The 57,671-nt window shown below is 50.8% G+C and carries 50 protein-coding genes, 1 pseudogene and 1 riboswitch (1 of these 52 running past the window's edge); of the genes and pseudogenes, 31 read left to right on the plus strand and 20 right to left on the minus strand.

Going from position 1 to position 57,671, the window contains the following annotated elements:
* The coding region (locus tag HEM79_RS23065) for a class I tRNA ligase family protein (protein WP_171848160.1) at positions 1–94 on the minus strand (94 nt) is incomplete at its 3' end.
* Positions 95–226: 132 nt separating this feature from the next.
* Between HEM79_RS23065 and apbC the strand changes: the two genes are divergently transcribed.
* From apbC to HEM79_RS16385, 6 genes are all read left to right on the plus strand, one after another.
* Entirely contained in the window at positions 227–1,336 is a 1,110-nt protein-coding gene (apbC, locus tag HEM79_RS16360; RefSeq protein WP_001005449.1) for an iron-sulfur cluster carrier protein ApbC, read from the plus strand.
* Positions 1,337–1,599: 263 nt separating this feature from the next.
* Positions 1,600–1,878: a DUF2574 family protein gene (locus HEM79_RS16365; RefSeq protein WP_176242175.1), complete on the plus strand. Its 279-nt coding sequence runs from the start codon at positions 1,600–1,602 to the stop codon at positions 1,876–1,878.
* A gap of 291 nt (positions 1,879–2,169) precedes the next feature.
* Positions 2,170–2,712: a fimbrial protein gene (locus HEM79_RS16370; RefSeq protein WP_176242173.1), complete on the plus strand. Its 543-nt coding sequence runs from the start codon at positions 2,170–2,172 to the stop codon at positions 2,710–2,712.
* Between the two features lie 84 nt (positions 2,713–2,796).
* Positions 2,797–3,471 (plus strand): fimbria/pilus periplasmic chaperone, encoded by a 675-nt coding sequence (locus tag HEM79_RS16375; protein WP_176242172.1) that lies wholly within the window; start codon positions 2,797–2,799, stop codon positions 3,469–3,471.
* A 15-nt stretch (positions 3,472–3,486) separates the two neighbouring features.
* The gene (locus tag HEM79_RS16380; RefSeq protein ID WP_176242171.1) at positions 3,487–5,967 is read left to right on the plus strand and encodes a fimbrial biogenesis outer membrane usher protein; all 2,481 of its coding nucleotides are present in this window, start codon (positions 3,487–3,489) and stop codon (positions 5,965–5,967) included.
* Between the two features lie 15 nt (positions 5,968–5,982).
* Positions 5,983–7,017 carry a putative fimbrial-like adhesin protein gene (locus HEM79_RS16385; RefSeq protein ID WP_176242170.1) on the plus strand — a complete coding sequence of 345 codons (1,035 nt, stop codon included), beginning with the start codon at positions 5,983–5,985 and terminating at the stop codon, positions 7,015–7,017.
* Positions 7,018–7,098: 81 nt separating this feature from the next.
* Here HEM79_RS16385 and rcnB read toward each other — a convergent pair whose 3' ends face one another.
* Both rcnB and rcnA read right to left on the minus strand, forming a co-directional pair.
* Positions 7,099–7,437, minus strand: a complete 339-nt coding sequence (gene rcnB / locus HEM79_RS16390) for a Ni(II)/Co(II) efflux transporter accessory subunit RcnB (protein ID WP_000155512.1) — start codon at positions 7,435–7,437, stop codon at positions 7,099–7,101.
* Between the two features lie 218 nt (positions 7,438–7,655).
* Positions 7,656–8,477, minus strand: coding sequence for a nickel/cobalt efflux protein RcnA (gene rcnA, locus HEM79_RS16395; RefSeq protein ID WP_176242169.1), 822 nt, complete (start codon positions 8,475–8,477; stop codon positions 7,656–7,658).
* 120 nt (positions 8,478–8,597) lie between these two features.
* Here rcnA and rcnR point away from each other — a divergent pair, with 120 nt between their 5' ends.
* From rcnR to HEM79_RS16420, 5 genes are all read left to right on the plus strand, one after another.
* On the plus strand, positions 8,598–8,870 hold the full coding sequence (rcnR, locus tag HEM79_RS16400) for a Ni(II)/Co(II)-binding transcriptional repressor RcnR (RefSeq protein ID WP_000019944.1): 273 nt from the start codon (positions 8,598–8,600) through the stop codon (positions 8,868–8,870).
* Positions 8,871–8,961: 91 nt separating this feature from the next.
* Positions 8,962–9,058, plus strand: a riboswitch (TPP riboswitch).
* Positions 9,059–9,092: 34 nt separating this feature from the next.
* Complete coding sequence (thiM, locus tag HEM79_RS16405) at positions 9,093–9,881, plus strand: hydroxyethylthiazole kinase (RefSeq protein WP_176242168.1); 789 nt, start codon at positions 9,093–9,095, stop codon at positions 9,879–9,881.
* Complete coding sequence (gene thiD / locus HEM79_RS16410) at positions 9,878–10,678, plus strand: bifunctional hydroxymethylpyrimidine kinase/phosphomethylpyrimidine kinase (RefSeq protein WP_176242167.1); 801 nt, start codon at positions 9,878–9,880, stop codon at positions 10,676–10,678. The genes thiM and thiD overlap by 4 nt, the downstream gene beginning before the upstream one ends.
* Before the next feature lie 65 nt (positions 10,679–10,743).
* On the plus strand, positions 10,744–11,562 hold the full coding sequence (locus tag HEM79_RS16415; protein ID WP_176242166.1) for a glycoside hydrolase family 25 protein: 819 nt from the start codon (positions 10,744–10,746) through the stop codon (positions 11,560–11,562).
* Between the two features lie 52 nt (positions 11,563–11,614).
* Positions 11,615–12,361, plus strand: coding sequence for a GntR family transcriptional regulator (locus HEM79_RS16420; protein WP_000434025.1), 747 nt, complete (start codon positions 11,615–11,617; stop codon positions 12,359–12,361).
* Here the strand turns inward: HEM79_RS16420 and HEM79_RS16425 are convergent.
* Genes HEM79_RS16425 through HEM79_RS16435 form a run of 3 tightly spaced genes read right to left on the minus strand, consistent with a single transcriptional unit; the run spans position 12,335 to position 15,575 of the window.
* On the minus strand, positions 12,335–13,300 hold the full coding sequence (locus HEM79_RS16425; protein WP_176242164.1) for a carbohydrate kinase family protein: 966 nt from the start codon (positions 13,298–13,300) through the stop codon (positions 12,335–12,337). The two genes, HEM79_RS16420 and HEM79_RS16425, sit on opposite strands and share 27 nt — an antisense overlap.
* Entirely contained in the window at positions 13,297–14,301 is a 1,005-nt protein-coding gene (locus HEM79_RS16430; RefSeq protein WP_176242162.1) for an ADP-ribosylglycohydrolase family protein, read from the minus strand. Before HEM79_RS16430 ends, HEM79_RS16425 begins: the two co-directional genes overlap by 4 nt.
* Positions 14,298–15,575, minus strand: coding sequence for a nucleoside permease (locus tag HEM79_RS16435; protein ID WP_176242160.1), 1,278 nt, complete (start codon positions 15,573–15,575; stop codon positions 14,298–14,300). Before HEM79_RS16435 ends, HEM79_RS16430 begins: the two co-directional genes overlap by 4 nt.
* Positions 15,576–15,831: 256 nt before the next feature.
* Here HEM79_RS16435 and fbaB point away from each other — a divergent pair, with 256 nt between their 5' ends.
* The 8 genes from fbaB (at position 15,832) to HEM79_RS16475 (ending at position 23,385) form a co-directional block, all read left to right on the plus strand.
* The gene (fbaB, locus tag HEM79_RS16440) at positions 15,832–16,884 is read left to right on the plus strand and encodes a class I fructose-bisphosphate aldolase (RefSeq protein ID WP_176242159.1); all 1,053 of its coding nucleotides are present in this window, start codon (positions 15,832–15,834) and stop codon (positions 16,882–16,884) included.
* Positions 16,885–17,131: 247 nt separating this feature from the next.
* On the plus strand, positions 17,132–17,986 hold the full coding sequence (locus HEM79_RS16445; RefSeq protein ID WP_176242158.1) for a tagatose bisphosphate family class II aldolase: 855 nt from the start codon (positions 17,132–17,134) through the stop codon (positions 17,984–17,986).
* Positions 17,987–18,014: 28 nt separating this feature from the next.
* Entirely contained in the window at positions 18,015–19,277 is a 1,263-nt protein-coding gene (gene gatZ / locus HEM79_RS16450; RefSeq protein WP_176242157.1) for a tagatose-bisphosphate aldolase subunit GatZ, read from the plus strand.
* A gap of 12 nt (positions 19,278–19,289) precedes the next feature.
* Positions 19,290–19,742: a PTS galactitol transporter subunit IIA gene (gene gatA, locus HEM79_RS16455; RefSeq protein ID WP_176242156.1), complete on the plus strand. Its 453-nt coding sequence runs from the start codon at positions 19,290–19,292 to the stop codon at positions 19,740–19,742.
* A gap of 31 nt (positions 19,743–19,773) precedes the next feature.
* On the plus strand, positions 19,774–20,058 hold the full coding sequence (gene gatB, locus HEM79_RS16460; RefSeq protein ID WP_000823282.1) for a PTS galactitol transporter subunit IIB: 285 nt from the start codon (positions 19,774–19,776) through the stop codon (positions 20,056–20,058).
* Between the two features lie 3 nt (positions 20,059–20,061).
* Positions 20,062–21,417, plus strand: a complete 1,356-nt coding sequence (locus tag HEM79_RS16465) for a PTS galactitol transporter subunit IIC (RefSeq protein WP_176242155.1) — start codon at positions 20,062–20,064, stop codon at positions 21,415–21,417.
* Between the two features lie 48 nt (positions 21,418–21,465).
* Positions 21,466–22,506, plus strand: a complete 1,041-nt coding sequence (gene gatD, locus HEM79_RS16470; protein WP_176242154.1) for a galactitol-1-phosphate 5-dehydrogenase — start codon at positions 21,466–21,468, stop codon at positions 22,504–22,506.
* Positions 22,507–22,611: 105 nt separating this feature from the next.
* Complete coding sequence (locus HEM79_RS16475) at positions 22,612–23,385, plus strand: DeoR/GlpR family DNA-binding transcription regulator (RefSeq protein ID WP_010347143.1); 774 nt, start codon at positions 22,612–22,614, stop codon at positions 23,383–23,385.
* Positions 23,386–23,475: 90 nt separating this feature from the next.
* Here the strand turns inward: HEM79_RS16475 and yegS are convergent, their stop codons facing one another.
* The 11 genes and pseudogenes from yegS to mdtA all read right to left on the minus strand — a co-directional run bounded on the left by yegS (position 23,476) and on the right by mdtA (position 38,444).
* Positions 23,476–24,375: a lipid kinase YegS gene (gene yegS, locus HEM79_RS16480; RefSeq protein WP_176242153.1), complete on the minus strand. Its 900-nt coding sequence runs from the start codon at positions 24,373–24,375 to the stop codon at positions 23,476–23,478.
* Between the two features lie 257 nt (positions 24,376–24,632).
* Positions 24,633–25,994 carry a prephenate-dependent tRNA uridine(34) hydroxylase TrhP gene (trhP, locus tag HEM79_RS16485; RefSeq protein WP_000476029.1) on the minus strand — a complete coding sequence of 454 codons (1,362 nt, stop codon included), beginning with the start codon at positions 25,992–25,994 and terminating at the stop codon, positions 24,633–24,635.
* 102 nt (positions 25,995–26,096) lie between these two features.
* Entirely contained in the window at positions 26,097–26,393 is a 297-nt protein-coding gene (locus HEM79_RS16490) for a type II toxin-antitoxin system RelE/ParE family toxin (protein WP_021551026.1), read from the minus strand.
* A gap of 1 nt (position 26,394) precedes the next feature.
* A pseudogene (locus HEM79_RS16495) lies at positions 26,395–26,692 on the minus strand (type II toxin-antitoxin system ParD family antitoxin).
* Between the two features lie 209 nt (positions 26,693–26,901).
* On the minus strand, positions 26,902–27,234 hold the full coding sequence (locus tag HEM79_RS16500; RefSeq protein WP_000929406.1) for a YegP family protein: 333 nt from the start codon (positions 27,232–27,234) through the stop codon (positions 26,902–26,904).
* 227 nt (positions 27,235–27,461) lie between these two features.
* A complete protein-coding gene (gene baeR / locus HEM79_RS16505) occupies positions 27,462–28,184 on the minus strand; it encodes a two-component system response regulator BaeR (RefSeq protein WP_016158537.1) in 723 nt (240 codons plus the stop codon).
* Complete coding sequence (gene baeS / locus HEM79_RS16510; protein ID WP_000675165.1) at positions 28,181–29,584, minus strand: two-component system sensor histidine kinase BaeS; 1,404 nt, start codon at positions 29,582–29,584, stop codon at positions 28,181–28,183. The genes baeR and baeS overlap by 4 nt, the downstream gene beginning before the upstream one ends.
* A complete protein-coding gene (locus tag HEM79_RS16515; RefSeq protein WP_000130879.1) occupies positions 29,581–30,996 on the minus strand; it encodes an MFS transporter in 1,416 nt (471 codons plus the stop codon). Before HEM79_RS16515 ends, baeS begins: the two co-directional genes overlap by 4 nt.
* Positions 30,997–34,074 (minus strand): multidrug efflux RND transporter permease subunit MdtC, encoded by a 3,078-nt coding sequence (gene mdtC / locus HEM79_RS16520; protein WP_176242151.1) that lies wholly within the window; start codon positions 34,072–34,074, stop codon positions 30,997–30,999.
* A complete protein-coding gene (gene mdtB / locus HEM79_RS16525) occupies positions 34,075–37,197 on the minus strand; it encodes a multidrug efflux RND transporter permease subunit MdtB (RefSeq protein WP_176242149.1) in 3,123 nt (1,040 codons plus the stop codon).
* Positions 37,197–38,444: a multidrug efflux RND transporter subunit MdtA gene (mdtA, locus tag HEM79_RS16530; protein ID WP_176242147.1), complete on the minus strand. Its 1,248-nt coding sequence runs from the start codon at positions 38,442–38,444 to the stop codon at positions 37,197–37,199. The genes mdtB and mdtA overlap by 1 nt, the downstream gene beginning before the upstream one ends.
* Before the next feature lie 287 nt (positions 38,445–38,731).
* Between mdtA and HEM79_RS16535 the strand changes: the two genes are divergently transcribed.
* The 5 genes from HEM79_RS16535 to HEM79_RS16555 all read left to right on the plus strand — a co-directional run bounded on the left by HEM79_RS16535 (position 38,732) and on the right by HEM79_RS16555 (position 42,686).
* Positions 38,732–38,788 carry a type I toxin-antitoxin system Ibs family toxin gene (locus HEM79_RS16535; RefSeq protein ID WP_100792650.1) on the plus strand — a complete coding sequence of 19 codons (57 nt, stop codon included), beginning with the start codon at positions 38,732–38,734 and terminating at the stop codon, positions 38,786–38,788.
* 270 nt (positions 38,789–39,058) lie between these two features.
* On the plus strand, positions 39,059–39,115 hold the full coding sequence (locus HEM79_RS16540) for a type I toxin-antitoxin system Ibs family toxin (RefSeq protein ID WP_100692412.1): 57 nt from the start codon (positions 39,059–39,061) through the stop codon (positions 39,113–39,115).
* 216 nt (positions 39,116–39,331) lie between these two features.
* The gene (locus HEM79_RS16545) at positions 39,332–39,991 is read left to right on the plus strand and encodes a vWA domain-containing protein (RefSeq protein ID WP_000003181.1); all 660 of its coding nucleotides are present in this window, start codon (positions 39,332–39,334) and stop codon (positions 39,989–39,991) included.
* Positions 39,988–40,749 carry a PP2C family serine/threonine-protein phosphatase gene (locus tag HEM79_RS16550; RefSeq protein ID WP_176242146.1) on the plus strand — a complete coding sequence of 254 codons (762 nt, stop codon included), beginning with the start codon at positions 39,988–39,990 and terminating at the stop codon, positions 40,747–40,749. The genes HEM79_RS16545 and HEM79_RS16550 overlap by 4 nt, the downstream gene beginning before the upstream one ends.
* A complete protein-coding gene (locus HEM79_RS16555; RefSeq protein WP_176242145.1) occupies positions 40,746–42,686 on the plus strand; it encodes a helix-hairpin-helix domain-containing protein in 1,941 nt (646 codons plus the stop codon). The genes HEM79_RS16550 and HEM79_RS16555 overlap by 4 nt, the downstream gene beginning before the upstream one ends.
* A 12-nt stretch (positions 42,687–42,698) precedes the next feature.
* On the opposite strand, the gene yegD is transcribed toward HEM79_RS16555, so the two are convergent.
* On the minus strand, positions 42,699–44,051 hold the full coding sequence (yegD, locus tag HEM79_RS16560) for a molecular chaperone (protein ID WP_176242144.1): 1,353 nt from the start codon (positions 44,049–44,051) through the stop codon (positions 42,699–42,701).
* Positions 44,052–44,184: 133 nt separating this feature from the next.
* Here yegD and alkA point away from each other — a divergent pair, with 133 nt between their 5' ends.
* The gene (gene alkA, locus HEM79_RS16565) at positions 44,185–45,033 is read left to right on the plus strand and encodes a DNA-3-methyladenine glycosylase 2 (protein ID WP_176242143.1); all 849 of its coding nucleotides are present in this window, start codon (positions 44,185–44,187) and stop codon (positions 45,031–45,033) included.
* A 79-nt stretch (positions 45,034–45,112) separates the two neighbouring features.
* Here alkA and HEM79_RS16570 read toward each other — a convergent pair whose 3' ends face one another.
* Positions 45,113–48,430 carry a diguanylate cyclase gene (locus HEM79_RS16570; protein WP_176242142.1) on the minus strand — a complete coding sequence of 1,106 codons (3,318 nt, stop codon included), beginning with the start codon at positions 48,428–48,430 and terminating at the stop codon, positions 45,113–45,115.
* A 318-nt stretch (positions 48,431–48,748) separates the two neighbouring features.
* Here HEM79_RS16570 and udk point away from each other — a divergent pair, with 318 nt between their 5' ends.
* The 3 genes from udk to asmA all read left to right on the plus strand — a co-directional run bounded on the left by udk (position 48,749) and on the right by asmA (position 51,938).
* On the plus strand, positions 48,749–49,390 hold the full coding sequence (udk, locus tag HEM79_RS16575; protein ID WP_000132077.1) for a uridine kinase: 642 nt from the start codon (positions 48,749–48,751) through the stop codon (positions 49,388–49,390).
* 91 nt (positions 49,391–49,481) lie between these two features.
* A complete protein-coding gene (gene dcd, locus HEM79_RS16580; RefSeq protein ID WP_001234767.1) occupies positions 49,482–50,063 on the plus strand; it encodes a dCTP deaminase in 582 nt (193 codons plus the stop codon).
* Positions 50,064–50,084: 21 nt separating this feature from the next.
* The gene (asmA, locus tag HEM79_RS16585) at positions 50,085–51,938 is read left to right on the plus strand and encodes an outer membrane assembly protein AsmA (RefSeq protein WP_001252249.1); all 1,854 of its coding nucleotides are present in this window, start codon (positions 50,085–50,087) and stop codon (positions 51,936–51,938) included.
* Between the two features lie 67 nt (positions 51,939–52,005).
* Here the strand turns inward: asmA and HEM79_RS16590 are convergent, their stop codons facing one another.
* The gene (locus tag HEM79_RS16590; RefSeq protein ID WP_176242457.1) at positions 52,006–53,589 is read right to left on the minus strand and encodes a TerC family protein; all 1,584 of its coding nucleotides are present in this window, start codon (positions 53,587–53,589) and stop codon (positions 52,006–52,008) included.
* A gap of 651 nt (positions 53,590–54,240) precedes the next feature.
* On the opposite strand from HEM79_RS16590, the gene wza reads away from it, so the two are divergent.
* The 3 genes in view from wza to wzc are tightly spaced (at most 5 nt apart) and all read left to right on the plus strand, a layout consistent with a single transcriptional unit that may run on beyond the window.
* Positions 54,241–55,380 (plus strand): polysaccharide export protein Wza, encoded by a 1,140-nt coding sequence (gene wza, locus HEM79_RS16595; RefSeq protein ID WP_000978081.1) that lies wholly within the window; start codon positions 54,241–54,243, stop codon positions 55,378–55,380.
* Positions 55,381–55,385: 5 nt separating this feature from the next.
* Complete coding sequence (gene wzb, locus HEM79_RS16600; RefSeq protein WP_176242141.1) at positions 55,386–55,829, plus strand: low molecular weight protein-tyrosine-phosphatase Wzb; 444 nt, start codon at positions 55,386–55,388, stop codon at positions 55,827–55,829.
* Between the two features lie 2 nt (positions 55,830–55,831).
* Positions 55,832–57,671 carry the 5' portion of a tyrosine-protein kinase Wzc gene (gene wzc, locus HEM79_RS16605; protein ID WP_176242135.1) on the plus strand. 323 nt of this gene lie beyond the right edge of the window, so the window shows 1,840 of its 2,163 coding nt (coding positions 1–1,840); it begins with the start codon at positions 55,832–55,834; its stop codon lies beyond the right edge, outside the window.

The following is a 57,671-nucleotide window of genomic DNA, read 5'->3' on the forward strand; positions in this document are numbered from 1 at the left end:
CCTGGATGTGCTCCAGCATATGGCCGAGGTGGATTGAGCCGTTAGCGTACGGCAGTGCGCACGTCACCAGAATTTTCTTCGCGACTTGAGTCATAGTAGGCATTACTTCTTAGTAGTGAAAAGGGGTTAGATAGTACCAAATGGGAAAATGTTAAGTAAGTACTTATCTATTTTCTTCAGGTAAACTATTTAGCTGATGGTTTATCTATATAAATAAGGAGTCGGGATGAACGAACAATCCCAGGCCAAATCACCAGAAGCCTTGCGCGCAATGGTCGCCGGGACACTGGCTAATTTTCAGCACCCAACCCTAAAGCATAACCTTACCACGCTGAAAGCGTTGCATCATGTCGCCTGGATGGACGACACGCTGCATGTGGAGCTGGTTATGCCGTTCGTCTGGCATAGCGCGTTCGAAGAGTTAAAAGAGCAATGTAGCGCCGAATTGCTGCGTATCACCGGGGCAAAAGCTATCGACTGGAAACTGTCGCATAACATTGCCACCCTGAAACGCGTTAAAAATCAGCCGGGAATTAACGGCGTGAAGAACATTATCGCGGTTAGTTCCGGCAAAGGCGGCGTGGGTAAATCCTCCACGGCGGTAAACCTGGCGCTGGCGCTGGCGGCGGAAGGCGCGAAAGTCGGCATTCTGGATGCCGACATTTATGGTCCGTCTATCCCAACCATGCTGGGGGCAGAAAATCAGCGCCCGACCTCGCCGGACGGGACTCACATGGCACCGATTATGTCTCATGGCCTGGCAACCAATTCAATTGGTTATCTGGTCACTGACGACAACGCGATGGTGTGGCGTGGCCCGATGGCGAGCAAAGCGTTAATGCAGATGTTGCAGGAAACTTTGTGGCCGGATCTCGACTATCTGGTGCTCGACATGCCGCCAGGCACCGGTGACATTCAATTGACACTGGCGCAAAACATTCCAGTAACCGGTGCAGTCGTGGTCACCACGCCGCAGGACATCGCGTTGATCGACGCGAAAAAAGGCATTGTGATGTTCGAGAAAGTCGAAGTTCCGGTGCTCGGTATTGTCGAGAACATGAGCGTCCATATTTGCAGTAACTGTGGTCATCATGAGCCGATTTTCGGCACTGGCGGTGCAGAGAAACTGGCCGAGAAATATCACACGCAGTTGTTGGGGCAGATGCCGTTACACATCTCCTTACGTGAAGATCTCGATAAAGGCACGCCAACGGTTATCAGTCGTCCGGAAAGTGAATTTACCACTATCTACCGCCAGCTGGCTGACCGCGTGGCTGCCCAGCTCTACTGGCAGGGTGAAGTTATTCCTGGCGAGATTTCCTTCCGCGCGGTCTAACGCGCATTAACCTTTCTGGTCATTCCTTATACACCGCAGCAATAATATATTGATGCGGTGTATTTATTTTTGTGGCTTTAAATGAACACTTTTTTAATGCTGCGAATATTCAGCGGATCTTAGTCCTAAACTGTACAAAGTAGATTGATCGTACAGGTAAAGCCTCTTTATCATCCTTCGTGGCTGTGTAGTGGATGTACAGCTATAGTTTGTTATGCACTCAATCTATCCAGGCATAACCTTTACTACAGGGATAACGTTCAATGAATAAGTATTGGCTGTCAGGAATTATTTTTCTCGCTTATGGATTGGCGTCACCCGCGTTCTCATCAGATCCTGCCACATTAACTATCAATGGCAGGATCAGCCCCCCGACATGCAGTATGGATATTGTTAATAGCCAACCCCAACAGCATTGCGGTCAGGTATCGCAAAGCGTTGATACCCGTCATCGTATTTCTTCGCCGGTAAAAGGCGTTACTACAGAGCTGGTAGCGGGCAACGATAGCAAACGTCGAATCGTATTAAATCGCTACGATTAATCAGGCAACACTGTTTTAATCATATTTTGAAAGCTCAAATCACTATTATGAATGATTTGAGCTTTTTTATTTATTTGAAGAATGTGGTTAACAGTAATTTATGTCAATTAATAAATATGACAAATATTTAATTCCCTTACGTATTTGTTGTAATTATATTGCAATGGTTAATTTGCTTTAAATCAATAAAACAATGTGTTTACATTGCGGTAACCTTTTTGATGTGAGAAATTTGTTTCCACGAGATACAGAGTCTTAACAATCAAAATAAATTCTATTAAGGAACCTATTATGAAACATTCAATTATTGCTGCCGCTGTCTTTTCTTCTTTTTTCATGAGTGCTGGCGTATTTGCTGCAGATGTTGATACCGGAACTTTAACCATTAAGGGGAATATTGCAGAGTCTCCGTGTAAATTTGAAGCGGGTGGTGATTCAGTAAGTATTAATATGCCAACCGTACCAACCACTGTCTTTGAAGGTAAAGCGAAATATTCTACCTATGATGATGCCGTCGGTGTAACCAGTAGCATGTTAAAAATTAGCTGTCCGAAAGAAGTAGCTGGTGTAAAACTCTCGTTGATCACCAATGATAAAATAACCGGAAATGATAAGGCTATAGCCAGTAGTAACGATACCGTGGGTTATTATCTCTATTTAGGTGATAACAGTGATGTACTGGATGTTTCAGCGCCTCTTAATATTGAAAGCTATAAAACAGCGGATGGTCAATATGCGATTCCGTTTAAAGCGAAATACCTGAAACTGACAGAAAGCTCAGTGCAATCAGGTGATGTGGTATCTTCTTTAGTCATGCGTGTGGCTCAGGATTAATAATTAAATAAAATTGCAAGTTTCTCCAGGTAATAAACATGGCCGCTATCCCCATGGCGGCCTTTTAATTCAAGGGGCATTAAGATGAAAGGATTATTACCTTTACTCATTTTTTCTATGGTCATTCCTGCCCATGCCGGAATTGTCATCTACGGGACACGTATTATTTATCCGGCAGAAAAAAAAGAAGTGATGGTGCAGTTGATGAATCAGGGAAACCGCTCTTCGCTGCTGCAGGCGTGGATTGATGATGGCGACACGTCGCTGCCACCAGAAAAAATTCAGGTTCCTTTCATGTTAACGCCGCCAGTGGCAAAAATAGGGGCAAATTCCGGGCAGCAAGTAAAAATTAAAATTATGCCGAATAAGCTGCCTACTAATAAGGAGAGTATTTTTTATCTGAATGTTCTGGATATTCCACCAAATAGTCCAGAGCAAGAAGGCAAGAATGCACTGAAGTTTGCGATGCAAAACAGAATCAAGTTGTTTTACCGACCGTCGGGTATTGCCCCGGTAAATAAAGCAACATTTAAGAAATTGCTGGTAAATCGTAGCGGCAATGGACTGGTGATAAAAAATAATTCGCCGAACTGGGTGACTATTTCCGATGTAAAAGCGAATGATGTCAAAGTCAATTATGAAACCATCATGATTGCGCCATTAGAAAGCCAGAGTGTTAACGTCAAAACTAATAATACGAATAACTGGCATTTGACCATTATTGATGATGATGGCAACTATATTAGCGACAAAATTTAATTGCAGGAGCTGCTTATGTTGAGAATAACCCCACTCGCATCAGCAATCGTTGTGTTATTGCTCGGCATTGAAGTTCATGCAGCAGAAGAAACCTTTGATACCCATTTTATGATGGGCGGAATGAAAGACCAACAGGTTGCTCATATTCGCCTGGATGATAATCAACCTTTACCGGGCCAGTATGACGTCGATATTTATGTCAATAAGCAATGGCGTGGGAAATACGAGGTTATCGTTAAGGATAATCCCGAAGAAACATGCCTGGCGAGAGAAATTATAAAGCGGTTAGGTATTAATACCGATAGCTTCGCCAGTGGCAGTCAATGTTTAACATTAGAGCAACTTGTTCAGGGCGGGAGCTATGCCTGGGATATCGGTGTTTTTCGTTTAGATTTCAGCGTTCCGCAAGCCTGGGTTGATGAACTGGAAAGTGGTTATGTTCCGCCGGAAAACTGGGAACGGGGTATCAATGCTTTTTATACTTCTTATTATATGAGCCAGTATTACAGCGACTATAAAGCGTCGGGTAATAGTAAGAGTAGTTATATTCGTTTTAACAGTGGATTAAATCTGCTGGGGTGGCAACTGCATTCTGATGCCAGTTTCAGCAAAACGGATAACAATCCAGGAGTTTGGAAAAGCAATACCCTGTATCTGGAACGCGGATTTGCACAAATTCTCGGCACGCTGCGTGTTGGTGATATGTACACCTCAAGCGATATCTTTGACTCTGTTCGCTTCAGCGGCGTGCGACTGTTTCGCGATATGCAGATGTTGCCTGACTCGAAGCAAAATTTTACTCCACGGGTGCAGGGGATTGCGCAGAGTAACGCGCTGGTAACTATTGAACAAAACGGTTTTATTGTTTATCAGAAGGAGGTTCCGCCAGGCCCATTTTCGATTACTGACCTGCAATTAGCGGGCGGTGGAGCGGATCTTGATGTTAGCGTGAAAGAGGCTGACGGTTCGGTTACCACATACCTGGTGCCTTATTCGGCGGTGCCAAATATGTTGCAACCGGGCGTGTCGAAGTATGATTTCGCGGCAGGCCGTAGCCATATTGAAGGAGCAAATAAGCAAAGCGATTTTGTTCAGGTCGGTTACCAGTATGGCTTTAATAATTTATTAACGCTGTATGGCGGCACGATGATTGCCAATAATTACTACGCGTTTACTCTTGGCACTGGCTGGAATACACGCATTGGCGCAATTTCTGTCGATGCAACAAAATCTCATAGTAAGCAAGATAATGGCGATGTTTTTGACGGACAAAGTTATCAGATAGCCTACAACAAATTTGTGACTCAAACATCGACGCGTTTTGGTCTGGCAGCCTGGCGTTATTCTTCGCGCGATTACCGGACGTTTAACGATTATGTCTGGGCAAATAATAAAGATAATTATCGTCGCGATAAAAATGATGTCTATGATATTGCCGATTATTACCAGAATGATTTTGGCCGTAAAAATAGCTTCTCTGCCAATATGAGCCAGTCATTGCCCGAAGGCTGGGGTTCTGTGTCCTTAAGTACGTTATGGCGAGATTACTGGGGGCGTAGCGGCAGCAGTAAAGATTATCAGTTGAGTTACTCCAATAACTTGCAACGGATAAGCTATACCCTCGCAGCAAGTCAGGCGTATGACGAGAATCATCATGAAGAGAAACGCTTTAATATTTTTATCTCGATTCCCTTTGACTGGGGTGATGACGTCACGACACCACGGCGGCAAATATATATGTCTAATTCAACGACCTTTGATGATCAGGGGCTTGCCTCAAACAATACAGGAATATCGGGAACTGTTGGGAGCCGCGATCAGTTTAACTATGGTGTCAACCTGAGTCATCAGAATCAGGGAAATGAAACGACAGCTGGTGCAAATTTAACCTGGAACGCGCCGATGGCGACAGTTAATGGTAGTTATAGTCAGTCCAGCAAATATAGGCAGGCTGGAGCCAGTATTTCAGGGGGCGTTATCGCCTGGTCTGGCGGTGTGAATCTGGCAAACCGTCTTTCTGAAACGTTTGCTGTGATGTATGCACCAGGAATTAAAGATGCCTACGTGAATGGACAAAAATATCGCACTACAAATCATAATGGGGTGGTGGTATACGACGGAATGACCTCTTATCGGGAAAATCACCTGATGCTGGATGTGTCGCAAAGCGATAGCGAAACAGAATTACGCGGTAACCGGAAAATTGCCGCCCCTTATCGCGGTGCTGTCGTGCTGGTTAATTTTGATACCGATCAGCGCAAGCCCTGGTTTATAAAAGCGTTAAGAGCGGATGGACAACCATTAACGTTTGGTTATGAAGTCAATGATATCCATGGTCATAATATTGGCGTTGTCGGTCAGGGAAGCCAGCTTTTTATACGCACCAATGAAATTCCGCCATCAGTTAATGTGGCTATTGATAAACAACAAGGGCTTTCATGCACAATCACCTTCGGTAAACAGATTGATGAAAGTAGAACTTATATTTGCCAATAAGCATCGGGTAACTTTATGAGAATTAACATAGTGTTATTTATATTCATGATGATAGTTATACCTGCGAGCTATGCGGCATGTTATGGAGAGTTGTCAGCGCAGCATAATTTGGTTGTTCAGGGGGATTTTGCGCTAACTCAAACACAAACGGCGACATATGAACATAATTTTAATGATTCGTCATGCGTGAGTACGAATACTATTACCCCCATGAGTCCTTCGGATATTATTGTTGGGCTTTATAACGATACCATTAAATTAAATTTACATTTTGAATGGACTAACAAAAACAGCATCACATTATCAAATAACCAGACCAGTTTCACCAGTGGTTATTCAGTAACGGTGACATCGGCAGCCAGTAACGCGAAAGTGAATGTTTCTGCGGGGGGCGGCGGAGCAGTGATGATTAATGGTGTCGCGACATTATCCAGTGCTTCATCAACAACGCGTGGGAGTGCCGCAGTACAATTTTTACTGTGTTTGTTAGGAGGAAAGTCGTGGGATGCATGTGTGAATAGCTACAGAAATGCATTGGCACAGAATGCAGGTGTCTATTCCTTTAATCTGGCATTGTCATACAACCCGATAACAACGACCTGCAAACCTGATGATTTATTAATTACTTTAGAGAGTATTCCCGTTTCACAGTTACCAGCCCCAGGTAACAAAACAACAATAAATAGCAAGAAAGGGGATATTATTCTGCGTTGTAAAAATTTATTAGGTCAACAAAATCAAACATCAAGGAAAATGCAGGTGTATTTATCAAGTTCTGACTTGTTAACCAGCAGTAACACGATACTGAAAGGTGCGGAAGATAATGGCGTAGGGTTTATTCTTGAAAGTAATGGTTCGCCAGTCACACTTTTAAATATCACTGACAGTAGTACAGGATATACAAATTTAAAGGAAATTGCTGCGAAGTCAAAAATTACAGATACAACGGTCTCAATTCCAATAACAGCCAGTTACTATGTTTATGATAAAAACAAAATTAAATCTGGCGCACTGGAGGCTACCGCATTAATCAACGTGAAATATGACTAATAACAAGTAAGACGAGCAAGTGGCTAATAATAAAAAATAACAAGGTGTCTGCATTTCCCCCTCATGATGAGGGGGCTTTTTTTAGCGATGGTAAAATATTTCGCCGTCGTAGGCTTTAATGATTTTACCGTCAGTGTCGTTGATCAACACATATGCGCCACCCATATAGGTCCAGTGGGTTCCGGCGTCAGGCGCAGGCAGGTTACGCAACTGCCACTGCTTAATATTGTACTCATCGGTGCGGTACATCTCTGGAACGGTATCGCCTGGTTTGAAATGCTTGAAGTCAGCGATGAAACTGCTCAACTCATACTTTGAAATTCCAGAGGCATTGGTCGAACCCGCAGTGGCCGGTGCGGCCCACGCTACGCTGGTTGCCAGCAACAGTGCACCCAACAATAACTTATTTCTTATGGTCATATACTCTCCACGTTGGGGATCAGTAAAATCAGTCGCATATCTTTCCTGTCATACAATATAACCGACAAGCGATATTTTGTTAGTGATCCCATGATTTCGTAAAAAGTGTAAATGAAAGGATGCTGTAAAAGCATCCTCATCGGGCGAAGAGTCAGCGGAAATAGCTGATTTAAGAATCATCCTGGGTTGAAGATAACATGCAAGCCCAAAGGATTGAGTTATCGCATTATGCCCATAACGCCATGCACGCCCATATACACTCCGACTAAGCCAATTAACAGGCTGGAAAAATAGGGGGCTTTTTTGGCGAGTGTGTTAAAGCCGCTCCAGCGTTTTGCCACTTGCTGGACACTGATTGCCGCGCCAACGCCCACGGTGACCAGCGTTAACGCGAGGCCAATACTGAAGCTAACGACCAGAGTTGCTCCCAGAGTGAGGGCTTTCAGTTGAATACAAATCAGCAGTACAGTTATCGCTGCAGGGCAGGGGATCAGTCCGCCTGTCAAGCCAAACAATAAAATCTGCCAGTTCGTGACTTCCCTGCCATCAAAGCGTCGTTTAATGTCATTTGCATGAGCCAGCTCATGGGCGTCCTGATATTCGACATTCTCGCCATGTCCGTGATGGTGATGATGTTCGTGATCATGGTCATGATGGTGGTGTTCGTGATCATGCCCGTGCATATTCTCAAGCCAGTTTCGTTCACCGCGCCATGTGCGCCAGAACATCCATAATGCGGTGCCGAGAATGATGACCGCAGAAATTAACTGTAGCCACGGTTCCGCCGACTGCGCAGTAAAGCGTTTGCTGATCACCATCCCGCCAAAGGCAATCAACCAGACTACCGCAGTATGCGAAATGGTTGCTGCCAGTCCAAGCATTACCGCCTGTTTAATCGTACCTTTAATGGCGATGATAAACGCCGCCATCATCGTTTTTGAGTGCCCTGGCTCCAGGCCATGAAGCGCACCAAGTAAGATGGCGCTGGGAATAAAAAACCAGGCGTTTCCTTGCTGAAGAAGAGTGGTAAATTCAGTCATGATAATAATTCTTAGTATTAAGTGGATGCAGAGATTCTACTCCCCCCCAGTACATGATACTACCCCCCAGTAGATTAATAGTGCTATGATTTTTCATTATCTTGTTAACCAGGTGTTGCCATGTCTCATACCATCCGCGATAAACAGAAACTAAAAGCGCGCGCCAGTAAGATTCAGGGACAGGTCGTTGCGCTCAAGAAAATGCTCGATGAACCGCATGAATGCGCTGCCGTTCTACAACAGATTGCCGCCATTCGTGGTGCGGTAAACGGCCTGATGCGGGAAGTGATTAAAGGGCATCTGACGGAACACATTGTTCACCAGGGTGATGAACTAAAGCGTGAAGAAGACCTGGATGTCGTTCTGAAGGTGCTGGATTCGTATATAAAATAGTTCCGTAACGTTATTGTAATACTGCCGTTTTTCCTCATTTACAACGTGCGCGCCGGACATTAACATCCTCCTCTGCGATCCATCATCGCAACCAAACGACTCGGGGTGCCCTTCTGCGTGAAGGCTGAGAAATACCCGTATCACCTGATCTGGATAATGCCAGCGTAGGGAAGTCACAGGCCGCCAGGTCATTGCTTCTTCACGTTATGGCAGGAGCAAATTATGCAAGTCGACCTGCTGAGTCCGGCGCAATCTGCGCTCGTGTTACACCTTTTTCACCAATATTCCCCCCTTGTGCATTGCATGACCAATGATGTGGTGCAAACCTTTACTGCCAATACTTTACTGGCGCTCGGCGCATCGCCAGCGATGGTTATCGAAACCGAAGAGGCCAGTCAATTTGCGGCAATTGCCAGTGCCTTGCTGATTAACGTTGGCACACTGACGCAGCCACGCGCACAGGCGATGCGTGCCGCCATAGAACAGGCAACACGCTCCCAAACGCCCTGGACGCTTGATCCAGTAGCGGTTGGTGCACTCGATTATCGCCGCCGTTTTTGTCTGGAACTCCTGTCTCATAAACCAAGCGCCATACGCGGTAATGCTTCGGAAATCATGGCATTAGCAGGCATCGCTAATGGTGGTCGTGGTGTGGATTCTACCGACGCCGCAGCCAACGCGTTACCCGCCGCACAAACTCTGGCAAATGAAACTGGCGCAATCGTCGTGGTCACTGGCGAAGTAGATTATGTTACCGATGGTTGTCGCACCGTTGGCATTCATGGCGGTGACCCGTTAATGACCAGAGTGGTAGGAACTGGCTGTGCATTATCGGCAGTTGTCGCTGCCTGTTGTGCGTTACCAGGCAATACTCTGGAAAATGCTGCATCTGCCTGTCACTGGATGAAACAAGCGGGAGAACGCACAGTCATCAAAAGCGAAGGGCCGGGCAGTTTTGTCCCACATTTCCTTGATGCGCTCTGGCAACAGACGCAGGAGGTGCAGGCATGAAACGGATTAACGCTCTGACGATAGCCGGTACTGACCCGAGCGGTGGCGCAGGGATTCAGGCCGATCTTAAAACCTTTTCGGCACTTGGCGCTTACGGCTGTTCGGTAATTACCGCGCTGGTGGCGCAAAATACCCGTGGCGTACAGTCGGTGTATCGCATTGAGCCTGATTTTGTCGCTGCACAGCTTGATTCGGTGTTCAGCGATGTGCGAATCGACACTACCAAAATCGGCATGTTGGCAGAAACCGATATAGTTGAAGCGGTAGCAGAACGGCTGCAACGTTATCAGATCCAAAACGTGGTGCTGGATACTGTCATGCTGGCGAAAAGCGGCGACCCTCTGCTTTCACCTTCGGCGGTTGCCACACTACGCAGTCGTTTATTACCGCAGGTTTCATTAATAACGCCAAACTTGCCCGAAGCTGCCGCCTTGCTCGACGCACCACACGCGCATAATGAACAGGAAATGCTGGAGCAGGGGCGTGAATTATTGGCGATGGGCTGTGGCGCTGTGCTAATGAAAGGCGGTCATCTGGATGATGAACAAAGCCCGGACTGGCTGTTTACCCGCGACGGCGAACAACGTTTTACCGCGCCGCGTATTATGACCAAAAACACCCACGGCACCGGTTGTACGCTCTCTGCGGCACTGGCGGCGTTGCGCCCGCGTCATACAAACTGGGCTGACACCGTACAGGAGGCAAAAAGCTGGCTTTCAGCGGCGTTAGCCCAGGCAGACTCACTGGAAGTCGGTCACGGTATTGGTCCGGTTCACCACTTCCACGCCTGGTGGTGAGCACCGTACTATAGCTGCTTTGGTTATTGTCAGCTCTTTTGCGCTGAAATTCAGGGATGAAACTAATGCAGCTAAAAATCGTCAGTCGCAAAAAATTCACCGCCTTGTTATGCGCTCTGGGGCTAATTTCCATCGTTGCGATTTATCCCCGCCAGACGGTGAATTTTTTCTATTCCACAGCAATTCAGATCAAAGACTACATTCACTTTTACGGTTATCGCCCGGTCAAATCTTTTGCTATTCGCATTCCTGCCAGTTACACCATTCACGGAATAGATGTTTCACGCTGGCAGGAGCGGATCGACTGGCAGCGTGTGGCAAAAATGCGCGATAACGGTATCCGCTTACAATTTGCCTTTATTAAGGCGACGGAAGGCGAAAAGCTGGTGGATCCCTATTTTTCGCGTAACTGGCGTCAAAGCCGCGAAAATGGCCTGCTGCGTGGGGCATATCATTATTTTTCTCCGTCGGTAGCTGCGCCGGTTCAGGCGCGATTATTTCTGCAAACGGTGGGTTTTACACAAGATGATTTTCCTGCGGTGCTGGACGTAGAAGAGCGGGGAAAATTATCAGCAAAAGAATTACGCAAGCGGGTCAGTCAGTGGTTAAAAATGGTTGAAAAGAGCACGGGCAAAAAGCCGATTATTTATGCTGGTGCGACGTTTTATCACACGAATCTGGCGGGATATTTCAATGAATATCCGTGGTGGGTGGCTCACTATTATCAACGTCGCCCGGACAATGACGGCCTGGCCTGGCGTTTCTGGCAGCATTCCGACCGTGGACAGGTGGATGGCATTAATGGTCCGGTAGATTTTAATGTGTTTAACGGCACGGTGGAGGAGTTCCAGGCATTCGTTCATGGGATTAAAGAAACGCCTTAAATAAGAAGCAGTGATATACTCCCACCAGACTCCCCCGGCAGGAAAAAGACAAATGGAACAAGCGCATACCCAGCTTATTGCCCAACTGAATGAACGTATTTTAGCGGCGGACAACACACCGCTTTATATTAAGTTTGCCGAAACGGTAAAAAATGCCGTGCGCAGCGGGGTGCTGGAGCATGGCAATATTTTGCCCGGCGAACGCGATTTAAGTCAGTTAACCGGCGTTTCGCGCATTACAGTGCGCAAGGCGATGCAGGCGCTGGAAGAAGAGGGTGTGGTGACGCGTTCGCGTGGTTACGGCACGCAGATCAACAACATCTTCGAATACTCGTTAAAAGAAGCGCGAGGCTTTTCGCAGCAGGTGGTGTTGCGCGGTAAAAAGCCCGACACGCTGTGGGTTAACAAGCGAGTGGTAGAGTGCCCCGAAGAAGTCGCGCAGCAGCTGGCGGTTGAAGCAGGAAGTGATGTCTTCTTGCTTAAGCGCATTCGCTACGTGGATGAAGAAGCGGTATCGATTGAGGAGTCGTGGGTTCCTGCGCATTTAATTCATGATGTTGATGCCATCGGTATTTCTCTCTATGACTACTTTCGCAGTCAGCATATTTTTCCAAAGCGTACCCGTTCCCGCGTTAGCGCCCGAATGCCGGATGCCGAGTTTCAGTCACATATTCAGTTAGATAGCAAAATACCGGTGCTGGTGATCAAGCAAGTGGCGCTTGACCAACAGCAACGACCAATTGAGTACAGCATCAGTCACTGTCGCAGCGATCTATACGTTTTTGTGTGCGAGGAGTAGTTCCTCGCGCGTTGGCGCGCAATCACCGCCGCGATGTCCGACAACCCACGATGCCACCGCATTACCCAGCAACACTGCATCTGCCAGTGACAGACCGGATGCCAGCCCGGCAAGTACGCCACCTGCATGGCTATCACCTGCACCAATCGTATCAACGACTTGCGTTGGAAATGCCGGAACACAGCCTGATGCGTTGTCGCTGAAATACCAGGCACCTTCTTTATCCAGACGAACGATCAATGGCGCGGCAAATTTCTCCTGCCACTGCTTGCCAGTCGTTGTTATATCTGCGGATAAACGAAAACGTTCGGCAGCAATTTCAGCCTCCTGGCGATTAAGCGACACCAGCGGTCGACAAGCCATGATGCGCGCAAGTAATGCATCCGGAATATCGCCAATACGAGGGCCAAAATCAATAAACGGCGTCACGTCTTGCAGTCCCTCCAGCCAATCCACTAACAATTCGCCGCAGGGCGAGGCCAGTTGATAACCAGAAAAATAGAGCAGGCTACCAGGTGTAACGGTTAGTCGCACCAGCCACTGGTGATTCCACTGATTTTCCACGCCGCTGAACGACATAAAAGTGCGTTCGCCATCCGGCTCAACCAGCGCCAGACACCAGCCGTTATCGCCTTCGGCGTTATCGATCAGGCTGATTAATCCCTCTTTTGCCATTCGGTTGCGAATAATCTCCGCCCACACCCCCTGACCGAGCGGCAAGGCGTTACCCGCCTCGATACCGAGACGCTTTAACGCCACGGCAATGTTCAACGCACAGCCGCCAACATTTACGCTCTGCTGTTTCAGTTCGATATCGCACCCGCGCCAGGGCAGGGCGTAAGCGTCGGCGATCACATCAATGACCGCCGCACCAATTACCATAACCGGCTGACGCGTCGTTAATTGTGGCAGCAGCGTGTGTAACCGAGCGCCGCTCATACCGCCTCCCGTTGTTGGCGATACTTCGCCAGCGCCGTGGCGTAACGGTTGAAATCAAGCTGATTTACCGCATCCAGCTCCGCCTTTAATGCCGGATCGATAGCATTAATGCCATGCAACGCGCCGCAAATCGCCGTCGCCATCGCGCCGATGGTGTCAGTGTCGCCGCCAAGATTGGCGCACAGGACGGCGCAGCGGTTAGGATCGGTTTGTGCCAGTTCAACCAGCGCAATGGCGCACGGAACGGACTCGATAGTGCTGGTGCCCGCGCCAACCACCTGGTAAAGCTGTTCGCTGGCGGATTCGGTGCCGTCGGCGTGACGAACAATCTTCAGCGCAATCTCCAGACGTGCTGCCAGTGAGGCGCTGAACGTAGAGATGCGTTTTTGCTGAGCATGTCGCGCAATCGAAGGCAGTGAATCAACAATCGCTGACCAGCTTTCTCCATCAATGGCACGAGAAATCGCCCATGCGATGACTACCGCACCTGCAATCGCCAGATCGGATTTGTGGGTCGGGCTGGACGCCAGCGCCACATCATCAATAAAGGAATCAACATCGCGCGCCGGAAGCAAACAACCCAATGGCGAGACGCGCATCGCGGCACCGTTAGTCACGCCATTGTTTTCCAGCTCAGCAACGGGCTTTCCGTCGCGAATGGCGTTAAGCGCAATTTTTGAGGTCGGGCCAAGCACGTTTTTGTTGAAGGCGTCGAAACGCAGCGCCCAGTCGAGAATATTACGCCCAATCAGATCCGGGTCGATCTCGCCTTCACGTTCCAACAGCGCATCCGCCAGACACTGCGCCATCGAGGTATCATCGGTGAATTCGGCGCGGTTAAAATAACAGGCCGCGTTATTCTCCTTTGGTCCAGGCAGAAATCGGTCAATCCAGCCAAAGTGTGCTTTGACGCGGGAACGAGGCCAAAGCTCGGAGGGCATCCCCATCGCATCCCCTAACGCCTGCCCGTAAAGAGCACCGAGAATACGTTCTGTTTTCATTTTGCTTCCTCTTGTGTCAACGCATTATCGCGATCACCGACTTTGATAGCCGTAATTTCGTTGTCGGATTCGCGGAAAAAAATCATGAACAGCACGGCGATAATGGCAATCATCACCGCGCCGAAAGTCCACATTCCAGCCCAGTTGAAAGTCAGCCCGTTTACTGGCTCCTGATAAGCGAACATCTTTTCCATCATCACGCCGCCAAGACGATAACCGAGCAAACTGCCGAAGCCCTGGCAGCAGAGCGTGATCAGCCCCTGCGGGGCGGTACGCATATGCACGGGAGCTTTTTTATCGACATAGATGTAGGCGGTAACGTAGTAAAAATCGTAACTTACGCCGTGCAACAAAATGCCGAGGAACAGTAACGCGTAGGTGAAATATTCATCCGCACTGCCGTAAATAAAGAAGCCATAGCGAATTGCGGCAGTGACCAGACCAAGCAATAATACCTTTTTGATACCAAAGCGTTTGGTGAAAAACGGCAATGCCAGCATAAAGAAGATTTCAGAGAACTGGCCGAGCGTCATCCAGCCGGTGGCGTTTTTCATGCCGACTTCGGTCAGATAACCGTTGGCAAAGATGTAATAGAATGCCAGCGGCATCGCAAACAGGAACGAACAGAAGAAAAAGACGAGGAAGTTTTTATCGCGTAGCAGGATCAGCGCATCCAGGCCGAGCATGACTTTAATGTCCATTTTGCCAGTGCTTTTTGGCGGCGTATCGGGCAGGAAAAATGCAAACACACCGAGTAAAGCAGAACTTGCGGCGGTAATCAGCAGTGGAATATTGGTCGGTGAGATATCGGCATAACCCAGCATTTGCGGCAGGAATCCGCACGCCAGACCGGAGGTAATCCAGCCGATAGTGCCCATCACCCGAATGCGCGGGAAATCACGCTCCACATCCGGCACATTGGCAAAGGCAATACTGTTAGTCAGCGCAATGGTCGGCATATAGGTTAGCGAGTAGGCCAGCAGTAACGGGAAGAACCCGGCAAAAGTGGTTTGCTGTGCGGCGAAGTACATCAGCACTGCGCCAGCGAACATCAATACAGCCAGCACTTTCTGAGCTGAGAAAAAACGGTCAGTGATGGAGCCAACCAGAATCGGCGACAGGATCGCCGCAATGGCAGTGCAGGCATACGACCAGCCAATTTCTCCGGCACTAAAACCACTTTTACTTAACCACAACCACAATGGCACAAACCACGCGCCCCAGATAAACCATTCAACAAACATCATGAACGACAGCTTTGCTGTTGTTTTCATCTTTTAATTCCTTCATGACAGGTAATGTAAGGTACGCGCTGACAATACCACCTAATAATACCTTTTAAATACCTTTGCGATGAAAACTTGACCGCTGTAACACTTTTTCTGATGAATCGAGCCAACAGAAAACGCTGAAAAAACATCCTGAGAATGGAAAAAATAGCCTGTAACGACCAGGATTATGATTGCCCGCAAAATGCGGGCCAGGACAATCCATAGCCGATATTCAATCGGAATTTACGGGAGCATAGTAATGACAGATATTGCGCAGTTGCTTGGCAAAGATGCCGACAACCTTTTACAGCATCGTTGTATGACTATTCCTTCTGACCAGCTTTATCTCCCCGGACATGACTACGTAGACCGTGTGATGATTGACAATAATCGCCCGCCAGCGGTGTTACGTAATATGCAGACGCTGTACAACACCGGGCGTCTGGCGGGAACGGGATACCTTTCCATTTTGCCGGTTGATCAGGGCGTCGAACACTCTGCCGGAGCTTCATTTGCCGCTAACCCGCTCTACTTTGACCCGAAAAATATTGTTGAACTGGCGATCGAAGCGGGCTGTAACTGTGTGGCGTCAACCTACGGCGTGCTGGCATCGGTATCGCGGCGTTACGCGCATCGCATTCCGTTCCTCGTCAAACTCAACCATAACGAGACGCTAAGTTACCCGAATACCTACGATCAAACGCTGTATGCCAGCGTAGAGCAGGCGTTCAACATGGGGGCGGTGGCGGTTGGTGCGACCATCTATTTTGGCTCGGAAGAGTCACGTCGCCAGATTGAAGAAATTTCTGCGGCCTTTGAACGTGCGCATGAACTGGGCATGGTGACCGTGCTGTGGGCATATCTGCGTAATTCCGCCTTTAAGAAAGAGGGCGTTGATTACCACGTTTCCGCCGACCTGACCGGCCAGGCGAACCATCTGGCGGCGACCATTGGCGCGGACATCGTCAAACAGAAAATGGCGGAAAATAACGGCGGCTATAAAGCGATTAATTACGGTTACACCGATGACCGTGTTTACAGCAAGTTGACCAGCGAAAACCCGATTGATCTGGTGCGTTATCAGTTAGCTAACTGTTATATGGGGCGCGCAGGGTTGATTAACTCCGGCGGCGCTGCGGGCGGTGAAACTGACCTTAGCGATGCGGTGCGTACTGCGGTTATCAACAAACGCGCAGGCGGAATGGGGCTGATCCTCGGACGTAAAGCGTTTAAGAAATCGATGGTCGATGGCGTGAAACTGATTAACGCCGTGCAGGACGTTTATCTCGATAGCAAAATTACTATTGCCTGATGCGACGCTGAAGCGTCTTATCATGCCTGTACACAGCACTACCCTGTTGGTCGGATAAGGCGTTCACGCCGCATCCGGCATAAAACCACGCGCACTTTGCTACGGCTTCCCTCTTGGGAGGCCGTTTTTTTGTCTGTCATTGCTGGATTGATTTTCATTTTGTCGTTTTTGTGATCATTATCTCGACATTTAAAAGCAAATAATTTCATTATGTTTTGAAATCGAAAATAAACGATAGGATGTGAAAATGTACGTGGTATCGACAAAGCAGATGTTGAACAACGCGCAGCGCGGTGGCTACGCGGTTCCGGCATTCAATATTCACAATCTCGAAACGATGCAGGTAGTGGTGGAAACCGCAGCCAGCCTGAATGCGCCGGTCATCATCGCCGGAACGCCCGGCACGTTTAACCATGCCGGAACAGAAAACTTGCTGGCGCTGGTTAGCGCGATGGCGAAGCAGTATCACCATCCGCTGGCGATTCACCTTGACCATCACACAAAGTTTGACGATATCGCGCAGAAAGTGCGCTCCGGTGTGCGCTCGGTGATGATTGACGCCTCGCATTTGCCTTATACGCAGAATATTGCACGAGTCAAAGAAGTGGTGGATTTTTGCCATCGCTTTGATGTCAGCGTCGAAGCTGAACTGGGGCAACTTGGCGGTCAGGAAGACGATGTGCAAGTCAATGAAGCCGATGCTTTATATACCAATCCAGCACAAGCCCGCGAATTTACGCAAGCGACGGGAATTGATTCCCTGGCTGTCGCCATCGGCACCGCTCACGGTATGTATGCCAGTGCTCCGGCGCTGGATTTCTCCCGCCTTGAGGCCATTCGTCAGCAGGTTGCGCTACCGCTGGTACTGCATGGTGCGTCGGGACTGTCTTCTGCGGACATTCGCCAAACAATCAACCTGGGTATTTGCAAAATCAATGTCGCGACGGAGCTGAAAAATGCCTTCTCGCAGGCGTTAAAACGTTATCTGGCGGAACATCCGGAGGCGACCGATCCCCGAAATTATTTGCAGTCGGCCAAATTGGCAATGCGCGATGTGGTGAGCAAAGTGATTGCCGATTGTGGCTGCGAGGGCAGGGCATAACGCATCTGCCATTTAACAAGGAAAAACCATGAAAACGTTAATTGCCCGGCATAAAGCCGGTGAACATATTGGCATATGTTCTGTCTGTTCGGCGCATCCGTTGGTTATTGAAGCGGCGCTGGCTTTCGATCTCAGCAGCACACGCAAAGTGCTGATTGAAGCAACGTCAAACCAGGTCAATCAATTTGGCGGTTATACCGGAATGACACCGGCAGATTTTCGCGAATTTGTTTTTGCGATTGCCGATAGAGTTGGGTTTGCGCGCGAGCGCATTATTCTTGGCGGTGATCATCTGGGGCCAAACTGCTGGCAGCAAGAAAATGCGGATGCGGCGATGGAAAAATCCGTCGAGCTGGTAAAGGCATATGTTCGTGCTGGTTTCAGTAAAATTCATCTTGATGCGTCAATGTCCTGTGCGGGCGACCCTGTACCGTTAGCGCCAGAAACGGTTGCTGAACGTGCCGCTGTACTTTGTCACGCGGCGGAAAGCGCGGCGACAGATTGCCAGCGTGAACAACTGACTTATGTGATTGGCACCGAAGTTCCGGTTCCGGGCGGCGAGGCCAGCGCCATTCAGTCGGTGCACATCACAAGGGTAGAAGATGCCGCCAATACTTTACGCACACATCAAAAAGCGTTTATTGCCCGTGGCCTGACAGAGGCGTTAACGCGCGTGGTTGCGATAGTGGTACAGCCTGGCGTTGAATTTGATCACAGCAATATTATCCATTATCAGCCGCAAGAAGCGCAGGCGCTGGCGCAATGGATAGAAAACAGCAAAATGGTCTATGAAGCACATTCCACCGATTACCAGACCCGGGCGGCGTATCGGGAATTAGTACGCGATCACTTTGCAATTTTGAAAGTAGGGCCAGCATTAACCTTTGCTTTACGCGAGGCGATATTTGCTCTGGCGCAAATTGAGCGGGAACTTATCGCGCCGGAAAATCGCAGCAGTTGTCTTGACGTGATTGAAGAAGTCATGCTCGACGAACCGCAATACTGGAAAAAATATTACCGTACTGGATTTAACGATTCTTTGCTGGATATTCGTTATAGCCTTTCTGATCGTATCCGTTATTACTGGCCGCATAGCCGAATTAAAAATAGCGTCGAGATGATGATGGCGAACCTTGATGGTGTCGAAATTCCACTGGGTATAATTAGTCAGTATTTGCCAAAACAATTTGAACGCATCCAGAGTGAGGAACTCAAGGCGATACCACATCAGCTTATTATGGATAAGATTTTTGATGTTCTGCGCGCCTATCGTTACGGTTGTGCAAAATAATAAGGATGTAATATGACAAAGCTATTTGTTCGTAGCGGTATTTCGTTTGCCGATCGCCGCGAAGCACTAACCCATATTGGCAATGAAATGGTCGCGCAAGGTGTTGTTCATGACTCCTGGCCGCAGGCATTAATTGCCAGAGAAGCGGAATTCCCCACCGGGATTATGCTGGAACAGCACGCCATTGCAATACCGCACTGCGAGGCGATTCATGCAAAAACGTCAGCCATTTATCTGTTAAGACTCGCGGATAAAATCAATTTTCAGCAAGCCGATGATGATAATGAAGTGGCGGTTTCATTAATCATCGCCCTGATTGTAGAAAATCCACAGCAGCAACTGAAACTTTTACGCCGTTTATTTGGCAAGCTGCAACAACCCGATGTGGTCGAAACGCTTATCAGCATTCCTGAAGTGCAATTAATGGAATATTTCAAAACATCTGTTTTAGATTCAAATGAATAAAATCCCTCTGTACTAATAAAAAGGACTATTTATGAAACGCAAGATTATTGTCGCTTGCGGAGGCGCGGTTGCGACTTCTACGATGGCGGCGGAAGAGATTAAAGAGTTATGTCAGAGCCATAATATCCCTGTTGAATTAATTCAGTGTCGGGTTAATGAAATAGAAACTTATATGGATGGTGTACATCTGATTTGTACCACTGCCAAAGTTGACCGCAGTTTTGGTGATATTCCGTTAGTTCACGGTATGCCTTTTGTTTCTGGTGTAGGGATCGAAGCATTACAAAATAAAATTCTGACTATCTTACAGGGGTGACCTATGTTTTCAGAAGTCATGCGTTATATTCTCGACCTTGGCCCTACGGTCATGTTACCGATTGTCATTATTATTTTTTCAAAAATATTAGGCATGAAAGCAGGCGATTGCTTTAAAGCGGGTCTGCATATCGGGATTGGCTTTGTTGGCATCGGTCTGGTGATTGGCTTAATGCTGGATTCTATTGGCCCGGCGGCGAAAGCGATGGCGGAAAATTTCGACCTAAATCTGCATGTGGTCGATGTCGGCTGGCCGGGATCATCTCCAATGACCTGGGCGTCGCAAATTGCGCTGGTGGCTATTCCAATTGCAATTCTGGTTAACGTGGCAATGCTGCTCACGCGTATGACGCGGGTAGTGAATGTCGATATCTGGAATATCTGGCATATGACCTTCACCGGCGCGTTGCTGCACCTGGCGACGGGTTCATGGCTGATTGGCATCGCGGGAGTGGTGATTCACGCAGCGTTTGTTTATAAGTTGGGCGACTGGTTTGCCCGCGATACCCGTGATTTCTTTGAGCTGGAAGGCATTGCCATTCCGCACGGCACATCGGCGTATATGGGGCCGATTGCGGTGCTGGTCGATGCCATTATCGAAAAAACCCCTGGTATTAACCGGATTAAATTTAGCGCCGACGATATTCAGCGCAAATTTGGCCCTTTTGGCGAACCGGTCACCGTGGGTTTTGTGATGGGACTGATTATCGGCATTCTTGCCGGTTACGATGTCAAAGGCGTATTGCAACTGGCGGTAAAAACGGCGGCGGTGATGCTGCTGATGCCACGGGTGATCAAACCTATCATGGATGGTTTAACGCCCATCGCGAAGCAGGCGCGTAGCCGTTTACAGGCGAAGTTCGGCGGTCAGGAGTTTTTGATTGGGCTTGATCCGGCGTTGCTGCTGGGGCATACGGCTGTGGTGTCGGCAAGCCTGATTTTTATCCCGCTCACTATTTTGATTGCCGTTTGTGTTCCGGGTAATCAGGTGCTGCCGTTTGGCGACCTTGCCACCATCGGCTTCTTTGTGGCGATGGCGGTCGCGGTGCATCGTGGAAACCTGTTCCGCACCCTGATCTCTGGCGTCATCATTATGAGCATCACCCTGTGGATTGCGACGCAAACTATTGGCCTGCATACCCAACTGGCTGCCAATGCGGGCGCGTTAAAAGCCGGAGGCATGGTGGCTTCGATGGATCAGGGCGGTTCACCGATTACCTGGTTACTGATTCAGGTTTTCTCCCCGCAGAATATCCCCGGTTTCATTATTATCGGCGCTATTTATCTCACCGGTATTTTTATGACCTGGCGTCGGGCGCGCGGTGTTATTAACAAAGAGAAAGCTGCTGTCGCACAATAAATTATACCCAAGGGGGAGAATATCCCCCTTTATCACTCAGGAGTTTTTATGAAATCAGTTGTTAATGATACTGATGGTATTGTCCGCGTGGAAGAACACAAGTTACCCGAAATTCATCATCAGGATGATGTGCTAATTAAAATTGCCAGTTCAGGTTTATGTGGTTCCGATTTGCCTCGAATATTTAAAAATGGCGCACATTATTACCCCATAACATTGGGACATGAATTCAGTGGTTTTGTTGATGCCGTGGGGAGTGGGGTAAATGATTTACAACCTGGCGATGCGGTCGCTTGTGTGCCGTTATTACCCTGTTTTAAATGTCCGGAATGTCTGAAAGGGTTTTATTCCCAGTGTGCGAAATATGATTTTATTGGATCACGACGCAACGGGGGATTGGCCGAATATATTGTGGTGAATCGGAAAAATGTCTTTGCACTACCGGCAGATATGCCTATTGAGGATGGTGCATTTATAGAGCCAATTACCGTCGGCCTGCACGCTTTCCATTTAGCGCAAGGTTGTGAGAATAAAAACGTCATTATTATTGGTGCCGGAACCATCGGCCTGCTGGCGATCCAGTGCGCCAGTGCGCTGGGGGCGAAGAGTGTGACGGCTATCGATATTAGCCCAGAAAAACTGGCACTGGCAAAATCCTTCGGTGCCACGCAAACATTTAACAGCAGCGAAATGAGTGCGCCACAAATGCAGGCCGTTTTACGCGAACTGCGCTTTAATCAGCTTATCCTTGAGACGGCTGGCGTACCGCAGACCGTCGAACTGGCGGTAGAGATTGCCGGACCTCATGCACAACTGGCGCTGGTGGGCACGTTGCATCAGGATCTGCATTTAACGTCGGCGACGTTTGGCAAAATATTGCGTAAAGAGTTGACGGTTATCGGCAGTTGGATGAACTACTCCAGCCCGTGGCCGGGGCAGGAGTGGGAAACAGCGAGCCGCTTGCTGGCAGAGCGTAAGTTATGTCTGGAGCCATTAATCGCTCACCGTGGGAGCTTTGAAAGTTTCGCCCAGGCGGTGCGTGACATCGCTCGCAATACCATGCCGGGTAAGGTGTTACTCATTCCCTGAAACCGTGGGCCAGCGTGATGCTGGCCCGGCGTTGTGCAAAACAGATCATTCACCAATGGTCCCCCTTCGTTTACACTATGCGCAATTGAATATGGGTAAATGACGATGAATTCATTCGAGCGAAGGAATAAGATCATCCAATTAGTGAATGAACAGGGGACCGTGCTTGTTCAGGATCTGGCGGGAATATTTGCTGCCTCGGAAGCGACAATCCGTGCCGATTTGCGCTTTCTCGAACAAAAAGGCGTGGTTACGCGCTTTCATGGTGGTGCGGCGAAAATAATGTCCGGCAATAGCGAAACCGAGACACAGGAAGTAGGATTTAAAGATCGCTTTCAGCTCGCCAGTGCGCCGAAAAACAGAATTGCACAGGCAGCAGTAAAAATGATCCACGAAGGGATGACCGTTATTCTCGACAGCGGAAGTACGACAATGCTTATCGCCGAAGGATTAATGACCGCCAAAAATATCACGGTGATTACCAACAGTCTCCCTGCGGCATTTGCCCTTTCCGAAAATAAAGATATTACGCTGGTGGTTTGTGGTGGCACGGTACGCCATAAAACGCGCTCGATGCATGGTTCCATTGCCGAGCGTTCATTGCAGGATATTAATGCCGATTTAATGTTTGTTGGCGCGGACGGTATCGATGCGGTTAATGGCATTACCACCTTTAATGAAGGTTATTCGATTAGCGGTGCTATGGTCACCGCAGCAAATAAAGTGGTTGCGGTACTGGACTCAACGAAATTTAACCGCCGTGGATTTAATCAGGTACTGCCAATCGAAAAAATTGACATTATTATTACTGATGATGCCGTGTCAGAGGTGGATAAACTGGCATTGCAGAATACACGGGTGAAATTAATTACGGTGTAGTATTCATCTGTTCAGTTTGTATGCCGGATAAGGTGTTTACACCGCATCCGGTATAACTGATTCTCCTTAATGCAAGAGAGAATAATTTATTTAACGCAATAACGGGCAATCTGGTGGTAGCCGGCAACGCAATGCTGCCGGAAGTATTTCGATATGAAAACGTTGCCCGCTTAACGGTTCGCCATCAAGATTAAAGGTGATTTCATGCGGCGCTTGTATTTCGAACCATGCCGAAGCGCCTTCAATAATATTCGGATTTTCTTCGTCAGGTTTTAAGGTTGAAAAGAGAGCTGGAAGAATTTCATCGCCGGTGAAAATACGCAGTTGTAGCAAACCATCATTGATCAGCGCATTTGGGCACAGTTGCTGACCGCCACCGGCCTGACGCCCGTTGCCAATACCAATAACCAGCGCATCGCCTTGCCAGTGAAAATTTTCACCACGGATTTCACAGCGATCCGGTTGCAGCGTATCCATGCGCATTAAGCCGTGAATGATGTAAGAGACGCCACCCAGCGCGGCTTTTAATTTCTCTGGCGTTTCGGTGGTGATGCGTGTTCCAAATCCGCCCGTTGCCATGTTGATAAAACAGGTTTGTTTGTTGACCTGCGCCATATCAATCGCAATAGCGTTACCGGCAATTGCCAGTTTAAGTGCCTTATCCAGCGCCTCAGGAATACCCACACTGGTGGCAAAATCGTTCGCTGTACCTAGCGGCAATATTCCCAAAGCAGGAATTTCATTGCCCTCACACTGAATCAACGCCGTGGAGACTTCATTAATAGTGCCATCGCCACCGCCGGCAATCACCGTTGCCACGCCAAGCTGGCGGGCTTCCTCAACAAAACGCGCAGCATCACCTTTCTCCCAGGTAACCCGCACATGAATAGTCATTCCTTCCTCACGCAGCAGTATAATTGCTTCGCGTAATGTTTCATTGTCAGTACTTTTGCCGTTAAGAATCAGTAAGCTGGCGGGGAAATCTGCCATGATCGTATGCCTTTATGATTGGTCTGTAGATAGTGTAGAGCAGAAAAGAAAAGGCGGTGTCAGAACAGGATGAAAGTCGTGGTACAAAAAAATAAGCCCGTGTAAGGGAGATTACACAGGCTAAGGAGGTGGTTCCTGGTACAGCTAGCATTTTATGGGTTATGTTTTTCAGCGAAACGGATGATAACCTTAATAAATGCAGCTGTATGTGATCGGTTTCTAAGAATTTTCCATCCGGGAAAAATAATCGAAATTAATCACTTACCGTGCGGGTTACGCGTGGTTTCACCGGAGAAATTACGCATCAGCAGTGCGTAATTGAGCTCGAGATCCTGCGGAACCGGGAGCCACACGGTATAACCATCGCCAGGCGCAACCGGCATCGCTTCACCTTTGGCATTTTCCATATGCTCAAGGGTAAAGTTGATGTTGCCCTGTGGCGTCATCAGTTCAAGGCTGTCGCCAACGGAGAACTTATTTTTCACCGCTACCGCCGCGAGATCGCCTTTGCGCTCACCGGTAAACTCCCCAACAAACTGCTGGCGGTCAGAAACGGAATAACCGTATTCGTAGTTCTGATAATCGTCGTGAGTATGGCGACGCAGGAAGCCTTCGGTGTAACCACGATGCGCCAGACCTTCCAGGGTTTCCAGCAGGCTGGTATCGAACGGTTTGCCCGCAGCGGCGTCATCGATAGCTTTACGATAAACCTGCGCGGTGCGTGCGCAATAATAGAAAGATTTGGTACGGCCTTCGATTTTCAGCGAATGCACACCCATTTTAGTCAGGCGTTCAACATGGGCGATGGCACGCAGATCTTTCGAGTTCATGATGTAAGTGCCGTGTTCATCTTCAAACGCGGTCATATATTCGCCCGGACGCTGGGCTTCTTCAATCATAAACACTTTGTCAGTTGGCGCGCCGATACCCAGCGTTGGTTCGACGTTTTGCACCGGAATCGGCTCGTATTTGTGTACGATGTTGCCGACGTCATCTTCTTTGCCTTCCTGAACGTTGTACTCCCAGCGGCAGGCGTTGGTGCAGGTGCCCTGGTTCGGGTCGCGTTTGTTGATGTAGCCAGAGAGTAGGCAGCGACCGGAGTAGGCCATGCATAATGCGCCGTGAACGAAAATTTCGAGTTCCATATCCGGCACCTGATTGCGGATCTCTTCAATCTCTTCCAGCGACAGTTCGCGGGAGAGGATCACGCGAGTCAGGCCCATTTGCTGCCAGAATTTTACCGTCGCCCAGTTTACGGCGTTGGCCTGCACCGAAAGGTGGATCGGCATTTCAGGGAAGTGCTCACGCACCAGCATAATCAGCCCCGGATCGGACATAATCAGCGCATCCGGCCCCATTTCCACTACCGGTTTCAGGTCACGGATAAAGGTTTTCAGCTTAGCGTTATGCGGCGCAATGTTGACCACGACATAAAACTTTTTCCCCAGCGCATGGGCTTCATTGATGCCGAGCTGAAGATTTTCGTGGTTGAATTCGTTGTTGCGCACACGCAGGGAGTAACGCGGCTGACCCGCATAAACAGCATCTGCGCCATAAGCGAAAGCGTAACGCATATTTTTCAGCGTTCCCGCCGGGGAAAGGAGTTCCGGTTTAAACATAATTCTCTCGTTCTGATGACAGGTCAGATCCGCTCCACCTGATGAAGCGGTTAGGGGAGTGCCCCCACTTTAAGGGCGGGCATTGTAGCGCAATCGGCGGGTTTAGCTCCAGTGCAAATGTCTGGTAGCGTCCTGGTTTTGGTTAAGGATGCGAATGACGATAATTTCCCCTGGTGATTGCAGGAAATAAATGAGGTGGCGTTCAAAAGGAAGAACAAAAATGCCTTCGCCTAATTCAGGTCTGGGAGTACCAATATTATTGTTACTCAGAATCTGGAGAACGTCTGAAAGATGTTCAACATATTTGTCGGCTTGTGGTTCGCCGAAATGGTGATAACTGTAATACCAGATGCCTTCTAAATCCTCGTTGGCTTTTGGCATGAGCTTAATAATACGCACATTATTTCCTTATCCCTGCTTTCACCTTCCGTAAAAACGCATCCTTTTCCCACGGCTGAGCTTCACCACTATTCAACCCTTCTGCAAGCATGTCACGTAACGCTTGCAGGCGAGACTCTGCTTGTTTTTCTCGAAGTAAGCGCAGTGACTCACGGATCACTTCGCTTTGGGTGCGATAGTCGCCGGATTCAATCAAGGACTCGATAAATTCGCGCAACTCATCGCCGAGATCAACCGTCATCGTTCTGGCCATGTTTATGCTCTCTTGTAAGTAAAAATCTTACGTCAGTGTATGTCATAAACCGGATAGCGTCACGAAAAGTATTAGAAGATATTTTGCTATATGAACATGTTCAGGAGGATAAGGATGGGGAGTTTTAAACAAAGAGAGCAGAATGAGTGCTTGCCTGTGCCTACCATTTTAATGGCGCAGATTAATCTTAATCATCAATAAATAAGTGTTTATTGGAAATAAAGCCGGACGCGTTATCCGCGCCCGGCTTAACTATTAAGTATTGTCTTTCACCTTCTGACTTGCGCCATTGGTTTTTACAGAAGCAATTCCGACTTCGCGTGATTGAGCGGTGGCATACATCTGGCTGGAACCGATTATCTGATGATTGCCAGCTTTCAGATTGAAATAAAATTTGCCGTTGCTCGCTGTTTTTTTCTCATAGCGTTCGTCCTGCGGGCTGTTGCTTTGCACCGAGGCAATGCCCTTTTCCGCAGCGGCTTTTGAGGTATACAGTTCGCTGGTGAGAATGATCTCACCATTGCCCGCTTTTAGCACAAACCGGAACTGATTTTCACTGCTCTTATTGAGTTCAAACCAACCAGCCATAATGACTCCTTGATTGAAATTGCGTATCGAAAACAGTATGTAACGATTTAAGTATGGGTGATATTCAGTTGACTGCCAATCAGGGGAATACCCTCTAAAGGGTGGGGGAGATTACTGATAAATATGCAGGAATCTGAATGCGGATACGGTTTTATCCCTCTCCTTTCAGAGAGGGGCATGACGGGTTAATAAACAGGAAATTCAGCTCTCACCAGGGCAACGATATATTAAACGATACGACAGGCGTCAGCTTCCCAGCGGTAACCAACACCGTAAACGGCACGGATAAAGGACTGCTCTTCGTCCAGCGCCTCCAGTTTACGGCGCAGGTTTTTAATGTGGCTGTCGATGGTGCGGTCGGTTACCACGCGGTAATCGTCATAAAGATGATTGAGTAATTGCTCGCGGGAGAATACTTTTCCCGGTTCATGGGAGAGCGTTTTCAAAAGGCGAAATTCTGCAGGTGTCAGATCAAGCATTTTGCCACGCCATGAAGCCTGAAAACGACCTTCGTCGATAATCAACGGGCTTTCGGCATCCTGTTGCTGCAACTCGCGCTGCGGTTTGCAGCGGCGCAAAATGGTCTTAACGCGCGCTACCACTTCCCGTGGGCTGTACGGTTTGCAGATGTAGTCATCGGCGCCAATCTCCAGCCCCAGCAAACGGTCGATTTCTTCGATTTTTGCCGTAACCATCACGATGGGGACATCGGAAAAACGACGAATTTCCCGGCAAAGTGTCAGACCATCGGTGCCTGGTAGCATCAGATCCAACAGGATCAGATCCGGTGGGGTCTGGCGCACGTAGGGCAGTACCTGATCGCCGTGACTGATAAGGGTCGGCGCATAGCTCGCAGCACGCAGATAATCAATGAGCAACTGCCCCAGCTTCGGTTCATCTTCCACGATCAAAATTCGTGGCGTGTTTTCGTCGATAGGTAATTCAGTCATACATCTCTCTGTAAATCCCGTTCCAGCGGTAACTCTACTGTAATGCTTACCCCGCCAAAAGGCGAATGAGTGGCAACAATGCGACCATTGTGCGCTTCAACAATGTTAAGGCAAATCGCCAGTCCCAGGCCGGAACCGCCGCTGGCACGGTTGCGGGAACCTTCGGTGCGGTAAAAACGCTCAAACAATTTTTGCAGTTGTTCGTCGCTGACGCCCGGCGCACTGTCGGCAAAAGTCAGACGTACCGTTTTGTCGCGCTGCTCGGCGGAGATTTGCAGGCTGCCGCCGCTGTCTGTGTAACGTAGACTGTTTTCCAGTAAGTTATTGAATAACTGCATTAAACGGTCGCGATCGCCAAATACGGTGATGCTATCCGGCAGGGAAAATTGCAGCTTCAGGCCACGGCTGGCGAATCGTTCGCGAAATGCGCCGCCCGCCACTTCCAGCAGTGGGATCAGATCTACCGGTGCTTTTTGATAGGCGAGGGCACCTTCATCAGACATCGATAACTGATGGAGATCGTCAACCAGTTTGGTCAGTGTACCGACCTCCGCCTGTAAAGACGCCACTGTCTCGGGCGTAAATTTACGCACGCCATCCTGAATGGCTTCCAGTTCCCCACGCAGTACTGCTAAAGGCGTGCGCAGTTCGTGAGAGATATCAGCCATAAAATCGCGGCGCATCTGTTGGTTTTTCTCCAGCGTGCTGGCGAGCTGGTTAAAGTCCTGAGCCAGTTTTCCTAATTCATCTTCGCTTGTGGGCGTCACGCGAGTGGTAAAATCGCCCGCCGCAAGTTTGTGCGTGCCATCCACCAGTCGTTTCACTGGAGCCAGCAAACCGCGCGCCAGTGGGAATGTCGCCAGCGCCGCCAGTAAGGTAGATAAAGCGACAATCAGCCAACTGGTTTGCCGTTGTTGTTTATCGAAATTGATATCGGTATTGCGGGTTAACCGTTCAACGGGTGAGGCGATCACCGCGCCAACTTCAACACCATTGACCAGAATCGGCCGCCGTGTACCGTCCAGTGGAATGGGAGAGCGTGGGCCAACCAGCACTTTGTTGTTTTGATCAACCACCCAGAACTGAGTACGCCAGCCGTGTGGCGGCATACCGGGACCCGGTTTGTCTTCATTATTATCATGTTCAAATGAGCGCAGTATCTGAAATACAAAACGATCGTTATTACGCAGAAAGCGCCAGTTACCGTGCTGGGCGTACTGCTCGCCAAGTGCATCTCCGAGCATTTGCAGCCGCTGTTCATTACCATGCTTAATGTAATCGATAAAGCCGCGCTCAAAACTGATACGTACCGCCCAGTGCATCGTGATCAATAACACAATGCAGGTGGCGAAGATCGCCAGAAACAGTTTGCCGGTAATGCCGGGTCGCCAGAACTTCATTGTGCGCTCCTTTTTCTCCGCGAAATAGCCACGTTTTGATGCGTATCGTTCGGAACTCTGGCAAAGATGAACGCCGGAAGGGCGATGAGAAACGCCATGCTAAGCCAGGTGTACATAAAGACGGTTTGTGTGGTGCCGCTGTCGACGCTGACATGTTGGGAGCCAAAAAGCCCCAGCAGCAGCCCGGCGATGGTCACACCGATGCTCATCGACAATTGCATAATCATCGACAGCAGGCTGTTGCCGCTGCTGGCCAGATTGTCTGGTAGATCTTTCAGTGTCAGGGTGTTCATGGAGGAGAAACGCGTTGAGTTGACCATCCCTTGTAAAAACAGGACGAACGGTAAAACGTAGTACCAGCCAAGCAGCGCGGTGGTCATAAACAGCAGCGTGACCAACGACAGACCCAGCGTGGTTGCCACCAGTACCCGGCGATAACCAAAGCGGTTAACCACCTGCACCACAATCCGCTTCATTCCCATGCTGCCGAGCACCATCGGGATCATCATCAGTCCGGCATGGAACGGCGAGAAACCGAGGCCAATCTGCAGGAAAACCGGCGTCATAAAGGGCAACATACCGCTGCCAATACGTCCGGCAAAACTTCCCGCCAGACCCAGCGAAAAGGTGCGGGTGCGGAACAGGTTCAGACTGAAAAGGGCGCGGTTGTTATTTCTGGCGTGCAGCAGATAAAGCACCAGTGCCACTACGCCAACCGCCACCAGGCCGGCAATCGCCAGCGGCGAAAGTCCTGTGCCTTTACTGCCATCCAGCGCCAGTGTTAACACCGCCATGCCCACCGCCAGCAACAGAAAGCCGGAGAGATCGAAGCGCCGCGTCTGCATGGTGTAGTTTGGCATTAACATTAGCGTGGCGATCGCACCGATAATCCCCACCGGAATGTTGATCAAAAAGATCCAGTGCCACGACGCGTACTCCACCAGCAGGCCGCCGAGCGCCGGACCGAGCAGTGGGCCGACCTGACCGGGCAGCGTGACAAAGGTCATCGCCGCCATATATTGCTCGCGCGGTACGATTTTCATCACCGTCAATCTGCCGACCGGCACCATCATCGCACCGCCAACGCCCTGTAACGCGCGTGCCAGCAACAGTTCGTTCAGCGTGCCGGAAAGCGCGCAAAACAGTGAACCGAGAGTAAACAGCACGATGGCGGTAAAGAAAATATTGCGTACGCCAACTTTGTCCGCCAGCCAGCCGCTGGCAGGTAGCATCACCGCCACGGTCAGTACATAAGAGACAATGACCATGTGCATATGCAGCGGGCTTTCCCCGAGACTTTGCGCCATTGAGGGAAGGGCGGTGTTGACGATGGTGGTATCCAGCGACTGCATAAAGAAGCCGAAAGCCACAATCCACAATTGCCAGCGGGTGCTGTCAGGAAGATCTGTCATTTACTCGGTTACCGTTTCTTTAGATTTTCGCGAAAAACGCAGCCGCAGACGGTCGAAAAAGAGATACACCACCGGCGTGGTATACAGCGTCAGGAGCTGACTCATTACCAGACCGCCGACAATGGTGATCCCCAATGGTTGACGCAGTTCCGAGCCGTCGCCGCCAGATAACACCAGCGGCAGCGCACCAAACAGTGCCGCGAGGGTAGTCATCATAATCGGGCGAAAACGCAGCAGACAGGCCTGGAAAATGGCTTCCTGCGGCGTCAGATTTCCATTCCTTTGAGCTTCGAGCGCAAAATCGACCATCATGATGGCGTTTTTCTTCACGATGCCGATTAATAACATAATCCCTATCAGGGCGATTAGGCTGAACGGGGCATTGAACAGTTCCAGCGCCAGCAGCGCCCCAACGCCCGCCGAGGGCAGGGTGGAGAGAATGGTCAGCGGGTGCACGTAGCTCTCGTACAACATTCCCAGCACGATATAGACCGTGGCGATCGCCGCGATAATCAGGATCACCTGCGAGTTCATCGTCTCCTGGAACACCTGCGCCGTTCCGGCAAAACTGCCGCGCACGGTCGAAGGCACGCCAAGCTGGGTCATTGCGCGATCGATTGCCGCACTGGCGTCCGAAAGCGATTTCCCGGTCGGCAGGTTGAACGAGATGGTCGAGGCTGCGGACAGTCCCTGATGATTGACCGACAGCGGCGCGTTTGCCGGTTGCCATTTGGCAAAATACGAGAGCGGGATCGCTTTGCCTTCGTTATTAATGACGAACATTTTTTCCAGCGCGCTGATGTCCTGGGTATAGCGCGGATCCACTTCCATCACCACTTTATACTGGTTCATCGGCTGGTAAATGGTCGAGATTTGCCGCTGACCAAAGGCGTTATTCAGCAGGCTGTTAGCGGCCTGCACGTCGATTCCCAGCCGCGCCATGGTGTCACGGTCGTAAACCAGGTTCATCTCTGCGCCGTTGTCCTGCTGGTCTGAATTCACGTCCGCCAGCTCCGGCAACGTTGCCAGTTTTTTGCGGATCTTCGGCTCCCATTCGCGCAGTGCCGCCAGGTCGTCGGATAATAACGTGTACTGGTAGCTGGCGTTCGACTGACGTCCGCCAACGCGAATATCCTGTACCGCCATCAGGAACAGATTCGCACCCGGCTCTTTTGCCAGCTTCACGCGCAGACGGTCGATAATTTGCTGCGCCGTTTCGCTGCGTTCGTCGCGTGGTTTCAGCGTGATAAACATCATTCCGCTGTTAACCCGCGAACCACCGGTAAAGCCGGTGACATTATCCACTGCCGGATCGTCACGAATAATTTTCATAAAATCCTGCAACTTACCGCGCATTGCCTGAAACGAAATGCTCTGATCCGCCTGTATCCCGCCCATCAACACGCCGGTGTCCTGCTCCGGGAAGAAGGTTTTCGGGATCGAGATATACAGCCAGATATTCAGCGCAATGGTGCCAAGCAGCACCACGCCAACCAGACGGGTATGATTGAGCACCCATTTCAGCGACTTGCCGTAGCCTTGTTGCAGGGCTACCAACATGCGACCAAAACCACGCAGTCGCTTTTGCTCACGCGGCTTGCTGGCTTTTAGCATCCAGCCGCACATCATCGGCGTTAATGTCAGAGAAACCAGCAACGAAATACCAATGGCGACAGAAAGCGTCACGGCAAACTCGCGTAACAGTCGGCCCGGCAATCCGCCCATCAACAGCAGCGGCAGGAACACCGCCACTAGTGACAGACTCATCGACAGCACCGTAAAGCCGACTTCGCGAGTACCTTGCAGCGCGGCCTGTAGCGGTTTCATCCCCGCCTCCAGATGACGGGCAATGTTTTCCAGAACCACGATGGCGTCATCCACGACAAAGCCTGTGGCGATGGTGAGCGCCATTAGCGACAGATTATTGAGACTGAATCCGCACAGATACATCGCCGCAAACGTACCAATCAGCGAAACGGGCACCGCAACGGCAGGAATAATGGTGGCGCGACCTGAGCGCAGGAACAAGAAGACCACCAGAATCACCAGCGCCACCGAGATAATCAGCGTTTGCTCGACTTCTTCCAGTGAGGCGCGGATGGTGGGGGAGCGATCCTGGGCAATTTGCAGGTCAATCGCCGCCGGAATGGTCTCCTGCAACTCCGGTAATTTTGCCCGGATGCTGTCTACCGTCTGGATAATATTGGCTTCCGGCAGTTTGCGGATCATCAGCAAAATAGCCGGTTTGGCGTTGGTCATCCCGGCGTTGCGCACATCCTGCACCGAGTCGGTCACCGTCGCCACATCGCCCAGACGAACCGCGCCGCCGTTGTTGTAATGAATAATCAGCGGCTGATATTCAGCGGCGGTTTTTAGCTCATCGTTGGTCTGGATCTGCCAGCGGTGAGTGCCATCTTCCAGCGCCCCCTGCGGTTTACGCACGTTGGCATTGCTGATGGCGGTGCGAACATCGTCCAGCGATACGCCCTGATTAAACAGCGCCTGCGGATTCAGCCCGACGCGCACGGCGGGCAGCGAGCTGCCGCCGACATCGACATCACCGACGCCGTCGATTTGCGCAATTGTCGGCGCCAGCTGCGTCGAGGCGAAATCGTACAATTCACCCTGGGAATAAGTATCGGATGTGAGCGTCAGGATCATAATTGGCGCATCCGACGGGTTCGCTTTGCGATAGGTCGGACGGCTGGGCATCCCGCTGGGTAGCAAACTTTGTGCAGCGTTGATCGCCGCCTGCACATCACGCGCTGCGCCGTTGATATCCCGGTCAAAATCAAACTGCAAAATAATCCGCGTGCTGCCGAGCGAACTGCTGGAGGTCATTTCGCTGACTCCGGCAATGCGCCCAAGTGAGCGCTCCAGCGGCGTGGCAACGGAAGACGCCATTGTTTCAGGTGACGCACCGGGCAGCGAGGCGCTGACCATTATCACCGGAAAATCGACCTGCGGCAGCGGGGCGACCGGCAGCATACGGAAGCCCAGTATGCCGCACAGGGTAATGGCGACCGACAGTAAAATCGTCGCCACCGGGCGGTAAATGAAGAGGGCAAAAAACTTCACTTACGCCTCCTCTTCATGACGGGCAAAGCGGCTTTTGGTCCACAATGCCAGGCGGTCGAACAGCAAATAAATCACCGGCGTGGTAAACAGCGTCAGCACCTGGCTGACAACCAGACCACCGACCATGCCGATACCTAACGGACGACGCAGTTCCGCGCCGACCCCGGTACTCAACATCAGCGGCAGCGCGCCAAGCAGAGCTGCCAGGGTGGTCATCAGGATCGGACGAAAACGCAACAGACAAGCCTGGTAAATGGCATCGCGCGGCGACATGCCTTGCTCGCGCTCGGCAGCCAGCGCGAAGTCGATCATCATGATGGCGTTCTTCTTCACGATACCGATCAGCAAAATAATGCCGATAATCGCAATCACATCCAGTTCGCTACCGGCAATCATTAATGCCAGCAGCGCGCCGACCCCTGCGGTGGGTAGCGTCGAGAGAATGGTGATCGGGTGAATAAAGCTCTCGTACAGAATGCCGAGCACGATATACATCGCCACCACCGCCGCGACAATCAGCCAGACAGTGCTGCCAAGCGCCGACTGGAAGGCGAGGGTGCTACCCTGGAACTGCGTGGTGATATCCACCGGCAGATTCAGCGTCTTCTCGGTGTCCATAATCGCCTGCACCGCATCGCCCAGCGAATAGTTATCCGGCACGTTAAAGGAGATGGTCGTTACCGGGAACTGATCCAGATGGTTGATGGAGAGCGGCGCAAAACGCTGCTCAATTTTGGCAATCGAACTGAGTGGCACCACGCCGCCATCGCTGCTGGTCAGGCGAATGGTATCCAGCGCCGCCAGCCCTGGGGTATTTTCAGTGTTGTGCTCCAGCACCACGCGATACTGGTTGGCCTGAGTATAAATAGTGGAAATCAGCCGCTGACCGAACGCGTTGTACAGGGCGTTATCGACATCCGCCATGCTGATCCCCAGACGGCTGGCGCTGTCGCGATCAACATTGACATACGCCACCAGCCCTTTGTCCTGCCAGTCGCTGGAGACATCAGAAAGCTGTGGCAGTTGCTGGAGTTTTTCCATGAGCTGCGGCACCCAGGTACTGAGCGCATCCAGTGACGTGGCCTGCAAGGTAAACTGGTACTGGGTGCGGCTGACCTGAGTATCGATGGTCAGGTCCTGCGTTGGTTGCAAGAAGAGATCGACGCCCGGCACTTTATCCACCGCCGTTTGCAGACGGGCGATGACTTTTTGCACCCGGTCATCACGTTCATCCAACGGTTTGAGGTTGATCTGCAAACGCGCACTGTTCAGCGACGGGTTAGTGCCATCAACGCCAACAAATGAGGTCAAACTTTGCACCGCCGGATCCTGCAAAATCACGTCCGCAACCTGGCGTTGCCGCTGGGCCATATTGGCAAAGGAGCTGGATTGCGGTGCCTGCAGGGTGCCCTGAATAATGCCGTTGTCCTGCACCGGGAAGAAGCCTTTCGGAATGAACACCCACAGCAGCACACTAAGCAGCAGGGTGCTGAGCGCCACGCTTAAGGTCAGCCACGGATGATTCAGCACCTTCGCAAGCCCCCGACCATAGGCGGCGATTATCCCGTCGAACATTTTTTCCGAGGCGCGGGAGAAGCGGTTTTGTTTACGCAGCGACTCCTGGCTGAGCATCCGCGCGCACATCATCGGCGTCAGGGTCAGCGACACCACGGCTGAGATCAAAATTGCTACCGCCAGGGTAATGGCAAACTCGCGGAACAATCGCCCGACGATATCGCCCATAAACAGCAGTGGGATCAACACCGCAATCAGCGAGAAGGTCAGCGAGATAATGGTAAAGCCGATTTCACCCGCGCCTTTGAGCGCCGCCGCCAACGGTTTTTCGCCTTTTTCGATATAGCGGGAAATGTTTTCGATCACCACGATGGCGTCATCGACCACGAATCCGGTGGCGATAGTTAACGCCATCAGCGTCAGGTTATTGATTGAAAAATCGAGAAACACCATAACCGCAAAAGTGCCGATTAACGACAGCGGCACGGCAACACCGGGAATGATGGTCGCCGGAATATTGCGTAAAAACAGGTAGATAATCATGACTACCAGCGCGATAGCCATCATTAGTTCAAACTGGGTATCGTCGACCGATGCGCGGATGTTGGTGGTGCGATCGGAAAGCACCGTTACTTTTACCGATTTCGGCAGACTCTCGGTGAGTTGTGGCAGCATCTGCCGGATGCTGTCGGCGGTGGAGATAATGTTAGCACCGGGCTGGCGCTGAACATTCATTACAATGGCCTGTTCTTTATTCGCCCACGCGCCAAGCCAGCTGTTTTCTGCACCTTGCTCAACGGTTGCGACATCACCCAGACGAATCGGCGCGCCGTTCTGGTAGGCAATAATTAGCTGGCGATACTCTTCGGCCGATTGCATCTGGTCGTTCGCCGACAGCGTGACTGCGCGTGAAGGGCCGTCGAGGCTACCTTTGGCTGAGTTAACGTTAGCGCCAGTAATGGCGGTGCGCACGGTTTCGCTGGTCAGGCCGAGGGCGGCAATCGCCTGGGCGTTAAGTTTGACGCGAACAGCCGGACGCTGACCGCCGGAAAGCGTCACCAGCCCGACGCCGGAAATCTGCGAGATTTTCTGCGCGACGCGGGTTTCCACCATATCTTCCACCTGCGTCATCGGCATGGCGGTTGAGGTGACGGCAAGCGTCATAATCGGTGGATCTGCCGGGTTTACTTTGCTGTAAACCGGCGGGTTAGGCAGGTCGCTCGGCAACAGGTTAGTGGCGGCGTTAATCGCGGCCTGCACTTCCTGCTCGGCGACATCCAGCGGCAATGTTAGCTGGAACTGCAAGGTGATAACTGACGCACCGCCGGAACTCTGCGACGACATCTGTTTCAGGCCAGACATCTGCCCAAACTGGCGTTCGAGCGGCGCGGTAACGGCAGAGGTCATGACATCCGGACTGGCGCCGGGGTAGAGCGTGACCACCTGAATAGTCGGGTAGTCCACTTCCGGCAGCGCCGAAACGGGCAGGGCGCGATAGCCGATAATCCCGGCGAGTAAGATCGCCACCATCAGCAGCGTGGTGGCGACAGGACGCATAATAAACAGGCGCGACGGGCCGCCTGTGCTGCTCGGAGGTAACACCTGCATCAGGAACGCGCTCCTTTTTTCGCGTATTCGCGGCTGGTGGCTTTCTCTTCCGGTGCGGTGGCGCTCTGAGCTTCCACCACTTCCACTTTCGCTCCTTCGGTCAGGCGATCAATGCCGTCTGTCACTACGCGATCGCCTGCGGAAATACCCGCGCGGATCACCACTTTCTGACTGTCCTGAATGCCCGGCGTCACCAGATGTTTGCTGACCTTGTTTTCGCTATTCAGCACCCAGACAAAGTGGCCTTCGTTACCCATTTGCAGGGCGGCGGTGGGGATCACCACGGCGTTTTGTTCGGTGTCGACTAACATGCGCGCGTTAACAAACTGGTTGGGGAACAGTGCATCATCCTGATTATTAAAGCGTGCTTTTACTTTAATGGTGCCAGTAGTGGTATCGATTTGGTTATCGAGACTTAACAGCGTACCTTCACTTAACTTCTTCGAGTTGGTGCGATCCCAGGCTTCAACAACCAGCGGTTTTCCGGCTTTTTGTGCCTGCACAACGGTGGCGATATCGCTTTCCGGCAGGGTGAAGAGCAAATCGATAGGATGCGTCTGGGTGATCACCACAATCCCGGTGGTATCACCATTGGAGATTTGGTTACCGACATCAACCTGCTTGAGACCAACGCGACCATCGACTGGCGCGGTAATACGGCTCCAGTCGAGTTGCAGTTGCGCGCTGGCGACGCTTGCTTCATCAGCCTTAATGGTGCCTTCGGTTTCACTGACCAGCGCCTGTTGGGCATCCAGTTCCTGACGAGATACGAGATTGGTTTTTGCCAGTTGTTGATAACGCGCCAAATCACGGCGCGCGTTGGCAAGCGTGGCTTTATCTTTTGCCAGTTGTCCCTGTGCCTGGGCCAGTGCGACTTTGAACTGGCTGGGGTCAATCTCTGCCAGCAAATCGCCTGCTTTGACCTGCTGGCCTTCCTGGAAATGCAATGCCATCAACTGACCGTCCACGCGGCTGCGCACCGTAACAGTATTAGCGGCGGTAATAGTGCCAAGCCCGGTGAGATAACGCGGAACGGCCTGTTCAATGGCGGTTGCCGCCTGTACTGGTGCTAAAGGGCCGGAACGCATACCACGGCGACCACCCACTGGCGGCTGCTGTGCTTGTTTCGTCGCACCTGGGGCTGCGCTCTGGGATTCATTGCGGCCTTGCCAGAACCAGAATGCGGCGATGGCGGCAATAACCACCACGATTACGATTACCCAACGGGATTTATAACTGTCTTTCATCGTTAAGAGTTTCTCTTCCTGAAACGTTTCGCGCAATGTTACTAATGTTACTAGTGTAGCCAGCCAATAAGGGAGAAAAATGGAGGAATTATGAAACAGTTTCGCGAATAGTCTGAATGGTGGTGCAATTTGCGAGCGCGGATCCAGTAATGACGCAGGAAACTATTTTCTCTGCAAGTTAGCGATACACTGCGTACATGGCGAAAGGAGGTAAGCCGAAGATTTCAGCGGGACGCTGAAACGGGAAAGCCCCTCCCGAGGAAGGGGCCTTAAATAAGGACAGGGTCATGATGAAGATACTCATCATCGTGGTGCTCTTAGTCATAAGCTTCCCCGCTTACTAAGACTACCAGGGCGGGGGAAACCCCGCTCAACCCTCACTCCTGAAAATATGCCTTCACGGTCATATTGTCAATCCGCAGTCTTTGCCGTCTGCGATCCTGCCAGCAAATATTCTTTGCGAGTCGTCACGCAATAATCATGTAGGAAACTATTTTATCCGCAAGACAGGGATAGACTGCGTACATGGCGAAAGGAGGTAAGCCGACGATTTCAGCGGGACGCTGAAACGGGAAAGCCCCTCCCGAGGAAGGGGCCTAAATAAGGAAAGGGTCATGATGAAGATACTCATCATCGTGGTGCTCTTAGTCATTAGCTGGCCAGCTTACTAAGACTACCAGGGCGGGGGAAACCCCGCTCTACCCTCACTCCTGAACTTATGTTACTCCACCCTTATTGTCAATCTGAAGCCCACGTTCTTGCGAGGCGAATAGCAAACTTATCTGCGCCGCCGGGCTTAATTCTGAAAGTATCTTCGCTTGCTCTTAATTTATTATTGCTCTCGGTATGATACCGAATCTCAATAATTCTCTAAGAAAGGATTTCTTATGAGCGAACAAATCACCTTTGCCACCAGCGATTTTGCCAGTAACCCGGAACCACGTTGCCCCTGTATTTTGCTGCTGGATGTTTCTGGCTCGATGAGCGGTAGACCCATTAACGAACTTAACGCAGGATTGGTGACCTTTCGCGATGAACTGCTTGCCGATCCGCTGGCCTTAAAAAGAGTGGAACTCGGCATTGTGACTTTCGGCCCGGTGCATGTGGAACAACCATTTACCAGCGCCGCTAACTTTTTCCCGCCTATCTTGTTTGCTCAGGGCGATACGCCAATGGGCGCTGCAATTACCAAAGCCCTGAATATGGTTGAGGAGCGGAAACGTGAGTACCGTGCAAATGGTATTTCGTATTATCGCCCGTGGATTTTCTTGATCACCGATGGCGCGCCAACCGATGAGTGGCAGGCTGCTGCCAGTAAAGTGTTTCAGGGAGAAGAAGATAAGAAGTTTGCCTTCTTTACCATCGGTGTTCAGGGGGCAGATATGAATACTCTGGCACAAATCAGCGTCCGTCAGCCTTTGCCGTTGCAGGGATTACAATTCCGTGAACTGTTTAGCTGGTTATCCAGTTCGCTACGTTCGGTTTCCCGCTCCACGCCGGGAACGGAAGTTGTACTGGAAGCGCCAAAAGGCTGGACGTCAGTGTGAGCTGGCGTCTGGTCTATTCATCAGCCGTCGGAACGTCGCATATCAGCTCTGACTTACCTTGCCAGGATGCCTGCCAGATGCAGGTTGTCTGGCTAAACGACCAGCAACCGTTACTGGTGATGTTTCTTGCTGATGGCGCAGGTAGCGTTTCGCAGGGTGGCGAAGGCGCGACGCTCGCCGTCAATGAAGCGATGGCGTTTATGATGCAAAAAGTACAGGGTGGTGAATGTGGTCTGAATGATGTGCTTGCTACAGATATTGTGCTGGCAATTCGCCACCGTATTACTGCCCGTGCACAAGCTGAAGAACTGGCGGTTCGTGATTTTTCCTGTACTTTTTTGGGCGTTATATCATCAGCGACCGGCACATTGATTATGCAGATTGGCGATGGTGGCGTGGTGGTGGATTTTGGTGAAGGGCTACAGCTACCACTAACGCCGATGAATGGCGAATATGCCAATATGACCTATTTCATTACTGATGAAGATGCTGTCACGCGCCTTGAGACTTACAGTTGCGATGCGCAGGTGATAAAAGTGGCTGCATTTACGGACGGTATTCAGCGGCTGGCGTTAAATATGCTGGATAATTCTCCCCATGTGCCTTTCTTTGCGCCATTTTTCAATGGGCTGGAATCAGCGACGTCAGAACAACGCGATATATTGCCAGATTTGCTAAAGCAATTTTTGTCCTGCCCCGCAGTGAATGAACGCACCGATGATGATAAAACGCTGGCGCTGGCCATGTGGTTGCCGTGAAATCAACTATATATACCGCAGCTGGCGATTGCGTGACGCCAGGTCATGAATTAGGCAAAGGCGGCGAAGGTGCGGTTTATGATATCAATGAGTTTGTCGATAGCGTCGCCAAGATTTATCACATGCCGCCACCCGCCTTAAAACAGGACAAACTCGCCTTTATGGCCGCGACAGCCGACACGCAATTGCTCAATTATGTTGCCTGGCCACAGTCAACGCTTCACGCTGGGCGAGGCGGAAAAGTTGTCGGTTTTATGATGCCAAAAGTGTCTGGTAAAGAACCGATTCATATGATCTATAGCCCGGCGCATCGTCGTCAACGTTATCCTCATTGTGCGTGGGATTTTCTACTCTATGTTGCCCGCAATATGGCGGCATCTTTTGCTACGGTGCATGAACATGGGCACGTCGTGGGTGACGTCAACCAGAATAGCTTTATGGTAGGCCGCGACAGCAAAGTGGTGTTGATTGATAGTGACTCCTTTCAGATTAACGCCAATGGCACGCTGCATTTATGCGAAGTCGGTGTGTCGCATTTTACGCCGCCAGAGCTGCAAACCTTGCCGTCATTTGTCGGCTTTGAGCGCACCGTAAATCACGATAATTTTGGCCTTGCGTTGCTGATTTTTCACGTCTTGTTTGGTGGGCGTCACCCTTATTCCGGTGTGCCGCTTATCTCTGACGCGGGTAATGCGCTGGAGACGGATATTGCCCATTTCCGTTATGCCTACGCGTCAGACAATCAGCGACGTGGCTTAAAACCGCCGCCACGATCTATTCCGCTGTCGATGTTACCGGGCGATGTTGAAGCCATGTTTCAGCAGGCGTTCACTGAAAGTGGCGTGGCGAGTGCGCGTCCGACGGCAAAAGCGTGGGTAGCGGCACTGGATTCTCTACGCCAACAGTTAAAAAAATGTCCCGTTTCAGCAATGCATGTTTACCCCGGTCATTTAACTGACTGTCCGTGGTGTGCATTGGATAATCAAGGCGTTATCTATTTTATTGATCTCAGCGAAGAGGTTGTTACCACTGGCGGGGATTTTGTGCTGGCGAAAGTCTGGGCGATGGTGATGGCGTCAGTGCCACCGCCAGCACTACAGTTACCATTACCCGCTCATTTCCAGGCTGCTGGCAGGCCGCTTCCTTTAGGCCTGTTACGGCGTGAATACATCATTCTGATTGAGATCGCGCTGTCAGCGTTATCGCTGCTGCTTTGCGGTCTTCAGGCGGAACCGCGTTATATTATTTTGGTTCCTGTGCTGGCGGCTATCTGGATTATTGGCAGCCTTGCAAGCAAAGCGTACAAAGCAGAAATCCAGCGACGACGTGAGGCTTTTAATCGCGTGAAAATGGATTATGACCATTTAGTCAGCCAGATCCAGCAGGTGGGTGGGCTGGAAGGTTTTATCACCAAACGAACGATGCTTGAAAAAATGAAGAATGAGCTTTTGGGATTGCCGGAAGAAGAAAAACGCGAGTTGACAGTACTTCACAACACCGCAAGGGAACGCCAGAAGCAGAAGTTTCTGGAGGGATTTTTTATTGAAGTTGCCTCTATTCCCGGCGTTGGTTCCGCGCGTAAAGCGGCGTTACGGTCCTTTGGTATCGAAACAGCGGCAGATGTGACCCGGCGCGGCGTTAAGCAAGTGAAAGGATTTGGCGACCATCTGACCCAGGCGGTTATCGACTGGAAAGCGAGCTGCGAACGCCGTTTTGTATTCAGGCCGAACGAAGCGGTAACACCAGCAGACAGACAAGCGGTAATGGCGAAAATGACCGCTAAACGTCATCGGCTGGAATCTGCGTTGACAGAGGGCGCGGCAGAGTTACAGCGATTCCGCCTTCATGCTCCCGCACGAACCATGCCGTTGATGGAACCGTTACGTCAGGCGGCAGAAAAACTGGCTCAGGCTCAGGCAGATTTAAGCCGCTGCTGAGCCATTTCTTATTTAACGAAATACTACTTCTGCCCAGCGCGCCAGCCCGGCAGTAACGGAACCAAAGTCGTCGCCACCTGCAATCGGGATGCCCGGCAGCTGTTCCGCCAGTGCCTTTTTAATCAGCGGCGATCGGGCGCTACCACCGGTCAGATAGATGACGTCTGGTTTTTCCTGGGCGTTATCCAGCGCCAGTTGCACTTGTTCCAGAATCCGCGCCAGCGGCTGGTTGAGGGCACTTTCCAGTCCATGCTGGCTAATCAGCGTTGCCAGTTCGTCACGGATAAACGGCAGCGCCGCGCGGGTTTCCGCCTCGCTTGAAAGGGCAATTTTGCACTCTTCCGCGCTGCGCACCAGCCGATAACTTAAACGTTGCCGCCAGACTTTCTGCAACAGGGCGACTTTCTCCGGCTCGCGGGCATCGCGTACCAGATCGTTAAGCAGGCGACCGTTGGCGCTACTGTAGAAATCACTCTGCGCAGGTACGTCGTTGATGGCAACGGCATTCCACCACGGCAGAATCGGCAGGGCGATACCTTTTTCGGTTTCGCCCCCCATGCCCAGCAGCGGCATCAGGTGTTTAAATGCCAGCGCGATATCCAGATCGTTACCGCCGATACGGCAACCACTGTGACCCAACAGGCTGGCTTCACGATCGAGACGCGAACGCCACTGCGGCCCCATTAGCAGTAAGGAACAGTCAGTAGTACCACCGCCGATATCCACCACCAGCACCCGTTTTTCTTCCTGTAAGGTGGCTTCGTAATCCAGCCCTGCCGCTACCGGCTCGTACTGAAATACCACATCCTTAAACCCGGCACGCTTCGCCGCACGTTCCAGAATCCCTTGCGCCTGGGCGTTTGCTTCATCGCCGCCCAGCCCCTGGAAGTTGATTGGGCGACCAATGACCGCCTGGGTAATTGTTTCTGGCAGTTGCGCCTGCGCTTGTTGGCGAATGTGCAACATCATTGCGCAGACCAGATCCTCAAACAGCGCCACCTGCTGTGGTTTTAACCCGCTGGCACCGAGGAACGATTTCGGTGATTTCACAAACCACACTTCCTCCGGATCATCAATGTACTGCGCCAGAGAGGAAAGACCGAACTGCACGCTTTTCGCCGTGACATCGATATCTTCTTCGCGGTTATAACGAATCGCCCGACGTAACAGCGCCTGCGTTTCATCATCGTTTGCCGGAACATCATGATGGCGGTACAGCCACTCGCTTACTGCTTCACGCGTTGGTGCGCAAAGCATCGAGGGCAGCAGCGTGCTGTCATTTTCCATTTTCAACATCTGCGGTTTACCGTCGCGCATCACCGCCACTGAACAGTTTGCTGTACCGTAATCAAAACCAATAAACACGAAATAATCCCCATGCCGGTGAAGAAGGGGCGTGACTTTAGCGAAATGTTGCCGTCGCGACAACCGGAATATGAAAGCAAAGCACAGCGTCTGAATAACGTTTATGCTGAAAGCGGATAAAAAAGGAGATGCGATGTATACCCTGAACTGGCAGCCGCCGTATGACTGGTCGTGGATGTTGGGATTTCTTGCCGCCCGTGCGGTGAGTGGAGTGGAAACAGTTGCGGACAATTATTATGCCCGTAGTCTGGCGGTGGGCGAACATCGCGGCGTGATAACGGTGGTTCCTGATGTCAAAAATAATACGTTGCAAGTGAACGTAAGTTTGGGATTAGAACCGGTGGCGACCGAGTGCCTGGCGAAAATGAGCCGCCTGTTTGATCTGCAATGTAATCCGCAGATTGTTAACGGTGCATTGGGTGAATTAGGCGCGGCGCGACCCGGATTGCGTTTACCAGGTTGTGTTGATGCTTTTGAGCAGGGCGTGCGCGCGATTTTAGGCCAACTGGTGAGCGTGGCGATGGCGGCAAAATTGACTGCCAAAGTGGCGCAGCTTTATGGCGAACGGCTGGATGATTTCCCTGAATATGTCTGCTTTCCCACACCCCAACGACTGGCAGCAGCCGACCCGCTGGCACTAAAAGGGTTGGGGATGCCGTTGAAACGGGCAGAGGCGCTGATTCATTTAGCCAATGCGGCACTGGATGGCTCCTTACCGATGACAATGTCGGGCGACGTTGAGCAAGCGATGAAAACGCTGCAAACATTTCCTGGAATTGGGCGCTGGACGGCGAATTATTTCGCCTTGCGTGGCTGGCAAGCGAAAGATGTTTTCCTGCCGGATGATTATTTGATTAAACAGCGATTTCCAGGAATGACGCCGGCACAAATCCGCCGTTATGCCGAACGCTGGAAACCCTGGCGTTCTTATGCGCTGTTGCATATCTGGTATACGGAAGGCTGGCAACCAGAAGAAGTATGATGCTGGTCGTCTTATCCAGCCTGGGGAATGAGCGAATTGTAAGCCTGATAAGACGCGTCAGCGTCGCATCAGGCAATACTCAGTTAATCGCGAAATAACTGCTATTAACCAGCAAATCCAGAGGCTGAGCGTCGGCAATGACATCGCCATAAATCAGATCAACACCCATGCCGGAAAGCGTATCCATCACCAGCGGCAACGCTACTGGCCCCGCGATGGTTTTCACCCCCAGCCGCTGGGCATGACCCTGAATGATCGATATCAGCATCTCATCCATCAAATTACCCTGTACGCTGGCGCATAACTCACCGTCGAGCAGCAGATAATCCGCCATATTTGCTTTCAGTGTGTTGAAGAGCTGAAGATCGCGCCCCACCTGACTGAGCACGATCCGGCAGCCTGCCAGCCGCAATTTATGCATATTTTCTGCGTGGTCGAAAATCGCTTCAGCCGGAATAATCAGATGTAATAATCGCGACGGTAGGGGGCTGCTTTCCAGTAGCTCAAGCAGTTTATCCACCAGCGGGGCGCTGCTTAACCCGGCAACGGAAAGGGGGAGGGCGATGCTTAAGCCTTTACTGGCAACCGCTTTTGCTGCCTGCTGGAAAAACTCATGTAATATCCGACGGTCAAGAGCGAGATTGAGCGCCGGGTCGCTGAAGCTACGACGAAATGCCAGTTCATCAATAATCTCACCTTCACTACTCCAGAGCTTAAGCGAAATCAGCCACAAATTACGCGTATCCGGGATTCGTGGTGAAGCGACGCCGTGGGCGATCATCATCAGTTGATTCTCTTTGATCATCAGCCACTGTTCATCGAGTGACATCACCGCCCGTTCGCTATGTTTAGCAGTTTGCTGTGGTTCGTAAACCGTCACCCGACCGCGCCCACCATTTTTTGAAGCATAACAGGCGATATCGGCCTGCGACATTACCTCTGCCGCCTGATGATTGCTGTCATCGATCAGGGTAATCCCTGCGCTGGCACCTACCCGATGCACACGGCCTTCCCACATAAAGTGGTAGTCATTAATCGCACTGATAATGCGTGTGGCGATAAAGCGGGCACTTTCAACATTACAGTCCGGTAGCAACAGACCAAATTCATCACCGCCGAGTCGCGCCAGCACGTCGCTGGAGCGCAGCATACTCAGCATCAACGACGCCAGTTCGCGCAGTAAAGCATCGCCCGCCGCGTGCCCGGCGCTGTCATTCACCGCTTTAAAATGATCAAGATCGATAAACACCAGTGCATGTCGATGATGCGTGCTGCTTACCGTTTGCAGCAGTATTCGCAGTTGTTTTTCAAAACTGGCGCGGTTAGTGAGATGCGTCAGGGCATCATGGGAGGCGCTATAACTAAGCTGGCGCAGCATTTTGCGTGACTCAGTCACATCCTGAATGACCAGTACCGAACCAATATTGCTGCCGTCCAGAGTACTTAACGGCGTAATGCTGTAATGGACGTCGTAGCTGCCGCCGCTGCGGCAGTGGAGAACGACATCTTGTTCAATAGCGGAACGCGAGGTGTCGGCACTGTAAATGTTCTCCATTAACGGCCCATTGTCGCCAAATGTAATTTGCAATGCTGTTAATAGTGGAACGCCCAACGCCTCTTCTTGTGTCCAGCCGCTCATCTTCTCGGCAACCGGATTCATAAAGGTGATTTTCATCGCCATATCAATACAGACCACGGCTTCGCCGATGGAATCCAGCGTAATGTGCAGGCGCTCTTTTTCCTGAAACAGCGCCTCGTTCAGCTGTTTCACTTCGGTCATATCAATGTTAATACCGAGCAATCGTTCGACTTCGCCTTCTTTATTCAGCACCCGATTGGCGAGGGCGCGGATATGACGAATACCGTCTTTCACGGTGATGCGAAATTCCAGCTTAAAGGGCAAGCGAGCCTGTAATGAATCACGAATCACTTTTTCGGCGTGTTGGCGATCTTCCGGCAGCACACAGTCATACCACACCTGCCAGTTCGGTTTGATATGTGGCGAAATTTCATATAGCTCGAACATCCGCTTATCCCAACTAAAAATATCCGGCTTCAGTTCCCACTCCCAGATGCCAATCCCACCCGCTTCATTAGCCAGCGTTATCCGCTCCATCAGGCGTTTGTTAATCTGTTCGGTGCGTTTAAGATCGTTTATGTCTTCAATCTGCGCAATAAAGTAGAGCGGCGTGCCATCGGTGTGGCGCACCAGCGAGACGGCAAGCAACGCCCAGACAACGTCGCCATTACGATTGTAATAACGTTTCTCCATCGAGTAGGTATTTATTTCACCGCTAATTAGCTTCTCAACGTGTTGTAGATCTTTATTGAGATCTTCCGGCCAGGTAAGTTGCTGGAAGGTGAGGGCGCGCAACTCTTCCTGGCTGTAACCGAGAAACTGGCATAGAGCTTTGTTGGATTGCAGCCATTGCCCCTCGGTACCCACTAATGCCATGCCGATGGCGGAATATTCCATAGCGTTACGAAAGCGGGTTTCGCTTTCTGAAATATGCTTGCGTTCAGCGCGAAAGGCGTACATCACCATGGTCATGATGTTGGCGGGCAGCAGGATCAGCAAAAATGGCAGCCACGGTACGTGACTCATCAAGTAGGTTCGCGGTGTTGCGAGTAAAGTCGGATCGGCCGCCATCATCAGCGACACCATCATCACTGTGGTGAGGAAGATCAAAAAGGCTTCCATCCGTGGCAGGCGCACGGCGCTCCACATCAGCAGCACAATAATGAAAGTAAAAGGCCACGGTAGATATAGCATCGAGAGCCAGCTCAACGTCAGCGTGATGGCTAATGTTAGTAGTGTTTCAAACAACAGCCGTGGATCACGGTGACGGAGCAGGTAATGTGGCTTAAATAACAAGCCTAGCGGTACTAGCGCCAGTGCGCCGATTGATTCGGAAAGTACCCAGATTAGAAACGCTCTAAGCTGATCGTCGTCTGATACCAGCAGGATAACCAGCACGCCCCCCAATACTGGCGGCACGATGGCGCTGCCAAATGCGAGACGTAGCCAGTCAGCCAGATTTTGCAGTGGGTTATACCACGGCAGCAATTTCCGCAGCAGCATTGCTCCCACGACGGCCTCAACAATGTTGATTGCCGTCCACGCCATATTCAGCGAACTGGTAGAAAACAGTAGCACGGATGCGGCGATATTCCCCAGCGAGCAGGCCAATGCGATTCCCGGCCACATCCGCCCGGCATGGCGGTAAAATGCCACCATCATAATGGACGTGGAGAACCAGAGTGGCGCAAGTTGCGTACCAAACTGTGAAAGCTCAAGCGAGAAAAGGGTAAAGATGAACGAGACTAAACCTAAACTGACGAGGTGAAGCAGGGGATGAGGCAGGGTAATTAAAACACGTTGTGATGGTTTACTCATTACCGCTCTATCCGTATGACCAGGTCGTCAGTATTAGTATTTGTATTTATGCTAGTACAAAAGTTTTACATTTTATATGCGGATTGTTCATAAAGTGACGTAATGGCGGATAATTTGTGCAACTTTGCACAACATTTTTTACCTTGCTTTAAAACCGAACAATTAAATTTGCGTCAGGGAATTGATCGTCAACACTTAACTCTAAGTGTGCGGCAACGCTATTCGACTGGTATCAGGCGGATGAAATCCCTATAATTGCCGCGTTTGGCGCTTCGGCGCCCCCTTCCTAACATCCAGGTTAATCAGGTCGCTAAATTTATGACTGATCAGTCTCATCAGTGCGTCATTATCGGTATCGCTGGCGCATCGGCTTCCGGCAAGAGTCTCATTGCCAGTACCCTTTATCGTGAATTACGTGAACAAGTGGGTGATGAACACATCGGCGTTATTCCGGAAGATTGTTACTACAAAGATCAAAGCCATCTGTCGATGGAAGAACGCGTTAAGACCAACTATGACCATCCGAGCGCGATGGATCACAGTCTGCTGCTTGAGCATTTACAAGCATTGAAACGCGGCTCGGCTATCGACCTGCCGGTTTACAGCTACGTTGAACATACGCGTATGAAAGAAACGGTGAAGGTTGAGCCGAAGAAAGTCATTATCCTCGAAGGCATCTTGCTGCTGACGGATGCGCGTCTGCGTGACGAACTTAACTTCTCAATTTTCGTTGATACCCCGCTGGACATCTGCCTGATGCGCCGCATCAAGCGCGACGTTAACGAGCGTGGGCGTTCGATGGATTCTGTAATGGCGCAATATCAAAAAACGGTGCGTCCGATGTTCCTGCAATTCATTGAACCTTCAAAACAATATGCGGACATTATCGTGCCACGCGGTGGTAAAAACCGCATCGCGATCGATATATTGAAAGCTAAAATAAGTCAGTTCTTTGAATAAGCTTGATAAATTGTGTACCGTTCAGTGATAACCTGGTATGCCCTTGACGTAACTGGCGTTAAGGGAGTGATGCGCGAAAGGAGAAAATGCCATGCGTCTGTGTGACCGAGATATTGAAGCCTGGCTTGATGAAGGCCGTTTGTCGATCAACCCACGTCCGCCGGTAGAGCGTATTAATGGCGCGACGGTAGATGTGCGCCTGGGCAATAAGTTTCGTACCTTCCGTGGTCACACGGCAGCGTTTATCGATCTGAGCGGTCCCAAAGATGAAGTGAGCGCCGCGCTCGATCGGGTGATGAGCGATGAAATCGTGCTTGACGAGGGCGAGGCGTTTTATCTTCACCCAGGTGAGCTGGCGCTGGCGGTGACGCTGGAGTCGGTCACGCTGCCAGCCGATCTTGTGGGCTGGCTGGATGGGCGTTCCTCACTGGCGCGTCTGGGGCTGATGGTTCACGTTACCGCGCACCGTATCGATCCAGGCTGGTCTGGCTGCATAGTGCTGGAGTTTTACAACTCCGGTAAATTGCCGCTGGCGCTGCGTCCAGGCATGTTAATTGGCGCGTTAAGTTTTGAACCGCTTTCCGGCCCGGCGGCGCGACCATACAACCGCCGTGAAGATGCGAAATATCGCAACCAGCAGGGCGCGGTTGCCAGCCGAATCGATAAAGACTAATTCAGGCTCATTGAGGATACCATGAGACGATTTCTGACGACGCTGATGATAATCCTGGTCGTGCTGGTGGCCGGATTATCTGCGTTAGTGTTGCTGGTGAATCCGAATGATTTCCGCGACTATATGGTCAAGCAGGTTGCTGCACGTAGCGGTTATCAATTGCAGTTGGATGGGCCACTGCGTTGGCACGTCTGGCCGCAGCTTAGTATCCTCTCCGGGCGAATGTCCCTCACTGCCCAGGGGGCGAGCCAGCCACTGGTGCGCGCCGATAATATGCGCCTTGATGTGGCGTTATTGCCGTTGTTGAGTCATCAACTGAGCGTTAAGCAGGTGATGCTGAAAGGCGCGGTAATTCAACTTACGCCACAGTCGGAAGCGGTTCGTCGTGACGATGCACCCGTTGCGCCGCGCGACAATACGTTGCCGGATCTGTCAGAAGATCGCGGCTGGTCTTTTGATATCTCCAGTCTGAAAGTGGCGGACAGTCTGCTGGTATTCCAGCATGAAGATGACGAGCAGGTGACAATTCGCAACATCCGTCTGCAAATGGAACAAGATCCACAGCATCGTGGCTCGTTTGAGTTCTCCGGGCGGGTTAATCGCGATCAGCGCGATCTCACGTTATCCCTCAAAGGCACGGTGGATGCTTCTGATTATCCGCATGATTTAACCGCAGCCATTGAGCAAATTAGCTGGCAGCTGCAAGGCGCAGATCTGCCACAGCAAGGTATTCAGGGGCAGGGGAGCTTCCAGGCCCAGTGGCAAGAGTCACATAAACGCCTTTCATTTAATCAAATCAATTTGACCGCGAATGACAGCACGCTTAGTGGGCAGGCGCAGGTCACGCTGACTGAAAAACCCGAATGGTTGTTAAGATTGCAGTTTTCGCAACTGAATCTTGATAATCTCATACCGCTTAATGAAGCCGTTAACAGTGAAAACGGAACCACGCAACAGGGGCAGAACCAGCCAATGCTGCCGCGTCCGGTCATTTCCTCGCGTATTGATGAACCGGCCTATCAGGGGTTGAAAGGTTTTGCGGCTGATATTTTGTTGCAGGCCAGTAACGTGCGTTGGCGCGGGATGAATTTTACTGATGTTGCTACGCAAATGACCAATAAATCGGGTTTGCTGGAAATCACCCAACTGCAAGGCAAACTCAACGGTGGACAGATATCGCTGCCGGGAACGCTGGACGCGACGGCAAAACATCCGCAGATAACCTTTCAACCTCGGCTGGAGAATGTCGAGATTAGTACCATTCTGAAGGCATTTAACTATCCGATTTCGTTAACCGGAAAAATGTCGCTGGCTGGTGATTTCTCCGGCGCTGACATTGATGCCGAAGCATTCCGCCACAACTGGCAAGGGCAAGCGCATGTTGAAATGACCGACACTCGCATGGAAGGGATGAACTTCCAGCAGATGATTCAGCAAGCGGTAGAACGTAACGGCGGTGATGTGAAAGCTGCTGAAAACTTCGATAATGTGACTCGTCTCGACCGCTTTACGACCGATCTCACGCTAAATAATGGCCTCGTAACGTTAAACGACATGCAAGGTCAATCGCCAGTGTTAGCTCTGACAGGGGAAGGCTCGTTGAATCTGGCAGAGCAGACCTGCGATACCCAGTTTGACATTCGAGTCGTTGGTGGCTGGAACGGGGAAAGCAAACTGATTGATTTCCTCAAAGAAACACCGGTTCCGCTGCGGGTTTACGGCAACTGGCAGCAACTCAATTACAGCCTGCAAGTGGATCAGTTACTGCGCAAACACTTACAGGATGAAGCCAAACGTCGCCTGCACGATTGGGCTGAGCGCAATAAAGATTCCCGCAATGGCAAAGATGTGAAGAAGTTGCTGGAGAAGATGTAAGTTTCCAGATGACATAATTTGTAGGCCTGATGCAACGCTTTACGCGTCTTATCAGGCCTACATACCATCACACCTCGTACTCCAAATTATCTTCCTTATGCAGCGGAATAATCTGCACCTTCTGCACGCGATGGCTTTCCACCTGCAACGTTTTAAGCAAATAATCCCCCACCTGAACTTCTTCGCCAGGTTTTGGAATACGCTGTAAATATTCCATCAACAGCCCGGCAATGGTGTGATATTCACGTTTTTCATCCAGCGGCAGCGGCACATATTGCACCAGATCTTCCAGTGGCATATGACCATTCGCCGTCCAGGAACCGTCGGCGTTTTTCTGAATATCATGGCGGGCGTCGATCTCTTCCACTTCGTTCGGTAAGTTACCGGCAATGGTTTCAGTGACGTCACTTAATGTCACAATCCCTTCCACTGAACCAAACTCATCCACCACAAAAGCAAAGTGCGTGCGGGCATTACGGAACTGCTCCAGGGCAGGTAACAACGGCAAGGTTTCCGGGAACACCAGCGGCTGGCGAATCAACACCCGCAGGTTGAGCGGTTCGCCGCGCAGTGACTGTTGTAACAGGTCGATAACGTGAACAACACCGAGCAAATCTTCTGCGTCATCGCCATCAGTAACGACAAGCCGCGTATGCTGATTTCGCTCCAGTAACTGGCGGATCTCGTCTTCCGGCGCGTTGAGATCGATATGCTCAATATCGTGGCGCGAGGTCATGATGCTGCTGACGGTACGCTGGTTAAGATTAAGCACCCGCTCGATCATCCGCCGCTCCTGCGGATTAAAGATTTGTTGGTTGCCATGATCCACCAGCATGGACGCGGTTTCGGCGTCCAGTTCCGCATCTTCTTTTTGCCCGCTAAGCAGGCGCATTACCGCTTCGGTAGTCCGCTGGCGCAGTGTCTGGTTAGCGGAAAGAAAACGTCGCCGGTTAAAGATAGCCAACTGATTGAGCGCCTCGATCATCACCGAGAAGCCAATGGCGGCGTACAGATAGCCCTTCGGAATGACGAAGCCGAAACCTTCAGCCACCAGGCTAAAGCCAATCATCAACAGGAAACTTAAGCAGAGAATAACGATCGTCGGGTGGCTATTAACGAACTGGGTTAACGGCTTGCTTGCCATCAACATCAGGCTGATAGCGATAACAACTGCGGCCATCATGACCAGTAAATGGTCGACCATCCCGACGGCGGTAATCACCGAGTCGAGTGAGAAGATGGCGTCCAGTACCACAATTTGTGTCACCACGCCCCAGAACTTCGCGCCTTTGCGTTGTGTGGGGTTATTGCTGTCTTTCCCTTCCAGCCGTTCGTTCAGCTCCATCGTGGCTTTGAACAACAGGAAGAAACCACCAAACAGCATGATTAAGTCGCGGGCGCTAAAGGTAAACGAGCGGAAGCTGAACAGCGGTTGAGTCAGGGTGACCAGCCAGGAGATTGACGCCAGCAGTAACAGGCGCATTAACATTGCCAGCAGCAGCCCGGTAACCCGTGCGCGGTCACGCTGCTTCGGCGGTAGTTTTTCGGCGAGGATGGCAATAAAGACCAGGTTATCAATGCCGAGGACCAGTTCGATCACAATCAGCGTGATTAACCCGGCCCAGATAGACGGATCGGCAATCCATTCCATAGTAAGTACAAAACCTATTCGTTGTATGACAAATGTCACAATTCGATCATGGATAAATCAGGGCAAAAATGCAATGTTGCAGCACTATTTATCTCACATTATTTGAGGATTATAACATTGCATTATCCCTGAATTAAAAGTGGTAATAATAAAATATTATTTAAGAAATATCGCATGTGGAGACACTATATTAAATATTGTCAACCTAAAGAAACTCCTAAAAACCATATTGAATGACACTTAATATAATTCTTAAAAATAGCCAATTGCCGAATTGTTACCTTGCCTGCTATTCCGTTAGCTGTAACACTTCCTCCTGCATTATTGGAACGCCAATATTCAATTACCATAATGCTACCTTATATTCGGAAAATTAATTTCCTGAATAACCCTTTCTCATCAACGACTGTATGCTGAGAGGGTTTTAAAAACCAAACTAAATCAGTGTATTGGTAGCTTGAAAGCCAGGGGCGGTAGCGTGTCTGGATGCCTGAAAGACCAGTCTGAATTATTCTGTCAATAGCCTGCGGATGAAATCAATTTTTTTAGGACTGATGCCAGTTAAATTCTTATTCAATTAGCTGCAAGGTAAATGTGCATGTCGATAAATAATGCACAGGATAATTACTCTGCCAAAGTGATAAATAAACAATGATGAAATCCAAAATGAAATTGATGCCATTATTGGTGTCAGTAACCTTGATAAGCGGTTGCACAGTACTTCCGGGCAGTAATATGTCTACGCTGGGTAAAGACGTCATCAAACAGCAGGACGCTGATTTCGACCTCGACAAAATGGTGAATGTTTATCCGCTGACCCCGCGCCTGATTGATCAATTACGCCCACGCCCGAACGTGGCGCGCCCCAATATGACGCTGGAAAGCGAGATTGCGAATTACCAGTATCGCGTCGGGCCGGGCGACGTTCTTAACGTCACCGTCTGGGATCATCCGGAACTTACCACGCCCGCAGGTCAGTACCGCAGCTCCAGCGACACCGGCAACTGGGTGCAGCCTGATGGCACCATGTTTTACCCGTATATCGGCAAGGTTCACGTGGTGGGGAAAACGCTCGCTGAAATCCGCAGTGATATTACCAGCCGCTTAGCGACGTACATCGCTGACCCGCAGGTGGACGTTAATATCGCCGCCTTCCGCTCACAAAAAGCCTATATCTCAGGTCAGGTGAATAAATCCGGACAGCAGGCCATCACTAACGTACCCCTGACTATTCTCGACGCCATTAACGCCGCCGGTGGCCTGACAGACACCGCTGACTGGCGCAACGTGGTGCTAACACATAATGGTCGTGAAGAACGCATTTCTTTGCAGGCATTGATGCAAAACGGCGACCTCAACCAGAACCGATTGCTTTACCCTGGCGATATTCTCTACGTGCCGCGTAATGACGATCTGAAAGTGTTTGTTATGGGTGAAGTGAAGAAACAGAGCACCCTGAAAATGGACTTTAGCGGCATGACCCTGACTGAAGCCCTGGGCAATGCTGAAGGTATCGACATGACCACCTCCAACGCCAGCGGCATCTTTGTCATTCGTCCGCTGAAAGGCGAGGGCGGGCGTAACGGCAAGATTGCCAATATCTACCAGCTGGATATGTCCGATGCGACGTCGCTGGTGATGGCGACAGAATTCCGCCTGCAACCTTATGACGTGGTGTATGTCACCACCGCCCCGGTTTCCCGCTGGAACCGTCTGATCAATCAGTTGCTGCCAACTATTAGCGGTGTCCGTTACATGACGGATACAGCCAGCGACATTCATAACTGGTAATCGTCATGTTTAACAACATCTTAGTTGTCTGTGTTGGCAATATTTGCCGTTCCCCGACGGCGGAACGCTTACTGCAACGTTATCACCCGGAGCTGAAAGTGGAGTCCGCTGGACTCGGCGCGCAGGTCGGTAAGGGCGCTGACCCTACTGCTATCAGCGTCGCCGCAGAACATCAACTGTCTCTGGAAGGTCACTGTGCACGGCAAATCAGCCGCCGCCTGTGTCGCAACTATGACCTGATTTTGACCATGGAAAAGCGCCATATCGAACGCTTATGCGAGATGGCACCTGAGATGCGCGGCAAAGTGATGCTGTTTGGTCACTGGGATAACGAATGTGAAATCCCCGATCCGTATCGCAAAAGCCGGGAAACGTTTGCAGCGGTGTACACATTACTTGAACGGTCTGCCCGCCAGTGGGCGCAGGCATTGAACGCAGAGCAGGTATAAGAATGACAGAAAAAGTAAAACAACATGCCGCTCCGGTAACGGGCAGTGATGAAATCGATATTGGTCGCCTGGTCGGCACCGTCATTGAAGCGCGCTGGTGGGTGATTGGCATCACCGCCGTATTCGCCCTCTGTGCTGTGGTTTACACCTTCTTCGCTACGCCGATATATAGCGCCGACGCACTGGTACAAATCGAACAAAGCGGCGGCAATTCGCTGGTGCAGGATATCGGCTCGGCATTAGCCAACAAACCGCCAGCCTCGGACGCCGAGATCCAGTTGATTCGTTCGCGTCTGGTGCTTGGTAAAACGGTGGACGATCTCGACCTCGATATTGCGGTGAGCAAAAACACGTTCCCGATTTTCGGTGCGGGCTGGGATCGCCTGATGGGACGCCAGAACGAGACGGTGAAAGTGACCACCTTTAACCGCCCGAAAGAGATGGCGGATCAGGTGTTTACGCTTAATGTGCTGGACAACAAAACCTACACTTTGAGCAGTGATGGCGGCTTTAGCGCCCGTGGGCAAGCGGGCCAGATGCTGAAAAAAGAAGGCGTCACGCTGATGGTTGAAGCCATTCACGCCAGCCCGGGGAGTGAGTTTACCGTCACCAAATACTCCACGCTGGGGATGATCAATCAACTGCAAAACAGTCTGACGGTAACGGAGAACGGCAAAGACGCAGGCGTACTGAGCCTGACTTATACCGGTGAAGATCGCGAACAGATCCGCGACATTCTTAACAGCATCGCCCGTAACTATCAGGAACAAAATATTGAGCGCAAATCGGCGGAAGCGTCGAAAAGCCTCGCTTTCCTCGCGCAACAGTTACCGGAAGTACGTAGCCGCCTTGATGTTGCCGAAAACAAACTGAATGCCTTCCGTCAGGATAAAGATTCCGTTGATCTGCCGCTGGAAGCGAAAGCGGTGCTCGATTCGATGGTGAACATCGACGCGCAGCTGAACGAACTGACCTTTAAAGAGGCGGAAATCTCCAAGCTGTTCACCAAAGTTCATCCGGCGTACCGCACGCTGCTGGAGAAACGGCAGGCGCTGGAAGACGAAAAAGCCAAACTTAACGGGCGCGTAACGGCGATGCCGAAAACCCAGCAGGAGATTGTGCGCCTGACCCGCGATGTCGAGTCTGGTCAGCAGGTCTATATGCAACTGCTGAATAAAGAGCAGGAGCTGAAAATCACCGAAGCCAGCACCGTCGGCGATGTGCGCATTGTTGACCCGGCAATCACCCAGCCTGGTGTGCTGAAACCGAAGAAAGGGTTGATTATCCTCGGCGCAATTATCCTCGGCCTGATGCTCTCTATCGTGGGTGTACTGCTGCGCTCTTTGTTCAATCGCGGCATCGAAAGCCCACAGGTGCTGGAAGAACATGGCATCAGCGTCTATGCCAGCATCCCGCTGTCGGAGTGGCAAAAAGCGCGCGATAGCGTCAAAACCATCAAAGGGGTTAAACGCTATAAACAGAGCCAGCTACTGGCGGTGGGGAATCCAACCGACCTGGCGATTGAAGCCATCCGCAGTCTGCGTACCAGTCTGCACTTCGCGATGATGCAGGCGCAGAACAATGTGTTGATGATGACCGGGGTTAGCCCATCAATTGGTAAAACTTTTGTCTGTGCCAACCTGGCGGCGGTCATTAGCCAGACCAATAAACGGGTGCTGTTGATCGACTGCGATATGCGCAAAGGCTACACCCACGAGCTGTTGGGCACTAATAACGTTAATGGCCTGTCGGAAATTCTGATTGGTCAGGGCGATATTACTACCGCTGCTAAACCGACCTCTATTGCCAAATTTGACCTGATCCCGCGCGGTCAGGTACCGC

It is taken from the genome of Escherichia sp. 93.0816 (assembly GCF_013368855.2).
Lineage (GTDB): Bacteria > Pseudomonadota > Gammaproteobacteria > Enterobacterales > Enterobacteriaceae > Escherichia > Escherichia ruysiae.

Excerpts from the sequence above, each read along its gene's own strand:
- yegS (WP_176242153.1), bottom strand. The coding sequence starts at position 24,375 with ATGGCAGATTTCCCCGCCAGCTTACTGATTCTTAACGGCAAAAGTACT.
- gatA (WP_176242156.1), top strand. The coding sequence starts at position 19,290 with ATGACAAAGCTATTTGTTCGTAGCGGTATTTCGTTTGCCGATCGCCGC.
- HEM79_RS16375 (WP_176242172.1), top strand. The coding sequence starts at position 2,797 with ATGAAAGGATTATTACCTTTACTCATTTTTTCTATGGTCATTCCTGCC.
- HEM79_RS16590 (WP_176242457.1), bottom strand. The coding sequence starts at position 53,589 with ATGGAATGGATTGCCGATCCGTCTATCTGGGCCGGGTTAATCACGCTG.
- wzb (WP_176242141.1), top strand. The coding sequence starts at position 55,386 with ATGTTTAACAACATCTTAGTTGTCTGTGTTGGCAATATTTGCCGTTCC.
- HEM79_RS16420 (WP_000434025.1), top strand. The coding sequence starts at position 11,615 with ATGGAACAAGCGCATACCCAGCTTATTGCCCAACTGAATGAACGTATT.
- HEM79_RS16465 (WP_176242155.1), top strand. The coding sequence starts at position 20,062 with ATGTTTTCAGAAGTCATGCGTTATATTCTCGACCTTGGCCCTACGGTC.
- baeS (WP_000675165.1), bottom strand. The coding sequence starts at position 29,584 with ATGAAGTTCTGGCGACCCGGCATTACCGGCAAACTGTTTCTGGCGATC.
- HEM79_RS16500 (WP_000929406.1), bottom strand. The coding sequence starts at position 27,234 with ATGGCTGGTTGGTTTGAACTCAATAAGAGCAGTGAAAATCAGTTCCGG.
- HEM79_RS16365 (WP_176242175.1), top strand. The coding sequence starts at position 1,600 with ATGAATAAGTATTGGCTGTCAGGAATTATTTTTCTCGCTTATGGATTG.
- HEM79_RS16435 (WP_176242160.1), bottom strand. The coding sequence starts at position 15,575 with ATGAAAACAACAGCAAAGCTGTCGTTCATGATGTTTGTTGAATGGTTT.
- HEM79_RS16445 (WP_176242158.1), top strand. The coding sequence starts at position 17,132 with ATGTACGTGGTATCGACAAAGCAGATGTTGAACAACGCGCAGCGCGGT.
- gatD (WP_176242154.1), top strand. The coding sequence starts at position 21,466 with ATGAAATCAGTTGTTAATGATACTGATGGTATTGTCCGCGTGGAAGAA.
- trhP (WP_000476029.1), bottom strand. The coding sequence starts at position 25,994 with ATGTTTAAACCGGAACTCCTTTCCCCGGCGGGAACGCTGAAAAATATG.
- apbC (WP_001005449.1), top strand. The coding sequence starts at position 227 with ATGAACGAACAATCCCAGGCCAAATCACCAGAAGCCTTGCGCGCAATG.
- HEM79_RS16515 (WP_000130879.1), bottom strand. The coding sequence starts at position 30,996 with ATGACAGATCTTCCTGACAGCACCCGCTGGCAATTGTGGATTGTGGCT.
- asmA (WP_001252249.1), top strand. The coding sequence starts at position 50,085 with ATGAGACGATTTCTGACGACGCTGATGATAATCCTGGTCGTGCTGGTG.
- HEM79_RS16475 (WP_010347143.1), top strand. The coding sequence starts at position 22,612 with ATGAATTCATTCGAGCGAAGGAATAAGATCATCCAATTAGTGAATGAA.
- HEM79_RS16415 (WP_176242166.1), top strand. The coding sequence starts at position 10,744 with ATGCAGCTAAAAATCGTCAGTCGCAAAAAATTCACCGCCTTGTTATGC.
- rcnB (WP_000155512.1), bottom strand. The coding sequence starts at position 7,437 with ATGACCATAAGAAATAAGTTATTGTTGGGTGCACTGTTGCTGGCAACC.
- dcd (WP_001234767.1), top strand. The coding sequence starts at position 49,482 with ATGCGTCTGTGTGACCGAGATATTGAAGCCTGGCTTGATGAAGGCCGT.
- rcnR (WP_000019944.1), top strand. The coding sequence starts at position 8,598 with ATGTCTCATACCATCCGCGATAAACAGAAACTAAAAGCGCGCGCCAGT.
- gatB (WP_000823282.1), top strand. The coding sequence starts at position 19,774 with ATGAAACGCAAGATTATTGTCGCTTGCGGAGGCGCGGTTGCGACTTCT.
- HEM79_RS16570 (WP_176242142.1), bottom strand. The coding sequence starts at position 48,430 with ATGAGTAAACCATCACAACGTGTTTTAATTACCCTGCCTCATCCCCTG.
- thiD (WP_176242167.1), top strand. The coding sequence starts at position 9,878 with ATGAAACGGATTAACGCTCTGACGATAGCCGGTACTGACCCGAGCGGT.
- HEM79_RS16385 (WP_176242170.1), top strand. The coding sequence starts at position 5,983 with ATGAGAATTAACATAGTGTTATTTATATTCATGATGATAGTTATACCT.
- mdtB (WP_176242149.1), bottom strand. The coding sequence starts at position 37,197 with ATGCAGGTGTTACCTCCGAGCAGCACAGGCGGCCCGTCGCGCCTGTTT.
- mdtA (WP_176242147.1), bottom strand. The coding sequence starts at position 38,444 with ATGAAAGACAGTTATAAATCCCGTTGGGTAATCGTAATCGTGGTGGTT.
- baeR (WP_016158537.1), bottom strand. The coding sequence starts at position 28,184 with ATGACTGAATTACCTATCGACGAAAACACGCCACGAATTTTGATCGTG.
- HEM79_RS16370 (WP_176242173.1), top strand. The coding sequence starts at position 2,170 with ATGAAACATTCAATTATTGCTGCCGCTGTCTTTTCTTCTTTTTTCATG.
- HEM79_RS16425 (WP_176242164.1), bottom strand. The coding sequence starts at position 13,300 with ATGAGCGGCGCTCGGTTACACACGCTGCTGCCACAATTAACGACGCGT.
- HEM79_RS16430 (WP_176242162.1), bottom strand. The coding sequence starts at position 14,301 with ATGAAAACAGAACGTATTCTCGGTGCTCTTTACGGGCAGGCGTTAGGG.
- thiM (WP_176242168.1), top strand. The coding sequence starts at position 9,093 with ATGCAAGTCGACCTGCTGAGTCCGGCGCAATCTGCGCTCGTGTTACAC.
- HEM79_RS16380 (WP_176242171.1), top strand. The coding sequence starts at position 3,487 with ATGTTGAGAATAACCCCACTCGCATCAGCAATCGTTGTGTTATTGCTC.
- wza (WP_000978081.1), top strand. The coding sequence starts at position 54,241 with ATGATGAAATCCAAAATGAAATTGATGCCATTATTGGTGTCAGTAACC.
- alkA (WP_176242143.1), top strand. The coding sequence starts at position 44,185 with ATGTATACCCTGAACTGGCAGCCGCCGTATGACTGGTCGTGGATGTTG.
- fbaB (WP_176242159.1), top strand. The coding sequence starts at position 15,832 with ATGACAGATATTGCGCAGTTGCTTGGCAAAGATGCCGACAACCTTTTA.
- gatZ (WP_176242157.1), top strand. The coding sequence starts at position 18,015 with ATGAAAACGTTAATTGCCCGGCATAAAGCCGGTGAACATATTGGCATA.
- udk (WP_000132077.1), top strand. The coding sequence starts at position 48,749 with ATGACTGATCAGTCTCATCAGTGCGTCATTATCGGTATCGCTGGCGCA.
- HEM79_RS16545 (WP_000003181.1), top strand. The coding sequence starts at position 39,332 with ATGAGCGAACAAATCACCTTTGCCACCAGCGATTTTGCCAGTAACCCG.
- rcnA (WP_176242169.1), bottom strand. The coding sequence starts at position 8,477 with ATGACTGAATTTACCACTCTTCTTCAGCAAGGAAACGCCTGGTTTTTT.